The 57,671-nt window shown below is 47.1% G+C and carries 47 protein-coding genes and 4 tRNA genes; 26 read left to right on the top strand and 25 right to left on the bottom strand.

The annotated features are described in order from the left end of the window. Positions 1-111: 111 nt before the first annotated feature. Positions 112-645, bottom strand: a complete 534-nt coding sequence (locus AAKU61_RS09750; RefSeq protein WP_354331741.1) for a DUF3617 domain-containing protein — start codon at positions 643-645, stop codon at positions 112-114. A 473-nt stretch (positions 646-1,118) separates the two neighbouring features. Between AAKU61_RS09750 and AAKU61_RS09755 the strand changes: the two genes are divergently transcribed. From AAKU61_RS09755 to AAKU61_RS09765, 3 genes are all read left to right on the top strand, one after another. Next, positions 1,119-1,928 (top strand): alpha/beta fold hydrolase, encoded by an 810-nt coding sequence (locus tag AAKU61_RS09755; protein WP_354331743.1) that lies wholly within the window; start codon positions 1,119-1,121, stop codon positions 1,926-1,928. A gap of 63 nt (positions 1,929-1,991) precedes the next feature. After that, positions 1,992-2,342, top strand: a complete 351-nt coding sequence (locus AAKU61_RS09760) for a RidA family protein (RefSeq protein ID WP_354331745.1) — start codon at positions 1,992-1,994, stop codon at positions 2,340-2,342. A gap of 19 nt (positions 2,343-2,361) precedes the next feature. Continuing rightward, positions 2,362-4,617: a RelA/SpoT family protein gene (locus tag AAKU61_RS09765; protein ID WP_354331747.1), complete on the top strand. Its 2,256-nt coding sequence runs from the start codon at positions 2,362-2,364 to the stop codon at positions 4,615-4,617. A 117-nt stretch (positions 4,618-4,734) separates the two neighbouring features. On the opposite strand, the gene AAKU61_RS09770 is transcribed toward AAKU61_RS09765, so the two are convergent. Beyond that, positions 4,735-5,217: a SixA phosphatase family protein gene (locus tag AAKU61_RS09770; RefSeq protein ID WP_322118145.1), complete on the bottom strand. Its 483-nt coding sequence runs from the start codon at positions 5,215-5,217 to the stop codon at positions 4,735-4,737. 1 nt (position 5,218) lies between these two features. Then, positions 5,219-7,456: a polyphosphate kinase 1 gene (gene ppk1 / locus AAKU61_RS09775; RefSeq protein ID WP_354331749.1), complete on the bottom strand. Its 2,238-nt coding sequence runs from the start codon at positions 7,454-7,456 to the stop codon at positions 5,219-5,221. Positions 7,457-7,667: 211 nt separating this feature from the next. Between ppk1 and pstS the strand changes: the two genes are divergently transcribed. The 7 genes from pstS to phoR all read left to right on the top strand — a co-directional run bounded on the left by pstS (position 7,668) and on the right by phoR (position 14,901). Beyond that, a complete protein-coding gene (pstS, locus tag AAKU61_RS09780; RefSeq protein ID WP_354331865.1) occupies positions 7,668-8,720 on the top strand; it encodes a phosphate ABC transporter substrate-binding protein PstS in 1,053 nt (350 codons plus the stop codon). A 264-nt stretch (positions 8,721-8,984) separates the two neighbouring features. After that, the gene (pstC, locus tag AAKU61_RS09785) at positions 8,985-10,013 is read left to right on the top strand and encodes a phosphate ABC transporter permease subunit PstC (protein ID WP_503012599.1); all 1,029 of its coding nucleotides are present in this window, start codon (positions 8,985-8,987) and stop codon (positions 10,011-10,013) included. Then, entirely contained in the window at positions 10,010-10,915 is a 906-nt protein-coding gene (gene pstA / locus AAKU61_RS09790) for a phosphate ABC transporter permease PstA (protein WP_503012598.1), read from the top strand. The genes pstC and pstA overlap by 4 nt, the downstream gene beginning before the upstream one ends. A 126-nt stretch (positions 10,916-11,041) precedes the next feature. Further along, on the top strand, positions 11,042-11,797 hold the full coding sequence (gene pstB / locus AAKU61_RS09795; protein ID WP_416200146.1) for a phosphate ABC transporter ATP-binding protein PstB: 756 nt from the start codon (positions 11,042-11,044) through the stop codon (positions 11,795-11,797). Between the two features lie 72 nt (positions 11,798-11,869). Next, positions 11,870-12,580 carry a phosphate signaling complex protein PhoU gene (gene phoU / locus AAKU61_RS09800; RefSeq protein ID WP_322118147.1) on the top strand — a complete coding sequence of 237 codons (711 nt, stop codon included), beginning with the start codon at positions 11,870-11,872 and terminating at the stop codon, positions 12,578-12,580. An 8-nt stretch (positions 12,581-12,588) separates the two neighbouring features. Beyond that, positions 12,589-13,278 carry a phosphate regulon transcriptional regulator PhoB gene (gene phoB / locus AAKU61_RS09805; protein WP_322118148.1) on the top strand — a complete coding sequence of 230 codons (690 nt, stop codon included), beginning with the start codon at positions 12,589-12,591 and terminating at the stop codon, positions 13,276-13,278. 303 nt (positions 13,279-13,581) lie between these two features. Further along, a complete protein-coding gene (gene phoR, locus AAKU61_RS09810; protein ID WP_354331751.1) occupies positions 13,582-14,901 on the top strand; it encodes a phosphate regulon sensor histidine kinase PhoR in 1,320 nt (439 codons plus the stop codon). A gap of 62 nt (positions 14,902-14,963) precedes the next feature. Here phoR and AAKU61_RS09815 read toward each other — a convergent pair whose 3' ends face one another. Beyond that, positions 14,964-16,406 carry a hypothetical protein gene (locus tag AAKU61_RS09815; protein ID WP_354331753.1) on the bottom strand — a complete coding sequence of 481 codons (1,443 nt, stop codon included), beginning with the start codon at positions 16,404-16,406 and terminating at the stop codon, positions 14,964-14,966. Between the two features lie 2 nt (positions 16,407-16,408). Further along, positions 16,409-17,710, bottom strand: a complete 1,302-nt coding sequence (locus AAKU61_RS09820) for a prohibitin family protein (protein ID WP_354331755.1) — start codon at positions 17,708-17,710, stop codon at positions 16,409-16,411. Between the two features lie 349 nt (positions 17,711-18,059). Here AAKU61_RS09820 and AAKU61_RS09825 point away from each other — a divergent pair, with 349 nt between their 5' ends. The 3 genes from AAKU61_RS09825 (at position 18,060) to AAKU61_RS09835 (ending at position 21,576) form a co-directional block, all read left to right on the top strand. Further along, the gene (locus AAKU61_RS09825) at positions 18,060-18,764 is read left to right on the top strand and encodes a response regulator transcription factor (protein WP_354331757.1); all 705 of its coding nucleotides are present in this window, start codon (positions 18,060-18,062) and stop codon (positions 18,762-18,764) included. Beyond that, a complete protein-coding gene (locus AAKU61_RS09830; RefSeq protein WP_354331759.1) occupies positions 18,764-20,851 on the top strand; it encodes a sensor histidine kinase in 2,088 nt (695 codons plus the stop codon). Before AAKU61_RS09825 ends, AAKU61_RS09830 begins: the two co-directional genes overlap by 1 nt. Before the next feature lie 308 nt (positions 20,852-21,159). Continuing rightward, positions 21,160-21,576, top strand: a complete 417-nt coding sequence (locus AAKU61_RS09835) for a VOC family protein (RefSeq protein WP_354331761.1) — start codon at positions 21,160-21,162, stop codon at positions 21,574-21,576. A 29-nt stretch (positions 21,577-21,605) separates the two neighbouring features. On the opposite strand, the gene AAKU61_RS09840 is transcribed toward AAKU61_RS09835, so the two are convergent. Both AAKU61_RS09840 and AAKU61_RS09845 read right to left on the bottom strand, forming a co-directional pair. Beyond that, on the bottom strand, positions 21,606-22,415 hold the full coding sequence (locus AAKU61_RS09840) for a siderophore-interacting protein (protein ID WP_354331762.1): 810 nt from the start codon (positions 22,413-22,415) through the stop codon (positions 21,606-21,608). A 1-nt stretch (position 22,416) separates the two neighbouring features. After that, positions 22,417-23,193 (bottom strand): PadR family transcriptional regulator, encoded by a 777-nt coding sequence (locus AAKU61_RS09845; RefSeq protein WP_354331764.1) that lies wholly within the window; start codon positions 23,191-23,193, stop codon positions 22,417-22,419. A gap of 363 nt (positions 23,194-23,556) precedes the next feature. Between AAKU61_RS09845 and AAKU61_RS09850 the strand changes: the two genes are divergently transcribed. Then, on the top strand, positions 23,557-24,720 hold the full coding sequence (locus tag AAKU61_RS09850) for a GGDEF domain-containing protein (protein ID WP_354331766.1): 1,164 nt from the start codon (positions 23,557-23,559) through the stop codon (positions 24,718-24,720). 162 nt (positions 24,721-24,882) lie between these two features. Here the strand turns inward: AAKU61_RS09850 and AAKU61_RS09855 are convergent, their stop codons facing one another. The 3 genes from AAKU61_RS09855 to metG form a co-directional block, all read right to left on the bottom strand. Continuing rightward, on the bottom strand, positions 24,883-25,575 hold the full coding sequence (locus tag AAKU61_RS09855; RefSeq protein ID WP_354331767.1) for a PEP-CTERM sorting domain-containing protein: 693 nt from the start codon (positions 25,573-25,575) through the stop codon (positions 24,883-24,885). 349 nt (positions 25,576-25,924) lie between these two features. Further along, on the bottom strand, positions 25,925-27,748 hold the full coding sequence (locus AAKU61_RS09860; protein ID WP_354331769.1) for an aminopeptidase P family protein: 1,824 nt from the start codon (positions 27,746-27,748) through the stop codon (positions 25,925-25,927). A 683-nt stretch (positions 27,749-28,431) separates the two neighbouring features. Next, positions 28,432-30,540, bottom strand: a complete 2,109-nt coding sequence (metG, locus tag AAKU61_RS09865; protein WP_354331771.1) for a methionine--tRNA ligase — start codon at positions 30,538-30,540, stop codon at positions 28,432-28,434. Positions 30,541-30,697: 157 nt separating this feature from the next. Between metG and apbC the strand changes: the two genes are divergently transcribed. Together apbC and ribD are read left to right on the top strand one after the other, a co-directional pair. Further along, complete coding sequence (gene apbC / locus AAKU61_RS09870) at positions 30,698-31,786, top strand: iron-sulfur cluster carrier protein ApbC (RefSeq protein ID WP_354331773.1); 1,089 nt, start codon at positions 30,698-30,700, stop codon at positions 31,784-31,786. A 22-nt stretch (positions 31,787-31,808) separates the two neighbouring features. Further along, entirely contained in the window at positions 31,809-32,945 is a 1,137-nt protein-coding gene (ribD, locus tag AAKU61_RS09875) for a bifunctional diaminohydroxyphosphoribosylaminopyrimidine deaminase/5-amino-6-(5-phosphoribosylamino)uracil reductase RibD (RefSeq protein WP_354331775.1), read from the top strand. A 97-nt stretch (positions 32,946-33,042) separates the two neighbouring features. Here the strand turns inward: ribD and AAKU61_RS09880 are convergent. From AAKU61_RS09880 to AAKU61_RS09890, 3 genes are all read right to left on the bottom strand, one after another. Continuing rightward, positions 33,043-33,119, bottom strand: a tRNA-Pro gene (locus AAKU61_RS09880). 122 nt (positions 33,120-33,241) lie between these two features. Beyond that, positions 33,242-33,318 (bottom strand) — tRNA-Pro (locus AAKU61_RS09885). Between the two features lie 134 nt (positions 33,319-33,452). Then, complete coding sequence (locus AAKU61_RS09890; RefSeq protein ID WP_354331777.1) at positions 33,453-34,358, bottom strand: pseudouridine synthase; 906 nt, start codon at positions 34,356-34,358, stop codon at positions 33,453-33,455. A 111-nt stretch (positions 34,359-34,469) separates the two neighbouring features. Here AAKU61_RS09890 and gltX point away from each other — a divergent pair, with 111 nt between their 5' ends. From gltX to AAKU61_RS09915, 5 genes are all read left to right on the top strand, one after another. Then, positions 34,470-35,894 carry a glutamate--tRNA ligase gene (gene gltX / locus AAKU61_RS09895; protein ID WP_354331779.1) on the top strand — a complete coding sequence of 475 codons (1,425 nt, stop codon included), beginning with the start codon at positions 34,470-34,472 and terminating at the stop codon, positions 35,892-35,894. Positions 35,895-35,977: 83 nt separating this feature from the next. Further along, positions 35,978-36,053, top strand: a tRNA-Ala gene (locus AAKU61_RS09900). Positions 36,054-36,225: 172 nt separating this feature from the next. After that, positions 36,226-36,301, top strand: a tRNA-Glu gene (locus tag AAKU61_RS09905). Positions 36,302-36,671: 370 nt separating this feature from the next. Then, positions 36,672-37,007 carry an energy transducer TonB gene (locus AAKU61_RS09910; RefSeq protein WP_354331780.1) on the top strand — a complete coding sequence of 112 codons (336 nt, stop codon included), beginning with the start codon at positions 36,672-36,674 and terminating at the stop codon, positions 37,005-37,007. 202 nt (positions 37,008-37,209) lie between these two features. Then, positions 37,210-38,775 (top strand): thioredoxin family protein, encoded by a 1,566-nt coding sequence (locus AAKU61_RS09915; protein WP_354331782.1) that lies wholly within the window; start codon positions 37,210-37,212, stop codon positions 38,773-38,775. Between the two features lie 90 nt (positions 38,776-38,865). Here AAKU61_RS09915 and AAKU61_RS09920 read toward each other — a convergent pair whose 3' ends face one another. From AAKU61_RS09920 to AAKU61_RS09970, 11 genes are all read right to left on the bottom strand, one after another. Then, positions 38,866-39,672 (bottom strand): hypothetical protein, encoded by an 807-nt coding sequence (locus tag AAKU61_RS09920; protein WP_354331783.1) that lies wholly within the window; start codon positions 39,670-39,672, stop codon positions 38,866-38,868. Between the two features lie 116 nt (positions 39,673-39,788). Then, positions 39,789-40,172, bottom strand: coding sequence for an SMU1112c/YaeR family gloxylase I-like metalloprotein (gloA2, locus tag AAKU61_RS09925; protein WP_354331785.1), 384 nt, complete (start codon positions 40,170-40,172; stop codon positions 39,789-39,791). A 73-nt stretch (positions 40,173-40,245) separates the two neighbouring features. Next, a complete protein-coding gene (locus tag AAKU61_RS09930) occupies positions 40,246-40,611 on the bottom strand; it encodes a VOC family protein (RefSeq protein WP_354331787.1) in 366 nt (121 codons plus the stop codon). 401 nt (positions 40,612-41,012) lie between these two features. Beyond that, positions 41,013-42,224 (bottom strand): hypothetical protein, encoded by a 1,212-nt coding sequence (locus AAKU61_RS09935; RefSeq protein ID WP_354331788.1) that lies wholly within the window; start codon positions 42,222-42,224, stop codon positions 41,013-41,015. A 127-nt stretch (positions 42,225-42,351) separates the two neighbouring features. Beyond that, positions 42,352-43,119, bottom strand: coding sequence for a hypothetical protein (locus AAKU61_RS09940; protein WP_354331790.1), 768 nt, complete (start codon positions 43,117-43,119; stop codon positions 42,352-42,354). 5 nt (positions 43,120-43,124) lie between these two features. Beyond that, positions 43,125-43,706 carry a hypothetical protein gene (locus AAKU61_RS09945; protein WP_354331792.1) on the bottom strand — a complete coding sequence of 194 codons (582 nt, stop codon included), beginning with the start codon at positions 43,704-43,706 and terminating at the stop codon, positions 43,125-43,127. Then, on the bottom strand, positions 43,703-43,981 hold the full coding sequence (locus AAKU61_RS09950) for a DnaJ domain-containing protein (RefSeq protein ID WP_322119397.1): 279 nt from the start codon (positions 43,979-43,981) through the stop codon (positions 43,703-43,705). The genes AAKU61_RS09945 and AAKU61_RS09950 overlap by 4 nt, the downstream gene beginning before the upstream one ends. Positions 43,982-44,261: 280 nt before the next feature. Then, the gene (gene pcp / locus AAKU61_RS09955; RefSeq protein WP_354331871.1) at positions 44,262-44,993 is read right to left on the bottom strand and encodes a pyroglutamyl-peptidase I; all 732 of its coding nucleotides are present in this window, start codon (positions 44,991-44,993) and stop codon (positions 44,262-44,264) included. Between the two features lie 122 nt (positions 44,994-45,115). Continuing rightward, positions 45,116-45,397, bottom strand: a complete 282-nt coding sequence (locus tag AAKU61_RS09960) for a putative signal transducing protein (protein WP_354331794.1) — start codon at positions 45,395-45,397, stop codon at positions 45,116-45,118. A gap of 136 nt (positions 45,398-45,533) precedes the next feature. After that, positions 45,534-47,789 carry an OPT family oligopeptide transporter gene (locus tag AAKU61_RS09965; protein ID WP_354331796.1) on the bottom strand — a complete coding sequence of 752 codons (2,256 nt, stop codon included), beginning with the start codon at positions 47,787-47,789 and terminating at the stop codon, positions 45,534-45,536. 236 nt (positions 47,790-48,025) lie between these two features. Then, complete coding sequence (locus AAKU61_RS09970; protein ID WP_354331798.1) at positions 48,026-49,303, bottom strand: MFS transporter; 1,278 nt, start codon at positions 49,301-49,303, stop codon at positions 48,026-48,028. A 304-nt stretch (positions 49,304-49,607) separates the two neighbouring features. Between AAKU61_RS09970 and AAKU61_RS09975 the strand changes: the two genes are divergently transcribed. Then, a complete protein-coding gene (locus AAKU61_RS09975) occupies positions 49,608-50,471 on the top strand; it encodes a DUF1653 domain-containing protein (protein ID WP_354331800.1) in 864 nt (287 codons plus the stop codon). A gap of 39 nt (positions 50,472-50,510) precedes the next feature. Here the strand turns inward: AAKU61_RS09975 and AAKU61_RS09980 are convergent, their stop codons facing one another. After that, positions 50,511-52,604, bottom strand: a complete 2,094-nt coding sequence (locus tag AAKU61_RS09980) for a sigma-54-dependent Fis family transcriptional regulator (protein ID WP_354331802.1) — start codon at positions 52,602-52,604, stop codon at positions 50,511-50,513. A 539-nt stretch (positions 52,605-53,143) separates the two neighbouring features. On the opposite strand from AAKU61_RS09980, the gene AAKU61_RS09985 reads away from it, so the two are divergent. The 4 genes from AAKU61_RS09985 to dcd all read left to right on the top strand — a co-directional run bounded on the left by AAKU61_RS09985 (position 53,144) and on the right by dcd (position 57,641). Continuing rightward, on the top strand, positions 53,144-53,611 hold the full coding sequence (locus AAKU61_RS09985; RefSeq protein WP_354331804.1) for a (2Fe-2S)-binding protein: 468 nt from the start codon (positions 53,144-53,146) through the stop codon (positions 53,609-53,611). 10 nt (positions 53,612-53,621) lie between these two features. Continuing rightward, positions 53,622-55,760 carry a xanthine dehydrogenase family protein molybdopterin-binding subunit gene (locus AAKU61_RS09990; RefSeq protein WP_354331806.1) on the top strand — a complete coding sequence of 713 codons (2,139 nt, stop codon included), beginning with the start codon at positions 53,622-53,624 and terminating at the stop codon, positions 55,758-55,760. A 164-nt stretch (positions 55,761-55,924) separates the two neighbouring features. Beyond that, positions 55,925-56,944 carry an XdhC family protein gene (locus AAKU61_RS09995; protein WP_354331808.1) on the top strand — a complete coding sequence of 340 codons (1,020 nt, stop codon included), beginning with the start codon at positions 55,925-55,927 and terminating at the stop codon, positions 56,942-56,944. Positions 56,945-57,074: 130 nt separating this feature from the next. Next, positions 57,075-57,641 carry a dCTP deaminase gene (gene dcd, locus AAKU61_RS10000; protein WP_322119386.1) on the top strand — a complete coding sequence of 189 codons (567 nt, stop codon included), beginning with the start codon at positions 57,075-57,077 and terminating at the stop codon, positions 57,639-57,641. Positions 57,642-57,671: the final 30 nt, after the last annotated feature.

Raw genomic sequence — 57,671 nt, forward strand, 5'->3', positions numbered from 1 at the left:
CCACGCCATGATTGCCACTCTTTAAATTTATCCTGTTGCTATTGTCTCATTTGAGGTAAACACTCTGCTTGGCTTTTTATCGTGCAAAGATCTCTTGTTATTTGTTATTTGTTATTTGTTTTTTGGCAGGTCTAATGGCTTAATATCGCCGCAGTCTGCGGATAACCATTTGCTCTTGGTTTCGCTATGCATATTGATGGGTTTATCGTTAGCGATTCCCTTAAAATCAAAAACTGACTGGACGCTATCGTCGCCAAGATAAGTGCCTGTAACTTTGCCGCTACCTTTCATCTCTGGTTTATCACAGACCAAATCCATAGACCAGGTATTGCCATTTTTCTGGATATTTTTTGACTGACAACCGGATTGATCTTTGAAGTTGACTGGCGGTTGATCGCGGTCTGCCATTTCCTTTGTGATACACATCTGAGTCGTCATCCCACCGTTTTGCATATTGGGGATTTTGATTCCCATCTGTTTCAGTTTTTCTAGTTGTTCTGGTGGAATGGTCGGCATATTTTTCATCGCGTCGGATTGTATGGTCACTTCCCACAGCCCAGCTTTGGATTTTCCGGCGGCTTCCGCATTGCTGACTAAGGATAAGGCGCAGAGCGATAAACTGATTAATTGGATGGTGCTACGCATAACATTTCCTTTGAATATGGATGACAATAAGTCAATGTAGTTGCTAGTCATGCAAAATGAAAGCAAAATCGCTTTTTGGGAGGTGCCAGACATTTCGCCAGCATCGCCCAAACGTGCTTAGTCGTACAGAAGTGGTTTGATCGTAGCACTATTTTTTATCAGCATATTACGCTTAATGAATATACTCCCCACTATTTTTTTAAAATATCGGTTGTAAACCATTAAATGTATGGACAACTTAAATATACTTATATCCAGTATATAAATTAATTGTAATGCCAGTGCGAGTAATCGTTTTCGTCCTAAGCCATATTAGACATTTGTTTAAAATAAGTACGAAAACGAACAGTAGCCGCAGTTCAAGCATCGTAAAATATCAAATTGCTTCATCCCAACGATCAATCAGATAAGGCTCGCCCATGATTGCACTACGCAAATCCGTTCAATGTGTTTCCCCTGCAGGATTACATCGCATGTCCTATAAACAATGGGGCGATCCTCTCAATCCCCGCGTGCTGGTTTGTGTGCATGGCCTCAGCCGGGTAGCGGACGATTTCGATGCCTTGGCGGAAGTGATGTCGGATACTTATCGCGTCGTTTGCCCTGACGTTGTCGGGCGGGGTCAGTCGGATTGGTTGCGCAACCCCCAGTTTTATCAAGTGCCTCAATATGTCAGCGATATGGTGACCCTGGTTGCAAGGTTGGATGTTGAAACGGTAGATTGGTTTGGCACCTCGATGGGGGGATTGATTGGCATGGGTTTAGCAGCCATGCCGGAGAGTCCTATCAGAAAACTGATCTTGAACGACGTTGGTCCAGTACTCAATCCCGCGGCACTGGTGCGCATTGGAGACTACATAGGCCAGGATGTACGTTTCAATACTTTTGAGGAAGCTGCCGCTTACATTAAGCAGGTTTCCATTTCCTTCGGCCCGCATAGCGATGCGCAATGGCATAAGCTGGCGACTGATGTCTTGAAGCAAAATCAAGACGGTCAATGGATACGTCATTATGATTTGGGTTTGGCAGCGCCAATTAAAGCCACGACACCGGAAATCGCTTTGGCAGGGCAGGGCATGTTGTGGGCGGCCTATGATGCGATAAAGTGCCAGACCTTGGTCGTCAGAGGTTCTGAGTCAGATTTGCTCAGCGAGCAGACCGCACAAGAAATGACACAGCGTGGCCCGCGTGCCGCCGTGGTAGAAATCCCGGGCGTTGGTCATGCTCCTACATTTGTGCAGCCGGAACAAATCGCGATTGCCAGAGCGTTTTTTCTGGCATAAAACTATGCCTCATCGGACAGTCATAGAGGTTTCTATAATGAGTGATCAATCAGCAGGATTGCAATGAGCTTACAACGTTTTCATGTCGGGCAACGCTTGTCCGAAACTGCTATTTTTAATAAAACGATTTATTTAGCCGGTCAGATTCCCGAAGATACCAGCCAAGATATTATCGGCCAAACTACGGAAGTATTGGGGCATGTTGACCGCCTGCTAGCGGAGGCCGGAAGCGACAAATCGCACATTCTGATGTGTCAGATTTTTTTATCCGATATTACTCAAATTAGCGGCATGAATCAGGCATGGGACGCATGGGTTGCTGAGGGTAATGCACCGCCAAGGGCGACTGTACAAGCCGCGTTGGCAAATCCGGATTGGTTGATTGAAGTAGTCGTTACTGCGGCACAAAAATAAGTAAAAACAAATAGACATTATGGTATCGACATCAGCATTAGCAGCGCCGTCAGAATCTCAATTGCAGTCGCAATTGTTAGAAGGATTGTCGGAGAGCGAATCTGCCCGCGTCATGGCAGCACTTGAATTCGTCACTCCTTTATACGTAAATCGTAATGTGGTCACAGGTCAAAATGCGCTGCAATTTGTGCAGGGCGTCGTTTCTACATTGGTGATGTTGCGTACCGATGTGGATACCCGGATTGCTGGTTTATTGTTTGAATTGCCGGAACTAAGTCCCGCTGCCGCCGCACAAATTGAAACTCGGTTTGGTAAAGAAATTGGCGATCTGGTCTCTGGTATTCGCCGTCTGATGCGCCTGCGCGAGGCGGCCTTGACCCAACATGATGTTGGTCGCGGCAAGGACTCCGCAGAAAAAACCGCGACCCAAATGGAAACCTTGCGCAAGATGGTGCTAGCGATGGCAACCGATATGCGTGTAGTCCTTGTTCGCTTGGCGTCGCGCGTGACGACCTTGCGTTATTTCGCTGATTGTAAACGTGACGATGCCGTATCACAGCAATACGCTAGCGAGACCATGGATTTGTATGCGCCGCTGGCAAACCGGCTGGGTGTCTGGCAATTGAAATGGGAGTTAGAAGATTTATCCTTCCGTTTTATGGAGCCTGCGCAATACAAACGTATCGCCAAAATGCTGGAAGAAAAAAGGCTGGAGCGCGAGAGTTTTGTGGTCTCTGCGATTAGTCGTCTGAATGCAGAATTAAAAGCAGCTGACATCAAAGCAGAGGTCTCTGGACGACCTAAACACATCTACAGTATTTTTAAAAAGATGAAGGGCAAGGACGTCAATTTTGATGAGCTATACGACGTGCGTGCTTTCCGTGTGGTGGTTGATGATGTTAAAGATTGCTACACCGTTTTGGGCTTGGTCCATAACGCGTGGACTCCGCTGCCTAATGAGTTTGACGATTATATTTCTCGCCCAAAACAAAATGGCTATCAATCATTGCATACCGTCGTGGTGGTGGAAGATGGCCGTCCGCTGGAAGTGCAAATACGCACCCGCGCCATGCATCAGTTTGCTGAGTATGGCGTAGCAGCGCACTGGCGCTATAAAGAATCTGGTGGGTCCAATTTTTCTGCACAAGAATACGATGAAAAAATTGCTTGGCTCAGACAACTATTAGCATGGAAATCCGAGGTCGCCGATGTGGTGGTTGGTCAGGAAGAATTACAGCGTGAATGGGTAGAAAAAATCAAAGCAGCGACGCTGGATGATCGTATTTATGTCCTGACGCCGCAAGCGCGTGTGATTGAATTGCCGAGTGGCTCTACCCCGGTCGATTTTGCTTACCATTTGCATACCGATGTCGGACATCGTTGTCGTGGTGCGCGCGTCGATAACGTCATGGTGCCACTAAATACGCCGCTAAAAAATGGTCAGACGGTAGAGATCATTACGCTCAAAGTAGGCTCGTCCCAGACCGGACCGTCGCGCGATTGGCTCAACATAGAATATTCAGCGAGCACCCGTACCCGCAGCAAAATTCGCGCTTGGTTTAATGTGATTGATCAGCAAGAAACGCTTTCGAATGGTCGATCGCTTGTTGAAAAAACCTTGCAGCGCGAAGGTAAAACCGCCGTCAATCTGGATGAATTGGCGCGCAAGCTGGGGTTTGCCAATGTAGAAGAATTATTTTTGTCGGTCGGTAAAGATGAGTTCAGTCTGCGCCAGATAGAAAATAGTTTGCGCGAAACCGTCGAGGTCGTCGACCCGGACGAAATTGATATTACCAATAAAAGCCGCGCGTCCAGCGTGACCCAAGGTGCTAAGTCCGGCGTACTGGTTGTCGGTACCGAAGGTCTGATGACGCAGCTAGCACGCTGTTGTAAACCTGCGCCACCAGATGGCATTATTGGTTTCGTCACACGTGGCAAAGGGGTTTCTATTCACCGTCTTAACTGCAAAAATTTTGCGGAAATGCGGACTAAAGCGCCTGAACGTGTATTGCAAACCACCTGGGGCGAGCACGGTAAAGAAACGGTTTATCCGGTTGATATTTTTGTGCTGGCACAAGACAGACAAGGATTGTTACGCGATATCTCAGAAGTATTCTCCCGAGAAAAAATCAATGTGATCGGTGTCAACACACAAAGCGCGAAGTCGCAGGCGCGGATGTCGTTTACTGCAGAAATCACCGGCACAGCGCAACTGCAAAAAGCCTTGATGGTGATACGGGAAGTGAGCGGAGTATTAGAGGTACGAAGGAATTAAACTAGAACGTCCAATGAAAGTGCGGCTCCTGGCATGATTTCGTGCCAGGAGCCGCACTTTTATTGGACGTCTTGTTTTAGAAGCTCTGTTTTATAAGCTCCCTTTTTGCTATTACTTTTATTTTATAACCAAGTCCGGCGACATAATCGCTTTCAGATAGGTTTGCAAATCGTCGTCGCCTTCCTCTTTGTTTCTCTGCTTTTGGCTAATCCACCAGACATTACCTTTGCGCACTGCGCACTCTTGTTGCATTGGTGCGATCAGACGTGCAGCGACTTGCCCCAGGGTTGGCTGGTGTCCAATGATCAGCACAGGTTCGCGGCTATTCGGCCAGTTGGCCGCTTGTAGCAAGGCGTCTGCATCTGCATCTGGGCCTATCTCATGCAGCACTTTAAACTTGCGGTCGAGTGCTGCCATGGTCTCTCTGGTTCTTACCGTTGGGCTAACCAGGATGCGACAGGTCTCAGGTAAATTACTATCTAGCCAATAGGCCATTTTATTAGCTTGTTTAATGCCTTTGCCTGTGAGCTTACGAAAGCTGTCGGGCATCTCTGGCGTTGCTATTTCTGCTTCTGCATGGCGCCACAAGATCAAGTCCATTTTATTCGCCCTCTGTTTCAGACAAAGAGCCTAGGCGTTGCATCAGGCTCTGTTGTGCGCAGATAGCGGCCTGTTTTGTGCGGGCTTTTTTGCGGTGGTATTCGCCCTCACTATCCAGCGTCCAGGCATTGACGTTATCTTTTAAATAGGGGTCAAGGCCTTCTGTGATCACCCGTTTTTTCAGGGATTTATCCAAAATCGGGAAGGCCACTTCAATCCGGCGGAATAAATTACGACTCATCCAATCAGCACTGGCCAGATGGACATCATGTGCCAGATCATTGCGGAAATAATAAATGCGGCTGTGTTCCAAAAAACGTCCGATGATAGAGCGCACCTTGATGTTTTCCGATAATCCCGGTACGCCAGGTCGCAGGGCGCAGGCACCGCGAATGATCAGATCAATTTTTACGCCATCGGCAGAGGCAGCATACAAAGCGCGGATGACGGATTCATCCAGCAAGGCATTCATTTTTGCGATGATACGACCAGGCCGACCCGAGCGCGCGATTTTGGCTTCGTTACGGATAGCTTTGATGATTTGTGGTTGGAGGGCAAATGGCGCTAGCCAAAGGTATTCCAGCTTCTTGGGTTTATTTAATCCGGTTAAATGAATGAAGACTTCATTCACCTCAGCCGCCAGTTCCGGGTGTGCAGTGAGCAAACCAAAATCGGTGTAAAACTTGGTAGTTGACGGATGATAATTACCTGTACCCATGTGCGCATAATGGCGCAAGACGCCTCCTTCTTCACGCCGTATCACCAGTGCCAGCTTGGCATGCGTCTTTAATCCAACCACACCATACACAACTTGCGCACCAGCTCTTTGCAGTCGGTCCGCCCAGTTGATATTGGCTTCTTCATCAAAGCGCGCCATTAGTTCTACGATGACAGTCACTTCTTTGCCATGACGTGCCGCAGTGATCAGCGACTCCATCAAATCTGAATTCATGCCGGTACGATAAATTGTCTGTTTAATTGCGACGACACTTGGGTCGAGTGAGGCTGACCGGATGAAATCAATGACTGTCTGAAACGGTTGGAAAGGGTGGTGCAGCAAAATATCTTGCTTACCAAGTAAAGTAAAAATATCGTTATGGGTATATTTTGAATTAATCTTGGCCGAGAAGGGCGGGAAGCGCAGGCTAGGTTGCTTGACGTGATCGACTAACTCTGACAAGCGCACCATATTCACCGGACCATCTACCGGATATAAGCGATCTTGATCTAATGCAAATTGAGATAGTAAAAACTGGGCTAAATCATTAGGGCAGTTTTTTGCAACTTCTAAGCGAACTGCAACACCAAACTGACGACTTTGTAATTCGCCTTGTAAAGCCTGGCGCAGATTTTTAACTTCTTCCTCATCAACCCACAAATCGCTATCGCGCGTGACGCGGAATTGTGAATACGCCAATACCTCACGACCATTGAATAAATCGCCAATATGCGCATGAATAACTGAGGATAACAGGCAGAACGATAAGCCTTTGTCCGACAACTCATCTGGCAATTTAATTACACGCGGCAGTACCCGTGGTGCTTTTACAATCGCAATCGCAGTATCCCGACCGAAAGCATCTTTGCCTGCCAGTGAGACGATAAAATTAAGACTTTTATTAACAACCTGTGGAAATGGATGTGCCGGATCAAGGCCGATCGGTGTGAGCAGCGGTTTGACTTCGCGGTCAAAATAGCTTTTCACCCAGGCGCGTTGCGCTTCATTTCTATCGGTATGACGCAATAAATGGATACGCTTGCGTGCCAATTGCGGCAGGATTTCTTGATTTAATACTTCGTATTGGCGTTTTGCCAGTTGATGGCATTCGGTATTAATGCGCTCCATCATCGCAACAAAAGTCGCATGCTGTGCCAACTCGCCATCAATCGTATTTTGCGCTAACAGGCTGGCGACCCTGACTTCAAAAAATTCATCCAAGTTGCTACCGACGATACATAAGTAGCGCAGTCTCTCCATCAAAGGGATCGTTTTATCTTCCGCCTGCGCCAGTACTCGCCAGTTAAACGCGATCTGTGACATCTCTCGGTCAAGGAAGATTGCCGAGCGCGGCAACTCCGTTGGTGCCTGGGGAGTTTGCGTATTGTGGCCTGTCACAATTGGTTTTGCCGGTGGTTTCGGTGGTGTTTTTGTATCAGCGTGTGGCGTTTCATGCAAGTCTTCTTCACTGACAGTCACCACTTTTTCCGCTGATGGGTCGGGTAATTTTTGATCTTGCATTTTGCTCGCGTGTCATAGAGACCGTCATAGATAGGTGAATAGATTGTAAAGAAGCAATATGACAAGTTTATGACAGAAAAATACAAATTTTCATATCGTTTCATCTATTATTACATCATATTAAATGAAGTCATAATCTTGTCACAATTGGATTGTAGAGTTCGCTTCGTACTAGATGGATAGCATCATGTTATTTAACTCAGAGGTGAATATGCAACTCAATCGTATCGTCAAATCTTTAGTTGTTACGCTGGCAGCAGTCGGTGCAACTGTTTCTTTATCTGCCGCCTATGCCGCAGATATGACTGGCGCTGGTGCCACCTTCCCTTATCCAATCTACGCTAAATGGGCAGAAGCCTATAAAAAAGCAACCGGCAATGGCTTGAACTATCAGTCTATCGGTTCTGGCGGTGGTATCAAACAAATTAAAGCAAAAACAGTCGATTTCGGCGCATCAGACATGCCTTTGAAGTTAGAAGAGCTGGAAGCCGATGGCCTGACACAATTCCCGGCGATCATTGGCGGTGTAGTGCCTGTCGTTAATCTGGATGGTGTTGAGCCAGGTAAGATGAAGATGACTGGTGACGTACTCGCCGGTATCTACATAGGCAAGATCACAAAATGGAATGCACCAGAGATCGTTGCATTGAATCCAGGTATCAAATTGCCAGCAGAAGACATCAATGTTGTACACCGTTCTGACGGTTCCGGTACAACATTCTTGTGGTCTGACTATCTGTCTAAAGTCAATGCAGAATTCAAAACAGTCGTTGGCGCAAGCACTGCAGTCAAATGGCCAGTTGGTTTGGGCGGTAAAGGTAACGAAGGCGTTGCAGCTAACGTACAACGTATCAAAAATTCCATCGGTTATGTTGAGTACGCTTACGTAAAACGTAACAAAATGACCTATACCTTGTTGAAAAATGCAGATGGTCAGTTCGCACAGCCTGATGATGAAAACTTCAAAGCGGCTGCCGCTGGTGCAGACTGGGCAAAAGCACCAGGTATGTATTTGGTGTTGACTAACCAGCCAGGCAAAGTTACATGGCCTATCACTGGCGCATCTTTCATCATTATGTACAAATCCCAAGTAGAAGCTGACAAGGGTAAAGAAGTGTTGAAATTCTTTGACTGGGCATTCAAAAACGGTGGCGCGATGGCGACTGAGTTGGAATATGTATCTTTGCCAGCACCAGTTGTTAAGTTAATTGAAGATAGCTGGAAATCTAAAATCAAAGACGCTTCTGGTAAAGCAATCTGGTAATTAATTTAGTTTGAATCTACAGCATCGGAGCGACGAAGTTACCTTGTAAAACTTCGAAGTTCCGACGATGTTAATCAAGAGTTTTACAGGCACTGTTTGATTTCAGTGCCTTTGTTTAAGTGGTCATGAACAGGTAAGTCAACGCGTAAGTGAACTGGTAAGTTAACGGACCAGACAACGATGTTCATGCCGATCACTTATTAAGCTGCTAGTAAACCAATATGGAAATCTCCTTCCATGCAGACACAACAACCTCCGATCGCTATGTCAGCCTCCTCATCTACATCAAGCAATCCGCAGCAACATACAACGCAGCCAAGCGCACCAGCAAATCATGCTGAGGTGAATATGGCAGCGGTGATGCGCCGTCAGCAGTGGCAGGATTTTTTATTTCATAAACTGACATTCGGCTTCGCTTTGTTTGTTTTGGTGGTGCTTGTAGGCATCATTATTTCACTCATCATTCGCGCTTGGCCAGCGATGCAAGAATTTGGTTTTGCCTTCGTGACGACGATAGAGTGGGACCCGGTCAATGATAAATACGGTGGTTTGATCGCCATTGTCGGTACCCTGGCAACCTCGATTATCGCCTTGCTGATCGCCTTCCCGGTGAGTTTTGGTATCGCTTTGTTTTTAACTGAGATTTGTCCCGCCTGGCTTAAACGCCCGCTTGGTACTTCAATAGAATTATTGGCCGGTGTGCCAAGTATTATTTACGGTATGTGGGGTTTGTTTGTATTCGCACCGCTGTTTTCGGATTACATACAACCAGCGTTACACGCAACGCTAGGTAAATTGCCTGTGATTGGAGTGATGTTTTCTGGCCCTATGATAGGTATCGGTATTTTGTCTGCCGGTGTGATCTTAGCGATCATGATTATTCCTTTTATCGCGTCTGTCATGCGTGATGTGTTTGAAGTTGTCCCGCCAGTCTTAAAAGAGTCGGCCTACGGTCTTGGCTGTACTAAATGGGAAGTCGTTAGAAAAATCGTTTTGCCTTATACAAAAATCGGTGTAGTCGGCGGTGTGATGCTGGGCTTAGGTCGGGCTTTGGGCGAGACTATGGCGATTACTTTTGTGATCGGTAATGCGCACAAATTATCTTGGTCTTTGTTCGCTGCGGGTAACAGTATTGCCTCTACCTTAGCGAATGAATTTGCCGAAGCCGAGACCGTGTTGCATACATCATCGTTGTTCTTGCTTGGCCTGATTTTGTTTGTCATCACATTTATTGTTTTGGCCGCAGCTAAATTAATGTTGCTTGGTTTGACCAGAAAAGAAGGTGCAAAATGAGCACGAATTCAACCAGTCCTATGACCCTCGCCAGCAACGCTTTAAATTCTTCAGCAAATAATCCTGTCTACAAACGTCGTTTGCTGATGCATAGAATCGGTATTACCTTGTCTTCTCTGGCAATGGCATTAGGCGTGTTTTTCCTGATGTGGATTTTGTTCACTTTGCTGATCAAAGGTTTCTCAGCGATTAGCTTAGATATGTTCACAGAAACAACGCCAGCGCCAGGTAGCGATGGCGGCGGTTTGATGAACGCGATTGTGGGTAGTTTTATGATGGTCGGTTTCGCTACTCTGATCAGTACGCCGATTGGAATTTTGGCCGGTATCTACCTCGCAGAATACGGTGATAAAAGCTGGTTTGGCAGCATCACACGCTTTGTGACGGACATTATGTTGTCAGCACCTTCCATAGTCATTGGTTTGTTTGTGTATGCCATCTATGTATTTAATGTTAAACATTTTTCTGGATGGGCCGGTAGTTTAGCGATCTCCTTGATTGCCATACCGGTGGTTGTGCGTACCACAGATAATATGCTCGGATTAGTGCCAACCAGTTTGCGCGAAGCTGCTTTTGCACTCGGCGCACCGCGCTGGAAAGTCGCTTTGCTAATCCGTTTGCGCGCTGTTAAAGCGGGTGTCGTTACTGGTATTTTGTTAGCGGTTGCCCGTATCTCTGGTGAGACCGCACCTTTGTTATTCACTGCATTGAATAACCAATTCTTTAACGGCAATATGAATAAGCCGATGGCCAACTTGCCTGTAGTGATTTACCAGTTCGCTATGAGTCCTTACGACAACTGGCGTGACCTTGCATGGGGCGGCGCTTTGCTGATTACATTTAGCGTATTGGGATTGAATATCCTGTCTCGCACGATGTTTAATCAAAAAGTACAAAATTAATTTCTTGGAACCAGCATGATGACAACGCCAATGAGTACAAATATGAATAATGGAATCAACGTAGCTATTAATCCATCGATGAATGCTGGTTTAAATTCATCTTCGAGTGCGACTGCCAGCGCAGACATGAAAATGTCGATAGAAATTTCTGGATTGAATTTTTTCTACGGTGCGACACGTAGCTTGCGTGATATTAATTTGAATATCCATGACAAAAAAGTGACTGCATTTATCGGTCCTTCTGGTTGCGGAAAATCGACATTATTGCGGACTTTAAATCGTATGTATGATCTGTATCCAGGCCAGCGTGCCGAGGGCAAGATTATGTACAACGGTAAGAATATTTTAGATGCCGATCAAGACATCAATCTTTTGCGCGCCAAAGTTGGTATGGTGTTTCAGAAGCCGACACCGTTCCCGATGTCGGTGTATGACAACATCGCATTCGGTGTTCGCTTGTATGAAAATTTGTCCAAAGGTGAGATGGATGAACGGGTTGAATGGGCATTGAAAAAAGCAGCATTGTGGACCGAAGTTAAAGACAAACTGAATAAAAGCGGTCTGAGTTTATCTGGTGGTCAGCAACAACGTTTGTGCATCGCGCGCGGCGTATCAGTGAAGCCAGAAGTCTTGTTGTTGGACGAACCAACCTCGGCGCTGGACCCGATCTCTACCGTCAAGATTGAAGAATTGATTCATGAGTTAAAGCAGGATTACACCATCGCGATTGTGACGCACAACATGCAGCAAGCAGCGCGTTGCTCTGATTACACCGCGTATATGTATTTGGGCGAACTGGTGGAATTTAGTGAGACCGATCAGATCTTTATGAATCCGGTCAAAAAAGAAACACAGGATTACATCACGGGTCGTTTCGGCTAACTGCGCGCGTAGATATAAAGTAAAAAACTAAGTTAAAAACTAAGTAAGAAATTGCACATTTAGGAGTAGACCGTGATAGGTGAACATTCTTCAAAACAATACGACAATGATCTGGAAACGATACGTTCCAAGGTCTTGATGATGGGCGGTTTGGTTGAAAACCATTTCCATGATGCGATGTCGTGCTTCCGCACTGGTAATGCAGATCAGGCAGAACTGGTAATCAAATCTGATCTAGAAGTGAATCGCCTTGAGGTATTGCTGGATGATATGTGCAGCCACCTCATCGTCAAGCGCCAGCCTGCTGCGAACGATCTGCGTACCGTCATGGCGACTGGCAAAGTAATCACCGATCTGGAACGGATTGGCGATGAATCGACCAAGATCGCACGGATTGCCAGAGATGCTGCGGCCAATCGTAAATCCGTTGCCATCTTCAGTGGTTACGAAACCGTGCGTGTGTTGGCCAGTGGCGTAGGTGAAATGTTGCATCAGGCACTAGATTGCTTTGCCCGTCTGGATGGCGAGCAGGCAGTGCGCCTGATTGCCCAAGATGCGATTGTGGATAATGATTTCCGTTCCATCATGCGTAATCTGATTACTTTTATGATGGAAGATCCAAGCACGATTTCATCTTCGCTTGACGCCCTCTGGGTTGCCAAAGCGATTGAACGTATTGGTGATCATTCTAAAAATATCGCTGAGCACGTGATCTATATTATCGAAGGCAAAGACATCCGCCATTCTGACTATGTAGCGACCAAACAAGAGCAAAATAACTAATCTAAATTATGGCTGCTGATAAGACAACAATCCTCATTGTGGAAGACGAACCAGCAATTGTCGAGCTGGTTACTTTTACACTCCGTGCTGCTGGCTGGAACACATTTGCTGTGAATAACACCGCAGAAGCATGGGAATTTATTCAACGCAGAACACCACAGTTGATTTTGTTGGATTGGATGCTGCCTGACCAGAGCGGTTTGCGGCTGTTGTCTAAAATTCGTGCTGACCGCAACTTCAATGAGATGCCTGTCATCATGTTGACTGCCAAAAGCATGGAAGAAGACAAAATTGCTGGCCTGGATCATGGTGCAGATGACTACGTCACGAAACCGTTTTCTCCCCGCGAGCTGACCGCCCGTATCAAAGCCTTGTTGCGCCGCAAGAGCCCAGAACATGCACAAAGCGCATTAGCTGCGGGCCCGGTGATACTCGATCCAGTGAGTTGCACTGTCAAAATTGATGAGCAAAAAGTCGATATCGGGCATGCGGAATACAAGCTGCTCAAGTTTTTTATGGCGCATCCAGAGCGCGTTTTTTCCCGTAGCCAATTACTCGACAAAGTCTGGGGCGACCATGTCGTGATTGAAGAGCGTACTGTCGATGTGCATGTACTGCGTTTGCGTAAAGTATTGAAAGAGGCCGAGTCCTTGATTAAAACGGTACGTAGCGTCGGTTATATGCTGTCAGAAAAATAGTCAGAGCTGTAGTTTGCTTAGAATCAGTAATATCGATATGCTGACAATAAACTATATATAATCCATATACTCCCCATAAATTTTTTTAAAAATGCCGTATTGTCCAGAATTTATATGGACAGCTTATATATACAGGTATGGAGTATATTATTTATCATAGACGTTATTATCTGACTAACGCCGCTTCGTCAGCGCAGTTCTTGATTTTTAGTAGCTGATTTACTAGCTGACTCGGCATCTCGTTTTGCATACTGTTTTGCATCTCGTTTAGCATCTTATTTCGCAAATTATTTAGACCATTTAATGCATCCTCATCTCGTATTCTGGATTTCCGCCATAGTGCGTATGATCGTCGTTTTGTTAACCGCTGCGGTAGGCTGGTTTTGTTGGGGTGCGGTGCCTGGTTTGCTACTCGGCCTGGCTGGAATGATGGGTTTGATTTGTATCCAGTTATTCTATTTACTGCGACTCTCCGATTGGCTGGACAATCCGAATACGGTTCGGCTACCCGATGGCTGGGGCGCATGGACTGACGTGTTCTCTCGTTTGTATCGCCTGCGCCGTGGCGATGAAAAAAACCAGGCCGAACTGGCAGAGTGGCTGGCGCGCTTTCGCCAGGCCATGACTTTGTTGCCCGATGGTGTGGTCATCATGGACGACGTACTATTTTTGGAATGGTGCAACCCCGCGGCGGAGAGCCATCTTGGTCTGAGTCTACGTCAAGATAAAGGCATGCGAATTACCAATCTGGTACGCAGCCCCGAGTTTATGGACTACATCATTTTAGGGCGCTATGACTCGCCACTTACTTTGTCTTTCCGCGAGCGCAAGCTGATCGTCCACATTATCCCGTTTGAAAATCGACGTCAAATTCTGGTCACGCATGATGTGACAGAGTCCGAACGTATAGACATGATGCGGCGCGATTTTATCGCCAACGCCTCGCATGAATTGCGTACACCGCTGACCGTGATTAACGGTTTTCTGGAGATTGCCTCCATGCAGCCGGATCTGGATTCCAGCATCCGCATGTCGCATCTTAAATTGATGGCAGAGCAGGGCGAACGTATGCAGCGTCTGGTTGAGGATATGTTGACCTTAACCCGTCTGGAATCGATCGATTATCCTATGCGCCCGGAGCGCATTGACATGCGCGCCATGCTAGAGCAAATTTTAAAAGAAGCACATGCCTTATCTGCCGGACGGCATCATATTAGTCTGGAATTTAACGGCTCGGATTTATTAGGCAGCAATGATGAAATCCGTAGCGCGCTAACCAACTTAGTCACTAATGCTATTCGCTATACGCCAGAAAATGGTGAAATCAAACTGATTTGGAAAAATCAAACCAATGGTCAGGGTCAGAAATTTATCGTACAAGATAATGGTATCGGCATTAGTAACGATCATATCTCTCGATTAACCGAGCGTTTTTATCGCGTTGATAAAAGCCGTTCCCGCGAGACACAGGGCACCGGTCTTGGCTTAGCCATTGTGAAGCATGTATTGCTGCGCCATAAAGGCCATCTGGTGATCGAATCTACGCCGAATGTCGGTAGCAAGTTCTGCGTACAATTTCCGGCATCGGCAAGTGTGGCGCATGAGGATGGCTTGTTCCAGTAATTGATTTGATGAAATCACGATCCTTGTTTTGCAGGGATCGTGAACTCTTAAAACTCATTCCATCACCGCAAACTAATCGTCTGCTTTTTCCATACCGGATCTTGCCAGCGATAAAACAGACTTAAAGAGCTTGGCTTATCTGCCGATTTTTCTGTTTGTAAAGACTCCATACTGATTAATTCAAAACTGCGTTTGTAGCGACCATCGATTCTGGCTTCACGTGCGACCAGCATTTTTGTCGTGCCAGGTACCCAGCCGGCAAATTCTGCATAACCCAGATCGGGGTCGCTATTGGCTGGTGGCAGCACATCAATCACCCAGTCCTTGCCGCTCTGATGGAATAGCCACATTTCGCGCCAGGAATCCATCGGTTGCACCGCCAAAGTCAGCGCAGTCGCTTGTGCGTTCGGCCGTGCTGATGCGGTCCATACCAGACTATAAGTACAGCGCTGTACCAGCGGTGCTTTTACGTCATGCTTTGCATCGACCAAGGCAATACAAGTCTCGCCGGGTTGGCCTGCAGTTGTGACGATATGCAGGCTTTTTCCATCTGTCGGAGTGCTGGTCGGTACCGCTACCGGTGTCGGCTCCGCCGCCCAACGCATACTGCCTGTACGCACGCCTGCATCGGCATAACTATTCAGATCGTCGTCACTCATTTCGCTTTTGTTCACTGCGGCTAATTCTGTCAATGCACGGGTCGCTGCCGGTTGGCTGTTATCGCCTTTACGTTGATGTTGAAAAGCGATGCTGGACCAGACACCGGCACGGCGCATATGAATACGATTTTTCAGGTACTCCGGCAACTCGCTGATATCAACACGATCTAGCACGTCGGCGCGCCACAGATCAAGACTATTGCGCTCGGTTGGACGCATCACCGGATCGATGCAATCAGCACGTGTCAGCGCCAGCGCTGCAGTGGCTTTTTGCGTTTGATTTGCGCTCATTGCCAGCACGCGGCGGAAGGCTTCGCCGTCATAGCAAAGCTGGATACGACCATCACGTTCTAAACCTTTGAGATTAACGCCGTAATAAGCGGCGACCTCTAAGTGGGCAGAAATTTGGGCCTCATTTGGTTTTATTGTTGCACCAAGCGCTTTGTTCGATGCACGTCGCGCCAGACGCTCTGCCATTCCACCCAACGCATCAAAAGCTTCTACATTGATTGCCTGTGCTGGTGCTGCTTTTAAAAATGCTGCGGTATAGGCAATACCCAATGCCTCTGCACCCGGCGTATCACGTAAGAACCGGACCACGGATAATAATTCTGGTGCGTCGTCTGGCTTCATCGATACCATTCTGACCTGACTGGCTTTGATATAACCTGCGCGTTCGCGGCGGTGATCATAGACTTGCAAGTAATCGAGTTTTTCACCACGGATTTCCAAACTATCGCCTTGCCATAATACGGCTTGCTGTTGTCCGCTATCTTTCGGCGAGGCGCGCAACTGCGCCTGATCCTGGGTCACAATGGCGATTAAAGTGATGGCAGTAGCTAACATGATTATTGGCTTTCTTCTGTCGTGTTGGTCGGTGTTGTCGTCTGTAAGTGCGCTTGCTGATTTTTACCAATTCCCAATAAAGCCGATCCGATAAAGCCACCATCTGCAGGCGGTGGCGCGATGATGACGGAAATTTTGTCGGACAATTTATCCGCCATGGTTTTTTGTATCAGTAATGGATGTTTCGTCAGCAACGCGCCATCTCTTTCTAATTGTGCGCTGGCGACTTTGCCGACCAGATCCTGACGATAGGCTTCTGCATCCGCCAGTTTGCGGCGTGAATCTGCTTCGCCGGAGGCTTCGATAATACGGGCTTGCGCTGTCCCTTCAGAGGTTTTGATGCGAGAGATTTTTTCCGCTTCGGCCTCTAACTGCCTTTGTTCGATTTGTTTTTGCTTAAATGGCAGTACATGCTTCATCGCTTCTTCTTGCGCTTTGGCTGCAATGATTTGCTCGCTGGCAGCTGCCTCTGCATTTTTTTCACGACGGATTTTTTCTGCATCGGCTTCTAAGGATGTTTGCTGCACCTGCTTACTTTTTAGTTCTAGGGTGTAGCGCATTTTTTCACTCTCTAACTCTTCTGCCAGCAGCTTTTCCATGCCTGCTTTGTAGTCTTCTGGTAAATCAACTTTGCCTATCATCACGCTTCGGAGGACGATGCCATCTGTCGCCAGTTTAGGCTTGAGTTCGGCCTCGATTAATTGCTGGATTTCTTGACGTTTGCTAGAGAAAATTTCACGCACGGTATAACGGGTAAAGGCTTTGTAGATCACGCCTTGTACGGCGGGTTCAACAATTTCACCATTGATGTCGCGCGGTAGATTTTTGCTCATACTAGTTAATTTGGCTGGGTCCAGGACATATCGCACAGTCAGGTCAACACCAAGTGACAAGCCTTCTACCGACTGAAATGGCGCTTCACCATTGGCCTTAGCACTTTTCACAGGACGATAGATTTGATCGAGTAAGGAGTAGCGACGTAATTCATGAATGCCAGGGATGACCATGGCAGTACCAGCCCGCAATTCTTCTGATACGCCGGTGAATTGGTTGATCCGTATACCGACTTCACCACGTTCTATGGTTTGTGCAGGCGGATGCTTGACGACGACGTAACCAGTAGCGCCTATCGTTGCCAGAATCAACAAACGTTTGATGATTTTGCCGCCATGAGTTTTGACACCGCTTGTGATGACATTGCCTGCACCATTCGCAATCCCGCCGGATGTATGGAACACGCCGGATGCGCCCTTGGATAATGCGGAACGGATAGCTTGCACGATAGTTTTGATACGGTCAGACATGGCATTCTCCTGTGAGTGGCGTTGTGTACTAAATTGGTACTAAATGAGTGCTGAATAGGTACTGAGCTTGCTGTGGGCGCCGCGTTTATTTGCTGCTGTTCCCTGAGACACATCATGCGACTAGCTGCGCGGAAGAATCAACGAGGCAGCCGTGCCAGTATCTTCATCGCACCAGAGCGCTTGCTCCTTCAGCGGAATCGACGGAAGACCGTGTGAGTAAAAACTCACAGCCAGAGGTATGACTTTTGTGCTGAAAGCGTGGATACTCATGTGATTGAATTTTGGTTGAATTTTGGTTGAATATGATCGACTAACAACATGCGTTAGCAGACAGCAAGAGAGGCAGAACATGGTAAAAGTAGCCGTCATCGAGGACGATCTCCCAACCAGTAACCAACTTAAATCCTGGATAGAATCCGCCAAGCCCGGCATTCAGGTAGATCAATGGTTTAGTCGTGACGATGCAGAAGCTGCGCTAGCACGTGAGACCTATGATTTGGTTGTACTCGACATTGAGTTAGGGCGCGAACGCCATGCCGGCGTTGCCATCATCAATGTGATTAACAAAAGTCAGGCGACGCCCGTCCTGGTGGTGTCAGCCATGCCCGCCACGATTTATCGCAGCATTATGAAAGCCTTAGACGCCTGGGATTATTTACAAAAAGCGACCTTTGAAGAAGCTGATTTTATCGACACTTTTCTGGAGATTTTGCGTGCCGTCAAAGAGCGTAAGCAACATAAAGACAATGGCAAACAAGTCGAAGTGATAGATGAGTTAGCGATGGATCCTTTGCGCCAGCGCAGTCCGATCTGGCGTGGTCAGCGGATTAATTTGCCACTGACGGCACAGCGGATTTTGGTCGCTTTATTTGCCAGTCGCGGCCAAGTCGTGTCTTACGACGATTTATATGAAGTCGTTAAAAGTGGACGTAACCGTGACAATATCCGTAAACATGTCAGTACCATCCGCGATGCCTTCCGCGAGATTGATCCTGATTTTGAAGGTATAGAAAACGTGCCTATGCGCGGTTTCCGTTGGGTGGACGCTAAGTGATGAGATCGCTTTTTTCTGCACTAGCACCGTTTCGACTACGGTTATTATTTCGTACGGCATTTTTACTGCTAGCAATTGCTACTGTGGCTTTAGCAGTTTCAGTTTTGCAGCAAGAAAAGCAGCTCAGTTATAAAAATTATCAGCATAGTTTTGCTAAAACACGTGAGCAGATTTTATCCACCTTGCGCCATCCGGCGGGACAATTGGCGCTACTTAATCCACCCGCAGAAAAGGGTAGCGACAGTTTGCATCCTTTGCTATTACCATTTTCTGCGCTGGATTTTGATGATCAAAATAAGGTGCAGCAAGCAGTAGCGATGTCCGGTTGTCTGGTGCAATACGGCACGACAGGATCGCTCTGTTTAGGCATAGGGAATAATCCCTGGGCTGGCGGCTATATTTATGTTGCAGGTAGTTTTAATAGCGCTGATCTGGTCTCGCATCAGCGCGGTGATGAGAGCCTTGCCCAGGCACACAGAATGCGCGTTAGCGTCAGCCTGCGTGGACAAACTTACCAATGGATTGCTCCGTTTGAAAAAATGCCGGATGCTGGCAAAAAATCGATTGGCCAACGTGGATTAAGTGGAAGGTTAACTGGATTCTGGGCGAGCGAAGCAGACAAGCCCAACGCGCGCCCGGTCAAAGAATTTCGTGGTTGGATTTGGCAAAATGCGAATTGCAATCAGGCTGAACTAGATGATCAGGACAGTACTTGCAGCAAGACCTCCTTCTATTCATTGCGTCTGCCGATCGCTGTCTGGCAAGACGCCTTGTTTGAGAAAAAACGTCCGGTCTGGCCGCCTGAGGATTTAGATCAGGTGAAGGTCAAAATCGCCGTTCTTGCGCCTGATATTGCTCCCGGCTCGATAGGCGAAATTTTGTTTGATAGTGAGAATGGCACGCCAACGCCGCCGTTTTCTCTAAGAGATTTACAAACTCAATTACTACCTGGTGAGACCGTGCGCATACGCAAGCTGACCGGTGGCAAAGAGCTGGTGAATCTGAATGCCCAGGTCGAGCAAGAGAATGAGTCATGGAATTTGTTGACTCGACTGATCCGTCGTTTGCCAGTAGATGACTACGACACACCTTTAGAGAGCAGCGACCAGATCACCACTGCACTCGATACCTATGAGGTTGTACTCAAGGGCGATCTGCGCAGTGTTAGCAAAAGTCTGGCGGTAGTGGCGACGCGGGTGTCTTGGTTTGTCGGTGCGATGTTGCTGGCACTTTTTCTCACCTGGTTGGTGATGGAGATCAGTATTATCCGCAAAATTACGGTGCTGACTAAACGCGCTGCGTCCCTTTCAAAAACGGTTAAAGGTGCTGGCGGTTTGCAGCAATTTGAGCTCGGTGATTTGCGTGGTGATGATGAATTAGGCGTGCTGGCAAGTTGTTTGCACGACTTGTTGCGGCGGGTCAAAGAAGATGTTGAGCGTGAAGGCATTCGTGCAGAACAAGAGAAGCAAATGTGGCATGCAGTCGGGCACGAGATTATGTCCCCTTTGCAATCACTGATGGCTTTACACGGCGCAGCAGATGACCAGAGCAGCCGCTATATCCATCGTATGCAACAAGCGATACGCGTCCTGTATGGCAACGCCTCGCCGAGTGAGGCTTTTCAATCGACTGAATTGCAAGTGACCAGTATCGACATCAGCGCTTTTCTGCATAACGTTGCGGGTAACGCGCCTTGCGTCGGCATACAGCAAGTAGAGTTTATTGGCGGAGATCAGGCAGTTATGGTCAGAGCAGATGATTACTCACTAGAAGATGTGGTGACCCATGTACTGCGAAATGCTGACCGGTATCGCCTGCCTGGCAGCGCGATTACCCTCAACTTACTGATCAGCGAAACCGCAGCTACGATCACGATCCACAATGTCGGCCAACATATTGCAGACGATATGCTGGATAAGATTTTTGAATACGGCGTCTCAGATCAGCAAGATTCCGCTGCCAATGGCAATCGTGGTCAAGGTTTGTTCGTCGCAAAAACCTATATGGCAAAAATGGGTGGAACGATCAGCGCCCAAAACACCGCGGAAGGCGTAAGCTTTGTGCTGAGTTTGCAGCGAGCGGATTGATGGGCTTAGTGAATTTGCTTAGGGGCGTCATTCCAGCGAAGGCTGGAATCCAGTGTCCTGCCAAGCTAGCTTATCTACCAGGCGCTCAAGAGTAATCGTCTGTTTTGGTCTTAGATTAATTAATATACTGGGATAGTGTATATTTTAATTGTCCAAATAAAGTCTAGACAATAGAGCATATTTTATAAAAATAATGGGGAGTATATTAAACAGAGCTTTTCCATTAGGCGCACCCAATGCGCTGTCCTCATCCTAAATCCTAATGGAAATTCCCGGTTAATACTCTCATTTCACGGACAACAAAAATCATGATTAATGCACTTAACCATATCAACATCAAAGCACCATCTGCATTGCTGGAGCGCGTCCGCGATTTTTATTGCAGCGTTCTGGGTTTGCAAACGGGTTTCCGGCCAGCGTTTCAATCGCATGGTTATTGGTTATATGCAGGCGATAGCTGCATGATCCATTTGTCTGAGTTGACGGAGTTTATTCATAACGATAGTGACGCGATGGCGGCAGTAGGGACGACTCTTGGCACCACCACCGGGTATCTGAATCATGTCGCCTTCGCTTGTCAGGATTTGTCGCAGAGCAAAGCACAGCTAGAATTGTTTGGCGTTTCTTACACAGTTAAAACCGTACCAGAGACCAAACAAACACAACTGTTTTTGATTGATCCTGCTGGCGTCGGTATCGAGCTGAATTTTTCTGAGCTGGCGTAATCTGGACTCAATTCTGGATTCAACTAACCTTATTCATCATGTGTCTGATGATGTTCGCTAGCACCACGTTTCCAATAGCTGGCTGCGTGTATATGCGCTTTTTCTAAACGGGTTTCTTGTAAAAGATACTGACGCAAGGCCTGTACATTACCTAACTCGGTGGCGATCCATGCATAGCCTTCACCTACCGGCAAGTTAAGAGTTTTTAAAGTGGCTAAGAGTTGATTGCTTTGTCCAGTTACGTCGCTTTGTAGCCAATGAATTTCTATCTGCGCGCCTTGCGTTAAAGTGATTTTTTCGCTCAGGTCTGCAACTTCGATCAACACGATTGCTTGCGCATCCGGTGGTAATTCTTCTAACCGGCGGGCAATAGCGGGTAAGGCAGTTTCGTCGCCCATCAATAAATACCAGTCAAAATCAGCCGGTACCACACGTGAACCACGTGGGCCGCCGACACCTACGGTTTGTCCGGGTTTGGCTTGCGCTGCCCAGTTTGATGCGGGGCCGTCATCGTGTAAGAAAAAATCAATATCCAGCTCTTTACTCGCAGCATCAAAGCGACGCGGCGTGTAGTGTCTGCCGATCACGTTCGCATTGCTATTGTTGGCATTTTGCCCAGCCCCAGGTAATTGCGGCAGAGCGGGTTGATCACTTCCAACGGCAGGGAAAAACAATTTCATGTGATCGTCATGCGCCGCAGTTGTAAAACCATCCAGCGCCTCGCCAGTCAGCGTGATTCTGAGCATGTGTGGCGATAGTTTTTCGGTACGTAACACCGTCAATAAACGCAGTTTGAGGTCGTGCCGTATTTTTAGAATTTGATGTGGTGTTTGAGTCATATTATTGTTCTTTCATTTTTAAGTCCGCTTCTGAATTTGAGTCAGAAATAATGCTGTTCGCCGTTTGTTCCAGCAAGATTGCAACGCGGTCAGCTTCGGCCGCGTTCCAGCTACCACGTCGCAGCATTAATGCATGCTTTAGGGTATGCATGGCCTGATGTACTCGCTCTGGTAATGACTGTTTAGCCTGGACTTTGGCAAACATGTCCAGGCGTGCCAATACGCCATTCACTTGTGCCCGATTGGCATCAAGATAATCGCGTCCAATCGCCGTAATCGTGTACAGACGTTTGTTACCGGTCGCTGGAACGCCGCTACTGGTACTTGTGCTATCTGCTGAATTGACCGACACATTAATTTGCGAATTGACTTGATCCTGTTCTTCCAACAAGGTTAAGGTCGGGTAGATCGCGCCCGGGCTTGGGGCGTAGGCACCGCCGCAACGTTCTTCAATTGCCTTGATAATTTCATAGCCGTGACGCGGGCTGATTTCGATCAATGCCAGGACGATTAAAGGCAAATCTCCACGACCGAAGACGCGTTCTGCGCGTTCACCGCGCCCACGTCCGCCGCCTCCGCCTCCGCCACCACGTAAGCGACCATGCCCACCGCCTGCATCGTCGTCAAAAGCGTCATCGCCTAGGCCGGCAAAATATTGTGGGTGGTGATGCTCATGAGCAAAATGTCTTGGGCCATGTCTATGATGCCCGTGATGTTCGTAGGAGCCATGATGTTGGTGATGATTGTGTTCTGAATGAGTATGATGATGATTTTTCATGATTTATAGATATATCTTTAATTTAAAACTATATGATATATCGTTAACTGATTAAGTCAAGGACAGATTTTTGAAAAAATCAGAAATTTTCTTCTTTAATCAAAAATAAAAAAATACAGAAATCTAAGCCTGAGGCGTAGCCAGGAGCTAAACCGCTGTAGACGCTTAATCGTGGGATGGGGACTTATCAGCAAAGTCAATTTGCTGTTCTGCTGATTATTTCAAAATTAGTTGATCAGCCATGAATGCATAGTTTTACCAAAGCCGAGTGTGTATGATGGGAAACTCATTTAGGTAGTTCATAGCAGGAAAATCATTGGCTTTCATGGATTTTTCACGAATATGATAGGACATTGATACAGCATGATCGAGACCCCTGCTTCCAAGATTGAATCAGCTTTAAACAAGCAAAGCTCTGAGCTAGAAAGTTACAAAAATGATCGTATTTGTAACGACCTTTACAGGCGTGCATTAATTGGCCCAGTGTTTTACCTGATCGCTTGTTTTTTACTGATGGGCATCACTGGCTATCATTTGCGCTGGCCTTGGCTGAGTGCCTTGCTAATATGCACTTTTCTCATTTTATGGGTGATGCGGTACAAGCATCTGCCTCCTGTAGCAGGTACCGACAAAGAGAAATACAAGCAGTGGATCAGCCAACATTGGTTGTTAATACAGATAGGCTCGGTGGTTTGGGGGCTGGTACCCGCCGTGATCGGTTATTTGAGAGTGCGTCCCGACAGCGCGATTATGGTAGCGACGATTGCGACCGTTGCATTTAGTACTGCAGCAAGTCAGGCTTTTGCCATGCACCCACGCCAGGCTCGATGGAGTTTGCTAGCGCTGATCTTGCCTGCAGCCCTAGTATTTTTTCTACCGTCACTCGAACTTAGCTCCACTGGCCTGACGCTCTCGTTTTACGTTTTATATTTAATCGCAAATCTGCGCCGGTCTGCTAACGAATATGCTCAGCAGATTGCAACGGAAGTGGATTTAATCCGCAGCCGTGCTGAAATAGATCGACTCTCACTGACGGACATGCTGACTGGTTTATCCAATCGACGGAGTTATGACCAGGCATGGCAACAAGCCTGGCATTTGGCGGTACGACAAAAAGAGACACTGGCATTGCTGATGCTCGATCTGGATCATTTTAAACATGTCAATGATCGCTATGGCCACCTTGGCGGTGACGCTTGCTTACAGCATTTTTCTGGACTATTACAGCAACACATACGAAGAGGTAGCGATATCATTGCGCGTATAGGCGGTGAGGAGTTTGTGATTATTTTGCCCGCTACCAACGCAGAAGATGCTTATGTGATGGCAGAACAATTGAGAACGATAGTATTAAATACTCCCTGCCAATTTGAAAATATTCAGATCGAGATGACAGTCAGTATTGGTGTAGGTACGGTGAATTGGGATCAGGATATCAATCCATCCGCGACATTTAGCCGGATTGACAGTGCTTGCTACGATGCGAAAAATGCGGGCCGTAATAAGGTCAAACTGGCGATTAGCTAAAAAAAAAGACAGTCCATTTCTGAACCGTCCTTTTATTTTTCTGATCTATCAAGTCCAACAAAGATGATGGACTGAAGTGATTTTTAAAGTCTGAACTAATACTTTAATTGATACTTTAACTCAGACTTTAATTGAGACTTTAATTGAGACTTTAACTCAGACTTAAGCAGATTTCGCGCGACGCAATGCGGCCAGACCGATCAATCCCAATCCCAGCAAAGCCAGGCTGCCTGGTTCAGGCACGTCACCGCTCAATTTAATATTGTCGACTAAGAGTGCGGTAGATACTGAGTTGTCACCGGCTTGTACCGCACCAAAACTCAGAGTATGTGTGCCAGATGTCAGCAGAGTTTTAGAAACATTGCTCCAGGCTGTTGCGTTCGAATAACCAGCAACACCGCTGCTGAACGTGCTGGTATTAGTATCGCCCAAGCTGAATGCAACGCCATCCAATACAAAGAAGGTGAAATCCCAAGGTGAAGGGGTGCCTTCATTTGTCAGAGTTCTGACATCAAAGCTGATGAGGCTACCAGCGTCCGCAGTGAAGGTTTGTTTGATTGCAGAACCATTGGTAAAATTTTTGTAGCCAGATTTGATTGACTGCAATGCTGCATCAGTTGTGCCTGTAAAGCTTTCCAATGTGCTTGCATTGGATGCGCCACCGCTCACTGCCTGGATGAACGCAGAAAATGTTCCATCTGTTGCTGTGGTGTTTGTTGTGCTGGTTGTCATTAATGTCGTCCAACCCGTCAGGCCAGATTCAAAGCTACTGTCAATGATGCTTGCATTCGCTTGCGTTGCACTGAAGCCAATTGTGCTCAATACAGCTGCTGAGATGAGTGTTTTGATTTTCATGATGGTCTTGTCAAGAAGGGGTTGAAGTAATATTTCAATTGCTGTTAAGCAAAATTTATTCCACCATGTAAAATCAAGGACTTACAAAAGTTAAATTGCTGATGTGTAAAAATGATCGACAAAGTTAATAATAATTTTGTTAATACTTTCTAAGTTGTTGTTATTAAATAGTATTTTTTTATTTGCATGATTTTTAACTACCTAAATTCCACAGTGACGAGTTCTCGTTGCCGGAGTTGCAATGAGTTGACAGAGATTCTGCGATCCGCACCCAAAAAACAAAACGCCGCATGATTTTTGTCAGCGGCGCTTTTATCTGTTCAATACAATTTCTTGCTGCAAAGTAGAATTATTTACTGACCGCTTTCGTTCTTTCTTCCAGCCATGCTTTTGCTGCGCCGCTGACGCGCGGTGACAAGCGCTCTAAGACGGTCGCGTGGTATCCATTGAGCCATGCCAATTCGTCCTCACGGATTATTGTCATATCGATGCAGCGGGTGTCGATGGGGCAGAGCGTCAGGGTCTCAAACTTGAGATAGTCGCCAAACTCGCCTTGATGACCCACGATATTGAGCATCAGATTTTCTATCCGTACACCCCATTTACCCGGGCGATAAATACCTGGCTCGTTGGAAGTAATCATGCCTGCTTCCATCGCGTTATGCGCCTCTGGAATAGCGCCCGAGATAGATTGCGGACCTTCATGTACATTTAGAAAGTAGCCTACGCCGTGGCCGGTGCCGTGACCGTAGTTAATGCCCTCGGCCCAGATCGGTGCGCGTGCCAGAGCATCTAACATCGGTGACAGCGTGCTACGCGGGAACTGCGCACGCGACAAATTGATCATGCCTTTTAAAACCAAGGTGAAGTCGCGTTTTTGTTCTGCTGATACCACGCCAATTGGCATCACGCGGGTGATGTCGGTGGTGCCGTTGAGGTATTGGCCACCGGAATCGATCAGCAGCAAGCCATTGCCTTCGATGACCGCATGCGATTCTGGTAGTGCGCGGTAGTGGGGCATCGCGCCATTACCGTTAAAGCCAGCAATCGTAGCAAAACTGGCAGAGACGAAGTTAGGCTGGCGTGCGCGGGCCGCAGTAATTTTTTCGTCAATGGTCATTTCTGTGATGACTTCTTTGCCAAGCGATGCTTCCAGCCAGCTAAAAAATTCACATAAAGCGGCGCCATCTTGCTCCATCGCTTCACGCACAAATTGCGCTTCTTGCGGAGTCTTGCGGGATTTTGCAAATACCGATGGGTTGATTGCCTCAATTACTTTGACCGAAGCTGGTACCGCCTGGCGGAAAGAGTAGGTGATGCGGCGCGGGTCTATCAGCAAACTGCTATTTGCTGGCAACGCAGCCAAGGCGCTGGCAGCTTGCGCGTAGTCGGCAATAAACACACCGTCTTTTGCTAATACGTCTACCAATGCAGCAGGTATTTTGCCATGAGAGACAAACAAGGCAGCACTGTCTTGACTGATCAGTGCGTGCCCGACAAATACCGGGTTATAGCTGACATCGGCACCGCGCAGATTGAAGATCCAAGCCAGATCATCTACGGTAGAAACAAAATGCCAGTCCGCCGCTTTGATACGCATTTGCTCACGCACAAGGGCTAGTTTGTCTTGACGACTGACCACCGCAAACGGTGCCAGATGTTCATAGATAGCGGCTTGCGGCAGATCAGGGCGACCAGACCAGATAGTTTGTAATAAGTCTTTGCTAGTGTCCAATTTGCTGCCGCTAGCTTGTAGCGCCTGCTCAAGCATGCGAGCCATGGCTAGTCCAAGCACGGCGCCGTCTACGCCAACGGTTTGTCCTGCTTGCATGGTGCTGGCGAGCCAATCAAGGTGCAGTGTGGCAGCAGCAGAATTGATTTTCATCATCTGTATGCCAGTAGGGGCTAGTTCTTGCTCTGCCTGACTCCAATAACGGCTGTCAACCCACAATCCGGCAAAATCTGCCGTCACGATCAGAGTGCCGACCGACCCGGTGAAGCCAGAATATTGCTCGCGGCCTTGCCAGCGCTGTGGCAAATATTCAGATAAATGCGGATCAGCAGAGGGAATAATGTAGGCATCTAAACCCGCAGTTTTCATTGCTGCGCGCAATTGGACCAGACGTGCAGGGATAGGGGAGGTAACTGCGGCGGGGCTAAGTGGGCTATTCATGGATATCTGACCGTGGTGAGTTGATCGGTTCAATCAAGTACTGCAAAGAGGTGGCTGGAAGTATATCTCATGGGTAATCTATTGAGAAATCTCTGCGGGATTTTTTCTGAGCCCAGCGTAACAATGCCGCGCTAGTTTGATGTTTTGCGCTAATTTTGATGGGAAGTTTTTAGGACGTTTGATTGAAGCTGAGAGGTGGCGTAACTATTCGCTGGTTAACCTGGCAATTGAAAATGGCAATTCAATTTGCCTCATTTGTCTGATACCTCGTCGCTCCCTCGAAGGCAGGGGCCCAGTGTCTTTGCTTAATTAACTAACGCCGCTGGATTCCTGCCAAGAGCGTGCAGGAATGACGTATTTTATAGATAGCACTGCTTTCTCTTATTCCGCACGTGCCAGATCTTTCAACCTATTCTTTTAACCTATTTGATTGCCGGAACAATCATTTACATAATTGAGAGAGATATTGATCAGATTTCATATACTCCCCATAAAAATTTGCAAAATACATCGATTGTCCAGGTTTTATTTGGACGATTAGAATATACCTGTGGGGAGTATTATGTTGATATGAGAGATTTAAAACGCTGAGTGAGCTATTGCTTCTTCCTATCTGCTTTAGTCACTCAGCGTATTTTTTGACAAACTTGATTTGCAAACTAGATTCGCCAACCCGTCGCGGATTAGCGTACCCGCATACCCGGTTGCGCGCCAGGCCAGGCCTCCAGAATATACAAACCTGGATTAGCTTTTTCATCCTCGGCAGACGCAGCCAATACCATGCCTTCAGAAATACCAAACTTCATCTTGCGTGGCGCCAGATTAGCAACCATCACGGTGAACTTACCGATCAGTTGTTCTGGTTGGTAGGCGGATTTAATACCGGAAAACACGTTACGCAGGCGACCTTCGCCAACATCCAGAGTCAGGCGCAGTAATTTGTCTGATCCGTCGACGTGCTCGCAGTTGACGATTTTGGCAATCCGCAAATCAATTTTTGAAAAGTCGTCTATCTTAATTTCTGGTGCTAATGCTTCGATCCCGCTGGTAGCGGACGATTCTGCTGGTGCGGTTGGCGCTGCTGAGTTTGCTGCTGAAGTTGCTACTGCTGGTGTTGATACAGCAGCGACAACTTCAGTAGGTGCGTCGAACAATTGATCGAAAATTTTAATATCCACACGTTGCATCAGATGCGTGTACGGCAGCACTTTATGCAGATGTGGTAGCGGTGTTGCAACATCCGCCCATTGCAAAGGAGCTATTTGCAATTGTGCCTCGACCTGTGCAGCGAGCTGCGGTAACACTGGCTTCAAGAAGATGGTCAGAATGCGGAAGGCTTCTAGCAAGCGACTGCAAACTTCCTGTAATTTGGCATCGTTCTCTGGTTTTTTGGCGAGTTCCCAAGGTTTATTCGCGTCGACATAAGCGTTGATGATGTCAGCTTGATCCATGATGGCACGCAAGGCTTTACCGTAATCACGCGCTTCATAGTAAGCCTGAATATCCGGCGACACTTTACGTAGATTGCTGATAAATGTATCATCCGCCGTCGCCCAGTCGGTCACGATTGCACCGTCAAACCGCTTAGTGATAAAACCCGCCGCACGGCTGGCGATATTGACGTATTTACCAATCAGATCAGCGTTCACACGAGCGACGAAGTCTTCAGGATTCATATCCAGATCTTCGACTTTGGCATTCAATTTGGCTGCGAAGTAATAGCGTAGCCACTCAGGATTCATACCGATATCAAGATAACGCAATGGAGAAATACCAGTGCCGCGCGACTTTGACATTTTTTCGCCAGAGACCGTGACAAAGCCATGCGCATACACATTATCTGGTGTTTTGTAGCCAGAAAATTTCAGCATGGCAGGCCAGAACAAGGTGTGGAAGTAAGTAATATCTTTGCCGATAAAATGGATCTGCTCCGTCGTCGGATCAGCCATAAAGGCATCGTAATCACGACCGATTTTGCCAAAATAGTTTTTTAAGGATGCCAGATAGCCGACAGGCGCATCCAGCCAGACATAAAAATATTTACCCGGTTGATCGGGGATTTCAATGCCAAAGTAGGGCGCGTCGCGGCTGATGTCCCAGTCACCCAAACCACCTTCACCTTCTAGCCATTCTTTGCATTTGTTGGCGACTTCGGATTGCAGGCGATTATCTTTGAGTGCCCAGCCGCGCAAGAACTCTACGCATTTTTCATCTGATAATTTAAAGAAAAAATGCTCAGACGATTTCATCACGGGCGTAGCGCCGGTCAGTACTGAGTACGGATTTTTTACTTCCGTCGGTGAGTACACCGCGCTACAAACTTCGCAAGAATCACCATATTGATCCTTCGCGCCGCATTTCGGGCATTCGCCTTTAATGTAGCGATCGGGCAAAAACATATTTTTAACAGGATCAAAAAACTGCTCTATCGTTTTGCTGGTGATAAAGCCAGCTGCTTTTAGTTTGCGATAAATGTCTTGCGACAGCGCGTGATTTTCCGGGCCATCGGTAGAGTGCCAGTTATCAAAAGTAATATGGAAACCATCCAGATATTGTTTACGCCCGGCCGCGATATTCGCGACAAATTCTTGCGGCGTGATGCCTGCTTTTTCCGCGGCAATCATGATCGGCGCACCATGCGCATCGTCGGCACCGACGAAATGCACTTCGTTACCCGACATTCGCTGATGACGTACCCAAATATCAGCCTGGATGTATTCCATGATGTGGCCGAGGTGGAACGGTGCATTAGCGTAGGGCAGGGCGGTAGTAACGAACAGCTTGCGTGTCATGGTAGTGATACTTTGCGAATGGAAAATTAAGGGGCGGCTTCAACTAAAAACGACGAAGACCGTTATTCTAACAGCGAAAAAGGTCTAGTCTTTTAAGGGTTTTATCAGTCATACGGGAGTTTTACGCTAGACTGGCAAAAAATTTACGGAGAATTGCATGAGCATTACAGTAGAAGATGTTAAAACAGCGCTGACTTTGGTCATTGATCCTAATACAAACATAGATCTGATCACGTCAAAGTCGGCTAAAAATATTAAACTCGATGGCAACGATGTGAGCTTGGATGTTGAGTTGGGTTATCCGGCAAAAAGCCAGATCGAGCTGATACGTCTTAGTGTACAAACGGCTGTCAGCAATTTGGCCGGTGTTGGTAAAGTGAGTGTTAATGTGTACAGCAAAATCGTTGCTCATGCGGTACAGCGTGGCATTAAATTAATGCCTAATGTGAAGAATATTATTGCGGTTGCCTCGGGCAAAGGTGGTGTCGGTAAATCAACGACTGCGGCAAATCTGGCCCTAGCACTGGCTGCCGAAGGCGCTGCTGTCGGTATCTTAGATGCGGATATCTATGGTCCTTCGCAGCCCATGATGATGGGGATTTCTGGTCAGCCATCGAGCGCTGATGGGCAAACTATGGAGCCTATGGAGAACTATGGTTTGCAAGTTTCTAGTATCGGTTTCATGATCAATCCAGACGAGCCTATGGTTTGGCGTGGGCCTATGGTGACACAGGCCTTGACGCAGTTATTGTCCCAAACTAATTGGCGTGATCTGGATTATTTGATTATTGATATGCCGCCTGGTACAGGCGATATTCAGTTGACGCTTTCGCAAAAAGTCCCGGTCACCGGTGCTGTTATTGTCACGACGCCACAAGACATCGCTTTATTAGATGCCCGCAAAGGCCTGAAAATGTTTGAGAAAGTCGGTATTCCAATTCTGGGAATTGTGGAAAATATGAGTACCCATATTTGCTCAAACTGTGGTCATGCGGAGTCGATTTTTGGTGAAGGTGGTGGTGCCAAAATGTGTGCTGAATATGGCGTTGATTTTCTTGGCGGCTTGCCGCTAACGATGGCGATCCGTGAGCAAGCTGATTCTGGTAAGCCAACCGTGGTCGCTGATCCTGAAGGAAAAATTGCCCTGATCTACAAAGAAATCGCGCGTAAAGTGGCAATTAAAGTCGCTGAAAAAGCTAAGGACATGACGAGCAAATTTCCGACGATTTCTATCCAAAATACCTAAAACTCTACACCGCTGAGTCCGCATGACTGAATCCTATTTGAATGATCAAGCAGGTGAGCCACAAGACATCCGCTTCATGCAAATGGCGCTGGAACTTGCGGCGCAAGCGACGATTGCCACATCGCCTAATCCTAAAGTGGGCTGCGTTATCGTTAAAGATGGCATGGTGATTGGGCGTGGCTATACTCAGCCAGTCGGACAAGCGCATGCGGAAGTGCAGGCTTTGCGTGATGCGATTGCGACGGGCCATGACACGCAAGGCGCTACCGCCTACGTGACATTGGAGCCATGTAGTCATTTTGGGCGCACACCGCCATGCGCCAATGCCTTGATTGATGCGGGTATTTCTCGGGTCGTAGCAGCAGTCCAAGACCCCAATCCACAAGTCGCAGGCAAAGGTATTACGATGTTGCGCGATGCAGGCATAGTCGTGGAATCCGGTTTGCTGGGTGAACGTACACGCGAAATGAATATTGGTTTTTTTAAGCGTATGGAAACCGGTAAACCTTGGGTGCGAATGAAAGTAGCCGCAAGCCTGGACGGCAGAACTGCGCTGGCAAACGGCGAGAGTAAATGGATCACTGCATCAGATGCGCGTGATGACGGTCATCGTTGGCGTGCGCGTGCCGATGCGATTTTGACTGGTATCGGCACCGTGCTTGCGGATGATCCGCAAATGAATGTCCGTGCGATAGAAACACCGCGGCAACCTCTAAAAGTTGTGGTCGATTCCAAATTACGTACTCCTGCCAATGCCAAGTTACTGCAAGATGGCAAGTCCGTAATTGTTTGTGGAGAAGCGATTGAACTTAAGCAAGGTCATCAGCAAAATCGTCAGCAAGTCTTGATTGCACAAGGTGCTGAAGTCGTATGTTTGCCGAATGATCACCATCAAGTCGATTTAAACGCCTTGCTATTAGAATTAGGACGCAGGCAAATTAATGAGCTTCATGTAGAGGCGGGCGCTAAGTTAAATGGTGCCCTGATTGCACAAGATTGTGTGGATGAATTACTGATTTATTTAGCGCCCAAATTATTGGGAGATGGAGCTGGTTTGTTTGATCTCCCTGAGCTAAAGCTGGTGGCAGATGCCAGGCAGGTCCGGTTCCATGAGATTAGTCAGGTCGGAGAAAGTTTGCGAATTTTAGCGCGGTTTTAAAGCGTACTGACGTCTTAGTTACGCTTACTTTAATCTTGATTTTACGCTTCAGATATAAAAAAAGGATCACCAAGCAAACTTGATGATCCTTTTAAACTGGTCGGAGTACAAGGATTCGAACCTTGGACCCCCTGGTCCCAAACCAGGTGCGCTACCGGACTGCGCCACACTCCGAAACTTGCTTTGCGTGTTCAAATGCTAAATTCGCTACTTGGACAGACGCTAAATTTTTAAACTTTAATCTTATAAATTGAAAAAGACCGAAAGATAATTAAACCTAACGGTCTTTTAATATTTGGTCGGAGTACAAGGATTCGAACCTTGGACCCCCTGGTCCCAAACCAGGTGCGCTACCGGACTGCGCCACACTCCGAAGACCAAGATAGTATCTCGTCACGACTACGCTGTCAAGGCCTTTGTCATTGCTGACTTCGCCATTGCAGGTGGTTTGTAATCGACATAGCGGGCTTGAGTCCATATATATTGCTGATCATATGCGCATTCAACTTATAGAGTTTTTGTGCTTGTAAATTGTCTGTAGTCACCGCTGAGCGGATCGGTAAAACTGATCGATTTTGCCAATAATTGTAGCGGGGCAGAAAAGTCATCACCCTTACATGGAAGGGCGATTGGGTAGAAAGTATCATTGATAATCGGCGCGCCGAGGCTTGCTAAATGTACTCGCAATTGGTGTCTTTTCCCCGTGCTGGGATGCAATTCATATAAATCATTTTCACCGCGGCGCTCTATGACGGTTATTTGAGTTTCAGCGTTAGGTTCGCCAGGAGCTTCTTTCATTACAAAGAATTTTTCGGCGTCAATCATTTTGCTGCGATAAGTCAGCGGAAATTCTTGCTGAGATAAATGTGGTGCTAAGGCGTGATAGGTTTTATTAACTTTGCGCTGCTGAAATAAAGATTGATAGGCGCCCCGCGTTTCTGTTTTTTGTGAAAATAAAATCACACCTGCGGTTTCTCTGTCTAGTCTGTGAATGGGTGTCAGTTGATTGTTGCCGCTATTCTTTTTTAAGCGAACTAACAGGGTTTCATGCAAAAAACGACCTCCCGGTATCACGGGCAAAAAATGTGGTTTATCTACTACCAGCAAATGTTCGTCTTGGTAAAGGATCTGTTCTTGAAAAGGGATAGCCACCTCATCATCAATTTCGCGGTAATAAAAAATACACATGCCACGTTTGACTGCACTATTTGCCGCCAGAATTGTGCCTTGAGCATCAACAACCTCATGTTTCGCGATACGCGCATGCCACTGCTGTTCGCTTACATCCGGAAATTGTGTCAATAAAAAATCTAATAAATTATCCCATCGCCCCTCTGGTAACCATAGATAGCTTGGTGATACGCCATCACGTGTGGCCAGAGGAGGCGTTGGTATGCGATTTGGGATTTGCATGCTGGATTTATATTTTTACCCGGTGCCCCTGCTGCGAAGGCGGTAAAATGTTGGTTTTAACTTCTATCGTTTTGTAGCGCATTTTATTATGCCCGACAAACGCACCATCTAATGAGCACTTCTGCATCTGTCGATCTGAGCAAGCCCGTCCGTACCCGTTTCGCACCTAGTCCCACTGGCTATTTACATGTCGGCGGTGCCCGCACAGCCTTATTTAGCTGGGCATTTGCACGCCACTTTGGCGGTACTTTTGTATTGCGTATCGAAGATACAGATCTTGAGCGCTCTACGCCAGAAGCGGTGCAAGCTATTTTAGATGGAATGAATTGGCTAGGTCTGCAACATGACGAAGGTCCTTTTTATCAGATGAAAAGGATGGACAGATATAGCGAAGTGTTAGCCAAAATGCTAGCGGATGGCACTGCCTATTATTGCTATTCTTCACCCGAAGAAGTCGAGGCTATGCGTGAGCTGCAACGCGCCAACGGCGATAAACCACGCTATGACGGCACTTGGCGTCCAGAGCCAGGTAAACATTTGCCACCAGTGCCAGCAGGCCGTAAGCCTGTCATACGTTTTAAAAATCCTTTAGATGGTGAAGTGAGCTGGCTTGACGTTGTTAAAGGTCAAATTACGATCGGTAATCGTGAATTAGATGATTTAGTGATTGCCCGTCCAGATGGTACGCCTACATATAATTTTTGTGTTGCAGTCGATGATTGGGACATGCAAATTACTCACGTAATTCGCGGTGATGATCATGTCAATAACACGCCACGCCAGATCAATATTCTGAACGCGCTAGGAGCTAGTTTGCCGCATTACGGTCATGTGCCGATGATCCTCGGTACGGATGGCCAAAAATTGTCCAAGCGTCGCGATGCAGTCAGTGTAATGGACTATCTGGATAAAGGTTATTTGCCAGAGGCGATGTTGAATTATCTTGCGCGTCTTGGTTGGAGTCATGGCGATGATGAAGTTTTTTCTATGGAGCAGATGTGTAGCTGGTTCGATTTAAATCATCTTTCTAGTTCGCCAGCGCAGTTCAATCCGGAAAAACTCGCCTGGATTAATAATCATTACATCAAAGCTGCTGATAATGCGCGTCTAGCTGAGTTGGTGCGTGCGCAGATGCAAAATGACGGCGCACAATTTGAGAATGCGCCAGAGTTGTCTGCGGTCGTCGCTTTGATGAAAGAGCGAGCCAATACCACTAATGAGTTGGCGCAAGCTGCGATGTTGTTCTATCGCCAGCTTAACCCGGATGCAGAGTTGTGCAAGCAGCACATTACGGAAGGAGTGTTGCCAGCCTTGGCACACTATGCTGCAGCGTGCAAGACTGTGGAGTGGAGCAAACCAGCTTTGTCGTCGATGATGAAAGAAACTTTGGCGCAGTACTCGTTAAAAATGCCGCAACTCGCTATGCCTTTGCGTTTGTTATTAACAGGTCAGCTACAAACACCATCAATTGATGCTGTGGTTGAACTATTCGGCCGCGACGTCGTGCTTCAAAGGCTGAACTCTATCTCTAAGTGAAATTGAGGCAGGTAAATAGAAGCGGGAAATAAAACGGGGCTTTACATAGAATGGCTCAGCCCCTATAATCTCGTTTCTGTTCTGGGGGTGTAGCTCAGTTGGTAGAGCGCTTGCATGGCATGCAAGAGGTCAGCGGTTCGATTCCGCTCACCTCCACCAGTAATTAGATAAGCAAGCGATGTGAAATAAGTAGAAAAAATTGCTTGCAGATATCAGTAAAAACAGTATATAATTTTGCTCTTACTTGATTGCAGAAAATTGAAAAAACAAGTTTAGAGCAAGAAAAAGTAGTGCAGTTCAGAAGTAAAAGGTCAGTAACGGACAGATCATTGTCCCCATCGTCTAGAGGCCTAGGACATCACCCTTTCACGGTGAGTACAGGGGTTCGAATCCCCTTGGGGACGCCAAATTACTCTTATTAAGAGTGCAAAAAAAGCCTTGAGAAATCAAGGCTTTTTTGTTTTTTAATTTCCTTATTATTATTCATGCTGAATCTCAAAAAGGTTTTCTGGTTAGCATTTTGGAGATTGCATCATGACTTTATTTGTATCAAATTTTTTGCGACGGAATTGCTTTTGCATATTGTATAAAGCAGATGAGCCAGCGTTCTCCTATTCCATAAGATTCTGATTTACTAAAACTGATGATAGCCTTCATCCAAATAGCGGTCATGAATAAGATTGCCACATGGAAACAAATGATTTAAAATATTGGACTTCGTATTCAGTAGTTAACGCAGTTCTCAATCACTTTATTTCTATTCTTTTGGTATAAATCATGAAAAAAACTTTTGTCGCTGCTGTCCTGGTCGCTATGACCTCTTTTGCTTTTGCTGGTGACGTGGCTCCAGTATTGGAAAAACAAAGCTGCGATAAACCCGCATATCCAAAAGCATCATTAATGAATGAGGAATCCGGTACTGTTGTATTTTCCGTTCTTGTTGGCCCAGACGGCGCTGTGATTGATTCAAAAATTGACCAATCCAGTGGCTCTAAAACCTTGGATAAAGCAGCGATCAAAACTTATACATCCTGCAAATTCAAACCTAGTATTAAGGACGGCAAACCTCAGCAAGCTTGGACAAAAATTGAATACGTCTGGAGCCTGAGTTAATTTGATGATTGGCTGATAGCAACTAGCTATTTCATTGGTAGCACACTAAAACGACCATCCCAGCATGGTCGTTTTATATATTATCTTCACAAGTAATCTTGGAAATCTTCTAGAAGTGGCTTTTAGTTCAGAACATAGCATCTGATATATTTGCTACACTAAAACTCCATAATTTTAGTCTCGCCCATTACCTCGATTACTCATGAAAATTCAATCTGCTCTTATTGCCAGCTTATTTCTTGTGGCTTCGCCATTAATCGCGGCTACAGATAAATCTGCTTCTGCTGTACCAAGCGCAACTGCTGACCACTCCGGTATTGACTGGCGTAAGGACAACGATGTCGACGCCGCTTTTACTCAAGCCAAACTAGCTAAAAAGCCTTTATTTCTTTACTGGGGCGCAGTTTGGTGCCCGCCTTGTAATCAGGTCAAAGCTACTATTTTTAATCGCCAAGATTTTATTGACCGTTCACGTCATTTTATCCCGGTGTATTTGGATGGTGATACGCCAAGCGCGCAAAAATTAGCGGCGGGTTTTAAAGTGCGTGGTTATCCTACGATGATTTTATTTAAACCAGATGGTACTGAAATTACTCGTTTACCTGGTGAGGTTGATTCTGATCGCTACTTGCAAGTATTGACGTCCGCAATGAACAGTAGTTTGTCAGTACAAGATAGTTTAAAACTCGCACTTGGCGGTAGCAAAAAAATTAGCCCGGAAGATTGGAGCTTACTGGCAGATTATTCTTGGGATGATCCTGAACAAAAATTAGTAAATACCAAGGATGTCGTCAAAACTTTGTTACGTCTGTCTGAGTTGAGTCCACTTCCTGCAAATGCCACGCGCTTCTACTTCAAGGCACTGGCGATTACTGCGAGTGCAAAGCCTGCTACCTTGACTTCAAGTATCGATTCCACCAAAGCGTTGGATAAACTGATTAAAGCACTAGGCGATCAAAAAATTGCTCGAGATAATATGGATCTGGTAACTAGCGTGCCCGGTGAGTTGGTCGAGTTTTTGACTGCCGCAAAATCAGAGTCGCGTACCAAGCTGGTTACTGCATTGAATACAGCCTTGATCAAACTAGCAGACGATGTGAGTTTGTCTAAGACCGACAGACTGGGCGCGGTCAATGGTTTAGCTACCCTGGCAACACTAGACAATGCCAAGCCGGATGCTGCGTTTCTGAAGGATATACAAAAACGGGTAACCCAAATCGAACAAGCGACTACTGATGCGTATGAGCGTCAGTCGGTCGTCAATGCGGCGGCTCATACCTATGGGGCAGCCGGGATGATGGATGAATCCGACAATTTGTTAAAGGCTGAACTCAAGCGTTCTCATTCACCATACTATTTCATGTCTAGCTTAGCGTCCAATGCAAAGAAGCGAGGTGATAAGGCTGCTGCTGTCAATTGGTATGAGCAAGCCTACAACGCTGCAAAAGGCCCCGCTACTCGCTTGCAATGGGGCGCCAGTTATGTGAATAGTTTGATCGAGCTGGCACCAACTGAGGATGCCCGTATCGAAAAGGCGACCCAAAGCGTGCTGTCAGAAATCGGCGCAACTGAAAATGCTTTTTATGAGCGCAATCGCGCCTCGTTAGATCGTATGGGGAAAAAATTAATCGATTGGAATAAGGACGGCAAACATCAGGCATCATTCCAAAAAGTACGGGGGCAGCTAGACGGCATATGCGGTAAATTGCCTCCTAACGATCCTCAACGTGCAGTTTGTCAATCCATCTTAGTTAGTGCCAAGTCTTAAACATTGTTTGGACATCAGCTCTTAACTGGTAAGTACTGGAATCACCCCTGCACTGTTGCAGTCAAGGGTGATTTTTTATTTGTGGGTATTCTATGCTCGGTGAACATTGTGACTATATGCCTGCTGAAGAAATGCCTGAGCTGTCAGCATGACCTTACCGCGTTTGAATTTGAGAGAAGTTAATTTTATCCCAGCCTCAAAGCCACGATAAAAAATGCGACTCATGATCGACCTGCACAAGCTATATGGCGCGATATGGTGACGGGCTGTGTCCAGATTTCTATATTGAACGACCAGATAAGTATTGCTGCTTGAGGCGGTTAAACGTATGCCAACAAGATCGTGCCACTTAATCAGGTGCCCGTTCTCTGTATAGATTGTGATTCCCACATGGTCTATTTTTAAGGCCGGACCTTGCCATCGAATGTCTCTTATGCAGCGCCAGATAGTTGTTAAATACCAGGCTAACCAAGGCAACATTAAGAGCAAGCCAAAGCCTGCACCCAAGCTTTGGGACAACGCCAGAGAGAAATATCCTAGGGGTAACATGAATAGCGTCATTAGAAAAATAATGCCGATCGCCCAAGCGTGTGACTTATATAGCAGCAGAGGCTCGGGTAGATAGTCCGCTCGCTTACCGTTTGCATCGCTGCTGTCATCTGGCTGAAAAGGATCGACCTCTTTACGGCTTGATACCCAGATCAGAAATAAACCGAAGGTAATCCAAAATGCGACGACGAATAAAAATCCGATAGGATTAGTCGAAAACAAGACATCCTTGCTTCCACTCGCCATGCTAATTGATCCCTTGAGTAATGCTTTGATTGCCACCCAGAGACTGGCGAGTCCAAAGATAAACATGAATGTTGACGCAACGAGATTTCCAAATTTATTCATGTTGATGATCCTTAGATTTGTCTTCTAAGATGCACTGAGATAATTATCGGCACTCTTGGCGTTTATAGCCACAAGCCATCAGAAAAGTCAGACTCTTGGTAAGCTGAGTGAAGAATTTAGACCTCATATAACTCCAAAGGCAATCCATCTGGATCAGCAAAGAAAACAAAACGCTTGCCCGTATACTCATCAGTACGAATTGCTTCGACTGCGATGCCTAGTGATTTCAGGTGGCGCTTGCAGTGATCAATATCTCTTACTTCAAATGCCAGATGGCGCAGCCCCTGTGCTTCAGGATACGACGGACGAGGCGGTGCACCAGGGAATGAGAACAACTCAATCTGCGAGCCATCAGGCAATTGTAAATCCAGTTTGTACGAGTCACGTTCAGCACGAAAATGTTCGGCAATAATCTCCAGCCCCAGATACTCACTATAGAAACGCTTAGAGACCTCGTAGTCAGAACAAATGATTGCAGCGTGATGAATACGGTTTAGCATTGGCGAGAACTCGTTTTTTGGGATGTGCATGCAGAAAGCAAATACTGAACGTCGTCAAAATCAAACAGCATATTTATGCAATAGAACGATATGCCCGACTCGATATCGATACCGAGTTATTGTCTGGATCTTTTGCATTAGCGAACTGATAGCCATTGGCTTGATGCGTGCTGCTAAAGGCAAGTCCGCGTTCTAAGCTTTGCGCTTTAAAAGCCTCAATATCCAGCACAGAAAAAACGAGTTTCACTCCAGCTTGCCCCAATTTCAAACTTTTTGCAGCCTGGTGTATCAAGATCATTGTTGATCCGTCTGGACTAACTAACTCTACCAATCCCTCTGACTCAGGTTTTGAACTAAAACCAAAAAACTGTTGATAGAAATCAGCAGTTTTTTGAATATCTTTTGCGTAAATCATGATGGCGTTGAGTTGAGGATTCATGGATATCCTGAATAAACCGGTGATGAATTTTTAATGCTTAGAAATTTTTTTAGAGATTAAGGTTCAATAAACTATTTAGATTTTTTTCGTCGAGATGCGAACAATATTGCTGGCATTAATACGATTGCAATTGTTCGCCCCAAACGTGATTCTAGATTCCAAAGGAACAGGACGATTGCCCCATAAATTAATAAGTAAATAAGATAAAAAATACTTGAAACTCCGACAGTCCAGCCGATAACTAATAAGAATAAAAAAACTAATATAAAACCAATTTTGTCATCGGTGGATTTTCGTTTCATCACGTTCGATTTCTTACTTTATTCAATATCGAAACCCATTTTATATGGAAAATGTATTCAACTCGATAGTCCATACCTAAGTAGATTTAGCTCACTCACTCACTTCTTCGATTTCTCGATATCGCAATGCGTATCTAAAAACCGTAAAGCTCCGCTAAAACTACTGTCCCAATCGTCCAACAAATACGCATCGGCTTCTTGCACAAAATCATTCCATTCTTCTAGCAGACTGTCTTGCTTTTCATGGGGGGCGGCGGTTTTGATGAACTCGATTGCCAGCTCTGGATGAAAACCATCCTTGCGGATTTTTTTGACCAGTGTTTTTGCATTAGCTTCGGTCAGTACAGTCTTAGGCGCAGCGCCTGCAGACAGGCAGAAAAATACCGTGAGCAGGGCGTACACATCTGTTATGCCTTTGGTCAGTTTGGTCCATTCTTTGGATACCAGCGCATCGTACTCTGAGGTGTCTTCTAGCTCATAGTCACGGATGAAATAGCGATCTTTTAGCTCGAATACGACGGCATCAAGCGCCAGACTAGCGCTTAGAATTTTAGGTAAATCATGGTCGCTGATTTCTTGTTGAATACGATCCGCAATGGCCTGGTATTCGGTGGGAATGGGTTCAAATATATCTTTAGTACGTTTGCTGATTTTGCCTTTTTTACGCACAGCGTCGATGAGTTTTGCAAACTCAACCTGATTGACTAAGCTTTCTTCCTTTTTACCCAGCATGCGTAATAACATCGCCGTACGTACGACGGATGTGGCATCGGCATCATGCTCTTGGAGCGCAGCGCGTGACAAACCCAATTGTTCTCCGAACCAGAATGCCGCAGCGATTTCTGTCGCATTGGTTTTGCGCTGTTCCAAGGTATTGAGATAATCGACGTCATTGTCTTTACGTGACCAGACTTCTAAAAAATCTTCTACCCGCCCTTTTTCCTCACGACCCAATAGCGCATATTCTGGCATGACGAATAGTGCTTTAAGCAAACCGGAGCCACCGCGTGATAGCGTTAGAAACGTATTGTCGCTAATCATCTTGGCGGCTAAAGTCAGGTCACCTTGTGTGCTTTGTTTCAGATATAAACTGACCAGATTGACGATACGTTTTTGCGCCATGTCGATTTCCGGACGCAGATATTTGCTACCAAATACCTCTGCCATCTGCACCATGCCTTTGGGTGCCTCGGTCTCTATGGCGCTAATTTTAGCGGCGCTGATGAGACCGTTTTTTACGCCAAAGCGTAAGGCACTTTCAAAGTAAGGACGGTTATCTAGCGTGGCAAGCTGAAAGCTGTTGTCGGACATAGGGCGAGTCAAATTCTTTAATTGAGATAGGTAAGAGCTAGGGTCTGTTAGCTGTTCATTGTTTCAACTGTTAACCCTTAAATCGCATTCTCGATTAATGGATAACAGACCCTAGGATTGAGTCGCTTTACAGGGCGGACTCCTCGTCATCATCTTTATCATCGCCGTCATCATTGTTCGGCTTATCGAGCTCATCTTCTTCCTCGCTCTCGGCCAATTCATCTGCGGCTAATTGCAGACTGGCTTTGTAGCGGGCGCGTAACTTCATCATCACTTCGCGGAAAATTTCTGGCAACTGATAACGTAATAAATACGTGACTTCCATCCAGTCATGATCGACCAGATTAGCCATGTCAGATGAAGAGCCGCGTGGCTCGTCGTCGCGGCTGATATGCATCAGGTCATCATCGAGTGCCTGAACTTTAGAATCGTCGCCGTAGTGGAATAAATCAAAGGTCGCATAGCGGTAAAAATGTTCGACCATTTCTGCTCTGTCGTACAGATAATCTACTAGCGCGTCGTAGCCGCCGTCGACTTCAGCAATTTCATACAAGAACTCCGCCGGATCGCCACCTTCGCGGAAGATGACGGAGTTGACCATGCTGCGCAATTGCTCATGGGTTTGATCGCCATAACGACGCTCCAGCACTACTGCTTGTGCGAACTGTTCTGGTGTGACCAGCAAGTTGACCAGCGACTCTTTCGACGCATCATATTCGCGGATAATCGCCAGCAAATCTTTAGCAGGAAAATCATCCAGCGCAGCTACCAGTGCTTTGTCGCCTTCAGTTTCTGCCAGTGTTGCCAAAGCAGATTCTGCACCGACGATGTCGCCGACTTTGATCAGGCTTTGCGCTTGTATCAGCGCGGGGTAGTACGTTTTTTTATCATCCATCTTCATTAATCCTTGCGATCAAAACCTTGTTCGGCCAAAAAGTCTGCGCCAGCCTCTTCTAAATCGTAACCATCTTCGCTGTCGCCGTCATCCATATCATTGCGTACGCCATGGACATCATGGACGCCGCCGTCTTGATGTTCAGCATCTTCATCCAGCTCTTCGTCAGAAGCGTTAGACGGGCTGACTGCGCGAGAGTCTTTGCTCTTATTCAGATATTCCAGTGCGGCGGCAATCACCATGAATTGGTCACCGTCTGCATGTCCGAGCACTGTTTTGCTGAGGGATTCCGCCCAGGGCTCTAAGCGCACGTCTTTGGACAGATCTTTCCAGTGCGGTAATTGACTGATCGGTTTAGAAATCAGTGACTCAACTTTTAAGGGATTCAGATATTTAAATGCATTATGGAAAGCGACTGCGACCATTTCTGGATTGCTCTTCATCATCGGCAACAAAAACGGCACCTGATCACGCTTCTCTTTGAGACGATGGCGCAGAACATCTTTGCCTTCAGAATCGCTGGTTAAATCTTCCAGTTCTGCCACATACACAGACTGGATGTCTTGAAAATATTGGGAAAGTTTCACTGCAGTACTCCTGATAAATAATTCTTCCAAATCTCGCTGGCGGTTTGCAGCGGATCGTCTAGCAAATTGCGGCGACGATTTTCGTCGTAAGCGGCACGCGCTGCGTCGTCCGATAAGACATCATAGGCCTCTTTGCATTCATGAAATTTTTGCGGCGCAAGGGCAGAGCTGTTGCGATCTGGATGAAACTCTGCCGCCTTCAGCCGGAAGGCTTTTTTTACCTCCGCTAAAGTCGCATTTGGCGTGATCCCCAGAACAAAATAGTAGTCTGTCATACAATCTCGTGTTGGGTTAGATGTTGCTATTGTTGAATATTCGGTTGAAACAAGTGAGTGCGATTTTGCTACTAAGCTTGTGGCACTAGGCGAAAAATTCAAATAGATTGATGGATAGCTTGCTGTTGTAGTCTGCGCTGACTGGTTTTGAACCAGTTTGATTTGTTCCGATTTGTTTTGACATTGCTCCGCATCATACCATTCTTGTGCTGGCTCATTGTTTTCAGCTATGGCAGCTTGGTTTATTTATGGATTGATTGTATAGCGACTTTGTTGTCATTTAGTTTAGATGTCCGCCAGTTTCTATGATGTCTTTTTCCAGGCTAAGGCTAGTTTGTATCGCGATCTGTAATCCTCTCACCATCGTCGCTAGTGCCATGCTGGGTGCATCTGCTGGTTGTGTACCAGCTTGTGCCACCTGCTCGGGCAGGTAAGGGATATGGATAAAGCCACCTCGCATCGTTTTTGGCTCAGTGGTTTGTGCCTCGGTAACAAGCGTACGCGTCGCCAGATGATGCATCAAGCCATAAAATAGATGGTTACAAACAAAGGTACCCGCAGTATTTGAGACAGCGGCGGGAATACCCGCAGCGCGAAGCTGATGCACGATGGCTTTGATCGGTAAGTTAGAAAAATAGGCCGCTGGGGCGCCGCTGATGACCGGATGATCGATCGGCTGCTCGCCTGCATTGTCGGCAATCCGCGCATCGTCGATGTTGATGGCGACGCGCTCAATCGAGATACCGCTTCTCCCGCCGGCCTGACCGACGCAGAGGATGATCGCCGGTTTTAAAGCGGTAATGGCTTGTTCTAACACCGTGATCGCCTTACCGAATACGCAGGGTAGCAATTGCGTCTTGATGCTAGCTCCTTGGCAGTGCCAATCGGCCAGTGCCTTAACTGCTTCCCATGAGGGATTGATGCTTTGCTGATCGAAGGCGTCAAAGCCGGTAATCAGGACGACAGTCGCGCTATTGTGATCATTGTCATCATTGTCATCATTGTGATCAATGTGAGATCGGCTCAATTGGCTCAATTGAATATACTCCCCATTTTATTTATTAAAAATGCCTTATTGTCCAATGATTATATGGACACTCTTAATATACTAGATACGAGTATATTAAGAGTCGTTTACTCAAGCTCACCGACATCGACATTATCATCAAGCCGATAGTCACCACGGTTGAAGGCGGCGATGACTTCTTGTGATTGCTGCAAATAAGATTCTGGCACCAGAATCCGTACGCCACCTAATGCCGCAGTCAGCAGGGTGTCGGTCTGCACCAGATTGTCGTCTGCGATCACGGCGGGGATGCCCGCAGCCACCAGACAACTCTGGACTATGCAAGCGTCGGTCGGGATATAGTAAGTCGCAACGGTAAATAGATTTCTGCTGAGATTGTCCTCATTCATGTCGCCTCCGGGGCTGTAGAAGTAAAAAGAGCTTAAACGCTTTTGGCGCTTAAGCTCTTTTTAATTTTTATATTGCTGCTTAGTTAGGCTGTTTAGTTAGATATCTACGCCTAAGCGTCTGGCATATTAAAAAAGCTTAGCTAGTTTTCTTTTCCCTAGCGACAAAATACAGTAGCAATACGATTAGCACATAAGGAATCATCGACAAGGCGTTTGAGTTGATACCCTCGTAGAAAGGATTATGCGCCGTTGCCCAGTCACCGATGGACTTATCAAAATTGGTCAGAATACCAGCGCTGAAAGCGATGAAGATACCGGCCAATGCACCGCCAGCAATGTAGCCTGAAGACAATAAGACGCCAGAACTACTATCGCCTGCAGCTTGCTTCTCTTCATCCGTCATTGTTTTGTAGCGATCTAGTTTGTTATTGCGACGATCTACCAACCAGCGAATCATCCCGCCGATAAACAAAGGTGCCGAGGAGGATAAAGGCAAATACACGCCAACCGCAAACGCCAATGAAGGGATGCCAGCCATTTCTAAAATCACGGCAATCATCACACCGAAGATCACCAGAGTCCAAGGTAATTTTTGATCCAAAATACCTTTGATGATGTAAGACATCAATACCGCTTTTGGCGCATCAAATTTAGCAACCTTGGTGCCATCCGGTAATTCTTTGTAAGTGCCGTTAATGCCTGGATCAACCATATAGACAACCTTGCCAGCATTGTCTACCAGATACTTGCCAGCAGGGCCGCCAACGGTATCGCTCTTTTGCCAGACTTTATAAGTTGCTTTATCTGCCTCAGCTTGTGTGCCGGTGAGTTGCGCTGTATCCGTCAGTTTGTTGACATCGGTGACCAGATTAGGTGCGACCTGTGCTGCTGGTACATAGGTGGTCGCGCTCTCATTGAGTTTAAGTAAGATCGGACCCAAAACCAAAGCAGAAGTGAGTGCTCCAGCCAAAATCGCAAACTGCTGCAAGCGTGGTGTTGCACCGACCAGATATCCGGTTTTTAAATCTTGTGAAGTTGAGCCAGCATTACTCGATGCGATACAGACAATCGCGCCGACCGATAATGCCGTCACATAATATTGTCCGCCAGTCCAGCCCATCAATAAAAAGATCAGGCAGGTAAACAGCAAAGTCGCCACAGTCATGCCGGAGATCGGGTTGGAGGATGAGCCGATTTCACCCGTCAGTCGGGATGACACCGTCGCGAATAAAAAGCCAAACACCAAAATCAAAATCGCACCGAGGATATTCATATGCAAAGGCGTTGCCGCGGTGATGATGGCAATAATCGCCAGCGAGCCAATGACGACCCATTTCATCGGAATATCTTGCTCAGTACGCAAAGTTGATTTGACTGCATTAGTGGTGTTGCGCATTCCCGCAATACCTTTGGACAGGCTGCGCCAGATTGTTGGCATGGCTCGCATCAAGCTGATTAAACCACCTGCAGCAACCGCGCCTGCGCCGATATACAAGATGTAAGAACTGCGGATAGCGCCAGGACTCATTGCGCTAATCAAGGTCGTGCCCGGGCTGACCGGCACAGTCAATGCATCACCGAAGAACTTGATCATCGGGATCAGCAACAAATAAGACATAACGCCGCCAGCCGCCATCGTTGATGCGATACGTGGGCCGATGACATAGCCGACACCAAGTAATTCCGGCGAAATTTCTGCGCCGATTGATCCTGCTTTTAACGGTGCGCCGAACGCGACTTCTGGCGTATCTTTCCAGCCGCGGAGAGCGACGTTGACGATTTTATACAGCAGACCAACACCAAAGCCAGCAAAAATAATTTTCGCGCGTTTACTGGCCTCAGCAAACGCATTAGGATTGTCGCCTTCGCCAGCCGCATCACGTGAGCTTTGATTAGCTGCAGCTTTTAATACTTCTGCGCAGGCAGTACCTTCGGGGTATTTCAGTTCTAAATGCTGGTCGACAATCAAGGTACGACGCATCGGTATCATCAATAAAATACCGAGCAATCCGCCCAATACACCAACCAGCATGACACGCCAGATTTCCAGATCAAAGCCCAGAATCAAAATCGCTGGCATCGTCACGCCAAGACCAAAGGCGATGGATTCACCCGCAGAGCCAGCAGTTTGGGTGATATTGTTTTCCAGAATAGTGGAATCTTTGCCACCCATTTTTTGGAATACGCGGAACAAGGTAATCGCGATCACCGACACTGGAATCGAAGCGCTGACCGTAAGGCCAACTTTTAACACCAGATACAAAGATGACGCACCAAAGATAATGCCCAGTACCACACCCATGATTAGGGCGCGGATGGTCATTTCTGGAAGTTGGGCTGATGCGGGAATGTAGGGCTTAAAGGCGGGTTGAACAGAGGTGTCGTTTGGCATTGTTTTACCTTGGTGTCAATCTAATAAAAACTACGCAAAAAAATTACGCAACATGAACTGGAAGACATTGTGTGTCCTAGCTCGGTTATTGGGAAATTCAAAAATCCGATAGATGTGCAGCGAGTTTTGTGGCTTGCGCTGTCTCTGTCAGAGAATTTTTAGAACTTACCTATTCCAGCCCGATTGGGGCAGAAGTGCTAATCGGGCATTATATGGCGACATCCCGGTAATTTCGCTCAAATTTCATGCTTGTTTAAATTTGGCAACACTGTGATGCCACGGATGACTGGATTGCGCCATGCCACCAAGGCCAGTAGCAGGGCGGCGACGCCCGCAAAACCGAGTGAGTAGCGTAAGCCAAGGTGCTCGCCCATCCAGCCGCCGATTAATGCACCGGGGCCGGCAGGTAGCAAAATCAGCCAGCGCATCGTGGACGTCATTCTGCCGAGCAGCGGTTCTGGAGTAACTGCTTGCCGCAACGCCAAAAAATTAATAAAAATCAGCACGCCACCAATAGAGAAGCACACCAGCATGATCGTGAAAGCAATTACGCCCCAGTAATCAATTGGTGCTATTGCCAGCAAAGACCAGCCAAACCCACAGATACTGATACCGAGCACCATGCAAGGGCCGGGGCCTATGCTACGGCTAATGCGATGACCATAGATACTGGCGATAACAGTACCGATCCCCATGCCCATATAACTGAGACCAACTGCTTGTTCTGATAAGCCCAAAGTGCGGGTAGCAAATAAAATTTGTACGACCAGCGCCGCGTTGTAGCAAAGCTGCCAGCCTCCGACGGTCGCTGCGAGGGAGACTAATAAAGGTTTATTCCAGACAAACTGAATACCTGCTTTAAGGTCATTCCAAAAATGCGCGCCCTCAATATCAGGTCTGACTTCATTGACTTTAATCCCACGTAAAATGGTGGCGGAACTGAGTAGTAATAATGCATCGGTCATCAGTGCCAGTGGTGCCCCCATTAGATTAATCAAGCTACCGGCAGCGGCTGGCCCCGCGATCTCTGCACCAGAGTTTGCCAGTGCATTTTTTGCAAACGCTTCTACCAGCCGTTCTCTGGGGACGATCTGGGTTAAAACGATTTGCGCGGCAGTACCTGATGTTGTATTAACTGCGCCAATAATAAAGCCGACCACATACAACCACATCATATTGATGGAACCTAACCACCAGACCAGCGGGACACTGGCGACCGCAATCGCTACCAAGATTTCACCGACGACGTACACGGGTAATTTGCGCACTCTGTCTAGCCACACCCCTGATGGCAGCGATAAAAACACAAATGGCAAGGTTTCCATAAAAGTCAAAATACCCATTTGAGTCGGCGTGGCATGCAATAAAATCGCAGCCGTCAAAGGCAGCGCCAGCATCGTCACTTGTGCACCAAGCGAGCTGATCAGTATCGACGTCCACAAGCGGCGATACACCAGATCGCGTAGTAAGTCAGTAGGAGCTAAGGTGAATCTTTGTAGCAGACGCTTTTTCATATTTTTATAGTATTAAACCGAGAATTTCTATTGTCGCTGTTCCAATAGAAATTCTCGGTTAAAAAAAGCCGGACAAAAAAGAGGGATGACGCTTAAAAATATTTTAGACAATTTCAGATTGTTATTAGTTAATTCCAAGCTGTAGAGCGGATATGTGCTGACTGATATTTCGCCTCTGCTAGCGTTTACAATAGCTGCCTTAGTGCGTGTATTCGTTCACTAAGATGTTCACGCTTAAGTTAACACTCAGTTCACGCTCGGTTCACTTATATTACACAGATTACAAAGATTAGAGAACACAAACATGTTTGAAAAACCTATCGTCATGATTGACTTTGAAACCTCAGGCATGAGCCCGGAACAAGGCGGTCGCGTGACCGAAGTTGCGGCGCTGCGGATCGTTGGCGATCAGGTGGTGGATCGTTATGTATCGCTGATCAATTGTAATGTCCGCATCTCCTCTTTTATTACTGAACTGACTGGCATTACCCAGGCGATGGTCAACAAAGCACCACCGGCATCAGAGGTGATTCCTGAGCTGGTCGAGTTTATTGGTAACGATACTTTAGCCGCCCATAACGCTAGTTTTGATGAGAAATTTTTGCAGGCAGAAAGTGATCGTTTAGGTCTATGGCCTAGTTACGATGGGGTCGTGTGTTCGGTCAAATTAGCGCGCCGGGTTTTCCCTGGATTGGATAGTTATTCACTCGGTCGTCTGGCATCATCTTTGGGTATCCGCTTTGCTGGCGCGGCGCATAGAGCAGAAGCTGATGCCGAAGTCGCCTCGGCTTTGCTGTTGCGCATTGCTGCCCATTTGGGTAAACAGTACGACATGCGCAGCGTTGATCCCCGCTTGCTACAAGAAATCAATAAACTCAGTGCGGCTAAAGTCGGTGCCTTTTTAAAAAAACAGACCGCAGTACCAGCGCCAAAATCCAGCATGCTTGTGCTGGATAAAATACAAGACAAACCAGTACAGCGCTACCGCCATTACAAAGGTGGCGTGTACGAATTATTGTATGAGGCAACGCAAGAGTCGGATTTGACACCAGTGATTGTGTACCGCTCACATAATGGTAGCGTCTGGACTCGTGCTAAAGACGTGTTTTTTGAAACCATAGAAGTGGATGGTATTAAGACGCCGCGCTTCGCTTTGATTGAAGATTAGTCAGATCCTAGCGAAGCACAAATCAGACTATCCTCTGCTTTAGCGCTTTCGGTAAATCGTATTGCGCGACACGCCCAAAGCACGGGCAGCAGCAGAGACATTACCGCCATGATTTTGCAACGCAGTTTGTATGGCCTGAATTTCTAAATCCTGTAACTTACCCTCACTGATGGTCTGCACTGATTGGATGGCCTGACCCGAGGATAAATCGTTAAAGACTGCTTGCTTGATGTCAGCTGTGACATGGCTTACATGGGTGACGGGCTGATCTAGCGTCGGTTGATACTCGGTCAGCGTCGTGATTTCCTCTAAAAAATCCTCCGGTAAATGTTCACGACAAATTTGATGATTGTCGCCAGCCATCAACATCGCCGTGCGTAAAAGGTTGTTGAGTTGGCGTAAATTGCCGGGCCAGCGGTGGTGCTTAAATAACTGCATGACATCGCTAGAAATTTGGTAGGGTCTGCCGTTTTTATGGCGCGACCGATTTTCTTCGGTCAGCATTTTTTGAGCTAGCACCGCCATATCAGAACGTTCGCGCAAAGCGGGCAGTTTTAAGACCAGCCCATTCAGCCGGTAGTACAGGTCCTCGCGGAATTCACCTTTGGCAATCAGCTCGCGCAGATTACGGTGGGTTGCACAGATCAGTTTTACATCGACATGAATAGATTTATTTCCACCTAGCGGCATCACGCTGCGCTCTTGCAATACCCGGAGTAATCGAGCTTGCATACTTAAGGGCATATCACCGATTTCATCTAAAAATAAAGTGCCGCCATGCGCTTGCTGGATTTTGCCGATGCTACCTTTTTTTCGTGCGCCGGTGAATGCGCCATCTTCATAACCAAATAATTCTGATTCAATTAAGGTCTCTGGAATCGAGGCGCAATTAACTGCGATGAATGCAGCTTGTCGTCGGGATGAATCTTGATGTATTGCCTGAGCCAACAGCTCTTTGCCCGTACCTGTTTCGCCCGTGATCAGCAAGCTGATATCGTGCTCGGCGACTTTGCTTATTTTATTGATTAAATTAGCGATCAGCGGATCGCCCGTGTTTAGGGCTTGTAGTTTTGAGCTATTTGAGGGGCTATTTTGTGAACTGTAATTCGCTGCTGGATGATGGTTTTCTGAAGCCTTTTGGTAGTCTTGTCGTTCTTGTTCTTGTCCTTGCGCGTATTGTGAGAAGCTATTTTTCAGCTTAAGTTCCGCGCGTGCTGATACCCGCACTCCGCCCGGTAATGAGAGCGATAAAAATTGTGCAGTCGCGTTGCGATAATGATCCAGCAGCGATGACAAGGCGACCCCAAACAGCGAGCTAAAACTATGCGCGCTTCCATTTGAAGTCAAGGACGCTAATGGCAATCCAAGCTGGAATAAGGCACTACGATTTGCCGATAAAAAACGTCCGTCTGGTGTAAAGCAGGCGATACCCTCCATCAAGGTGCCGATAAACTCAGGTCGTGCATGGAAGTGCAGGGTGATAGCGTCTTCAAATGTGGCGGAGAACAACTGGTTCTCTATCATCTGAGCCGACATACGGACTAATGCCATCGTATGTTTGTGAAAGCTGCGGTAGTCGCCAGTGACGTCAAGTACTCCTAACACTTTGTCTTGGTAGTCAAAAATCGGCGCGGCAGAACATGTCAGAAAATGATTGGCTTGCAGATAATGATCGCTGCCGTGGATTAAAGTAGGCGCGGCCTCAGCCAATGCGGTGCCGATTGCGTTGGTACCTTTGCTATGCTCTGCCCACATCACTCCTGGGCGTATCGCTACCTGATCTGCTTTTTGCAAAAAATCTTTGTCGCCAAACGCATGCAAGATGTGGCCGTTGGCATCTGTCAGCAACACCATGCTGTGGGTATCAATAATCTGCTCATATAGCGTTTCCATCACTGGTAGCGCATAGGTGTGCAAAGCATGATTTTGTTCCATCAGCAGCGCCAGTTCTTTATTGCTCAAACTGCTGAAGTCAGGTGCGGCTTTACGCTCTAAACCATAAGCGGCAGAACGCAAATGCGACGCGGCTAATAATTCGGGATGGGTTCCGGCAGAGATAAATCTGTTGGATTGGCTGGGTGATAGCGGTGTCGCTTGCGCACCGTCGTTGCCTCGCTCCATGATCTGGCGCATTTCTGGACTCCGTATAGAGGATGGGTCTGTATGCTTTTTTAATCGTTGTAATGGAAACTTCTAAAAACCCCTTAATCGAGCGCATCGCGTTGTTGTAAAGCCTCGCAATACCGACGTATTGCTACGTTTACGCCTAGCGCTGCATCTCGATTAAGGGGTTTTTACAAGCTTCCTAATGTAACACTACTGATTTATTTTCGCATCCGCTTGCTGGTCTGTCGGTCAGCACACTTTGGCAAACTTTTAAAATATTTCATATTTATTTATACTGTGGGTAAGTATATTTAGTTGTCCATATATTATTTGGTCTATAGGGCGTTTTTTATAAAAATTGGGGGGAGTATCTGATTTTTTATGTGTAAAGACTAAATAATTTGTTACTAAAATAGTGCTGCCATCAACTTGTACGGATACAGCCACATTTTATAAGCACCGCCAAAACATTACTTGAATGGCATAACTTTTGCCTAACATCATCCAGCAGCACTTAGTGTGTACCAAGGTGTTCCAAATTGTCACAATAAAATCAGGAGATAAAGATGGCTATCGGTTTCAATATAAATGGCAAAGCAGTGTCGTCCAGTTCGGAAGTGGATACCCCGTTGCTATGGGTAATCCGTGATGAACTTGGTTTGACCGGGACGAAATTTGGCTGTGGCATGGCGCTTTGCGGCGCTTGCACTGTGCATCTGGATGGCGTGCCCGTCCGTTCTTGCCAGACGCCGGTATCGTCGGTCGAAGGTAAAAAAATTGCGACCATCGAATCACTCTCTGCGGACAATTCCCACGTATTACAAAAAGCCTGGATCGCGCATGACGTACCGCAATGTGGTTACTGCCAATCGGGTCAACTGATGAGCGCCGCCGCTTTGCTGGCCTCGAATAAAAACCCCAGCGATACCGATATCGACAACGCCATGAGCGGTAACATCTGCCGCTGTGGAACCTATAACCGTATTCGTGCTGCGATTAAGTCTGCCGCTGCCGAAATGCGTAAAACAGCTTGAGGGGCGCGCCATGACAACTACTAGACGCAGTTTCCTTAAAACTTCCGCTTTAGCTGGTGGTGGCTTGATGCTTGGCATCAGCTTACCAAGCGTCGTGGGTGTGAGTGACGCGCAGGCCGCGGGTACTTTATATACTCCAAATGCATGGGTGCACATCGCTGACGACAACACGATTACCCTGATCTCCGCCCGTTCTGAAATGGGGCAGGGCGTGTACACCTCCATGCCGATGTTGATTGCAGAAGAGCTGGATGTTGAGCTAAAAAATATCAAGGTAGAAATCGCTCCTCCCAACGCTGCTTACACCAATAGTTTGCTCGGTGCACAAATCACCGGTGGCTCTACCTCAGTACGCGACGCATGGGAAAAATTGCGTATAGGCGGGGCCCAGCTCCGCATGATGCTGGTATCTGCCGCAGCGAATAAATGGGGTGTTGATGCCGCCAAGTTAAGCACCAGCAATGGTATGGTCAAAGGTCCTGACGGTAAGCAAGCCAGCTATGGCGAACTGGCTGAGGCGGCATCCAAATTACCGGTTCCTAAAGATGTCGTGTTGCGTGATCCTAAAGATTTCAAGATCATCGGCAAAGCGACTAAACGCTTAGATACACCGAATAAAGTGAACGGCAAAATCCAGTACGGGATTGATGTTGTCTTGCCTGATATGGTGTACGCATCCTTAGAGCAATGCCCGGTGATTGGTGGTACGGTCAAGAGCTATGATGCGACCAAAGCACGTAGCATGCCCGGCGTGATTGATGTGGTGCAGATACCCGATGGCGTCGCCGTGGTAGCGAACAGCTACTGGCGTGCGAAAAAAGCACGTGAGACTTTAGTTGTTCAGTGGGATGAAGGTAGTGTTGCAAAATTGAACAATGCCAACATGATGGCTGGCATCCGTGCTGCTGCCGCGACTGGTAAAAAAATCAACATCAAAAAAACCGGTGGTGATGTTGATGTCGCCATGAAAGGCGCAGCCAAAACACTGAAGGCAGAATACAGCTCGCCTTTATTAGCGCATGCAACCTTGGAGCCGATGAACTTTACGGCCGACTTCAAAGACGGTAAATGTTTGTTGATCGGACCTACTCAGTTCCAGCAAGGCGCGCAAGGTGCCGTCGCTGCCGCATTGGCGATCAAGCCAGAAGACATCACGCTTAAAACGACCTTCCTCGGCGGTGGTTTTGGTCGTCGCCTGGAGTTAGATTTTATCGTGCAGGCGGCGCAGATTTCTAAAGCAGTTGGCAAGCCTGTCAAACTGTTATGGACGCGTGAGGATGATACGACGCACGATTTCTATCGTCCTATGGCGCTCAACCGGATGGCAGCAGGGCTGGATGCGAAAGGTAAACCGGTTGCACTGACGTTTGAACTGACCTCACAGTCTGTGACCCAACGTGCATTTGGCTTGCCAAAAGATACGCTCGATCCGTTTATGGCAGAAGCCTCAGTCGTGCCGTATGACATTCCAAACATGACGCAAGACTTGTACATCCATGATGCGGGTTTGCGTGTCGGTTACTGGCGCTCAGTCAGCCATGCACTGAATGCATTTCCGAACGAGAGTTTTGTCGATGAAATGGCGAAAGCTGCAGGTAAAGATCCCTATGCTTTCCGTATGTCGCTGCTGGACAAGCAACCCCGTTTTGCCAACATCTTAAAACAGGCAGCAACTAAAGCAGGCTGGGGCAAGCCCTTGCCCGCAGGCCATAAGCTAGGTATTGCGTTGATGGAGGGTTACGATACTTACATGGCGCAAATTGCCGAGATATCTGTCAATAAAGCGCATGAAATCAAAGTGCACAAAGTTACGGTAGTCGCTGATCTCGGGCACATGGTCAACCCCGATACGGTCGAGGCACAAATCCAGTCCAGCATTGCCTTCGGACTGACTGCCGCCTTGTATGGTGACATCACCTTAGAAAATGGACGCGTGCAGCAAACCAACTTCCATAACTATCCTGTCTTACGCATGTATGAAATGCCTAAGATCAATGTGACCTTAGTACAAAGCACCGAAAAACCAGGCGGTATCGGTGAACCGGCAACTGCATTGATCGGGCCTGCCGTAGCGAATGCCTTATTCGCTGCTACTGGCAAACGCTTGCGTAGTTTGCCTTTGACACCAGAGAAAATCGCTGCCGCATAGCAATTGTGCGCTAAAGGGCGACTAAGTGGATTCAGCGTAGAATAATTCACTTAGTCGTATCTCATCCACTATTTCAGCGATTTCATCCTGCATACGTTATGCGGCTTCCAAGGCAAAAATGGCCTGGAAGCCGCATAAGTACTGCACCCTCATTTTGGATTGCCATGGACAGTATTGATCTGGAAGTGCTAAAAGTCTGCGCCTTATGGCTACAGGCCGGACGCAAATGCGAGTTGGTTACCGTCATCAAAACCTGGGGTTCTAGTCCCAGACCAGAAGGTGCCATGCTGGCGATTTGTGATGACGGACAAGTAGTCGGCTCCGTTTCTGGCGGTTGTATCGAAGACGATTTGATTGAACGTGTCAGGCAAGAAGGCATACAACGTACCTTGCCAGAGATCGTCACTTACGGCATCACCGCCGATGAGGCGCATCGTTTTGGCTTGCCCTGTGGCGGCACGATACAACTGGCATTAGAACCTTTATCCGCGCACAGCCGGATTTCAGAATTACTACAAAGATTAGCGCAACATGAGTTGGTGGCTCGCAGATTAGATTTGCATACTGGTGAGGTCAGACTCGATCTGGCGAAGTCGGCGATGAGCTTACAGATTTCAGAAACAGCACTTACGACGATACATGGCCCACGCTGGCGTTTGCTGATTATCGGTGCCGGGCAACTGTCCCGCTTCCTCGCCAGCATTGCGGTCGGCATGGATTACCACGTCACCGTTTGCGACCCCAGAGAAGAATACCGCGCAGGATGGCAAGTAGAAGGCGTACAAGTCGTGCACGCCATGCCAGATGATCTGGTGCAGGAGATGCAATTAGATAGCCGCAGCGCAGTAGTCGCCTTAACTCATGATCCCAAGCTGGACGATTTAGCGCTGATGGAAGCTTTAAAATCCGATGCTTTCTATGTCGGTGCCATCGGCTCCCGCGCCAACAACAGCAAACGGCGAGAAAGACTCAAAGAATTCGACGTTAGCGATGCACAACTCGCCAAACTGCATGGCCCGATTGGCCTATACATCGGTAGTAAAACCCCGGCAGAAATTGCGATTTCCATCTTGGCTGAAATGACCGCGGTGAAGAACAATATTCATTTGCCGGTAGAAGTGCAGGTTGAGTATGCCAAGCATGCTGCGGCGCAAATGGAAACAGAGCCAAGTTGTGGCTTATGAAAACTTGTAAATCTCTATTTTGATGTCTTCATTGTGTTGAAAGCGGTGTGCAATCTGCATATGTAGTTTTTTTTGTGTCAATTTCGCGTAAAATCCTATCCAAAATCAAACCAACCTGGGTAGAAAACACATGAGTATTAAAGCCGATAAATGGATACGCCGTATGGCGCAAGAGCATGCCATGATTGAGCCGTTTGAGCCGGGGCAGGTGCGTTTGCGTGGTGAGGAGAAGATTGTTAGTTACGGTACTTCTTCTTATGGTTACGATATTCGTTGCGCTGACGAGTTTAAGATTTTTACTAATATCAACAGCACAATCGTCGATCCTAAGAATTTTGATGAGAAGTCGTTTGTCGACTTTAAAGGCGATGTCTGCATCATTCCGCCCAATTCATTTGCACTTGCCAGAACCATGGAGTACTTCCGCATTCCGCGTAGCGTATTGACGATCTGCCTTGGTAAGTCAACCTATGCACGTTGCGGCATCATCGTGAATGTGACGCCGTTTGAGCCAGAGTGGGAAGGTTATGTGACTTTGGAATTCTCTAACACGACGCCATTGCCAGCCAAGATTTATGCGGGTGAGGGTTGTGCTCAGGTCTTGTTTTTTGAGAGCGATGAAATTTGCGAAACATCGTACAAAGATCGTGGCGGAAAATACCAAGGTCAGCAGGGCGTTACTTTGCCAAGGGCTTAATTCTTTTACTGTACTCGTATTCAAAATACA

Origin of the sequence: Undibacterium sp. GrIS 1.2 (assembly GCF_040544435.1) — a bacterium.
Lineage (GTDB): Bacteria > Pseudomonadota > Gammaproteobacteria > Burkholderiales > Burkholderiaceae_D > Undibacterium.

Coding starts and splice junctions, on each gene's coding strand:
- AAKU61_RS09750 (WP_354331741.1), bottom strand. CDS start 645: ATGCGTAGCACCATCCAATTAATCAGTTTATCGCTCTGCGCCTTATCC.
- AAKU61_RS09755 (WP_354331743.1), top strand. CDS start 1,119: ATGTCCTATAAACAATGGGGCGATCCTCTCAATCCCCGCGTGCTGGTT.
- AAKU61_RS09760 (WP_354331745.1), top strand. CDS start 1,992: ATGAGCTTACAACGTTTTCATGTCGGGCAACGCTTGTCCGAAACTGCT.
- AAKU61_RS09765 (WP_354331747.1), top strand. CDS start 2,362: ATGGTATCGACATCAGCATTAGCAGCGCCGTCAGAATCTCAATTGCAG.
- AAKU61_RS09770 (WP_322118145.1), bottom strand. CDS start 5,217: ATGGACTTGATCTTGTGGCGCCATGCAGAAGCAGAAATAGCAACGCCA.
- ppk1 (WP_354331749.1), bottom strand. CDS start 7,456: ATGCAAGATCAAAAATTACCCGACCCATCAGCGGAAAAAGTGGTGACT.
- pstS (WP_354331865.1), top strand. CDS start 7,668: ATGCAACTCAATCGTATCGTCAAATCTTTAGTTGTTACGCTGGCAGCA.
- pstC (WP_503012599.1), top strand. CDS start 8,985: ATGTCAGCCTCCTCATCTACATCAAGCAATCCGCAGCAACATACAACG.
- pstA (WP_503012598.1), top strand. CDS start 10,010: ATGAGCACGAATTCAACCAGTCCTATGACCCTCGCCAGCAACGCTTTA.
- pstB (WP_416200146.1), top strand. CDS start 11,042: ATGAAAATGTCGATAGAAATTTCTGGATTGAATTTTTTCTACGGTGCG.
- phoB (WP_322118148.1), top strand. CDS start 12,589: ATGGCTGCTGATAAGACAACAATCCTCATTGTGGAAGACGAACCAGCA.
- phoR (WP_354331751.1), top strand. CDS start 13,582: ATGCATCCTCATCTCGTATTCTGGATTTCCGCCATAGTGCGTATGATC.
- AAKU61_RS09815 (WP_354331753.1), bottom strand. CDS start 16,406: ATGTTAGCTACTGCCATCACTTTAATCGCCATTGTGACCCAGGATCAG.
- AAKU61_RS09820 (WP_354331755.1), bottom strand. CDS start 17,710: ATGTCTGACCGTATCAAAACTATCGTGCAAGCTATCCGTTCCGCATTA.
- AAKU61_RS09825 (WP_354331757.1), top strand. CDS start 18,060: ATGGTAAAAGTAGCCGTCATCGAGGACGATCTCCCAACCAGTAACCAA.
- AAKU61_RS09830 (WP_354331759.1), top strand. CDS start 18,764: ATGAGATCGCTTTTTTCTGCACTAGCACCGTTTCGACTACGGTTATTA.
- AAKU61_RS09835 (WP_354331761.1), top strand. CDS start 21,160: ATGATTAATGCACTTAACCATATCAACATCAAAGCACCATCTGCATTG.
- AAKU61_RS09840 (WP_354331762.1), bottom strand. CDS start 22,415: ATGACTCAAACACCACATCAAATTCTAAAAATACGGCACGACCTCAAA.
- AAKU61_RS09845 (WP_354331764.1), bottom strand. CDS start 23,193: ATGAAAAATCATCATCATACTCATTCAGAACACAATCATCACCAACAT.
- AAKU61_RS09850 (WP_354331766.1), top strand. CDS start 23,557: ATGATCGAGACCCCTGCTTCCAAGATTGAATCAGCTTTAAACAAGCAA.
- AAKU61_RS09855 (WP_354331767.1), bottom strand. CDS start 25,575: ATGAAAATCAAAACACTCATCTCAGCAGCTGTATTGAGCACAATTGGC.
- AAKU61_RS09860 (WP_354331769.1), bottom strand. CDS start 27,748: ATGAATAGCCCACTTAGCCCCGCCGCAGTTACCTCCCCTATCCCTGCA.
- metG (WP_354331771.1), bottom strand. CDS start 30,540: ATGACACGCAAGCTGTTCGTTACTACCGCCCTGCCCTACGCTAATGCA.
- apbC (WP_354331773.1), top strand. CDS start 30,698: ATGAGCATTACAGTAGAAGATGTTAAAACAGCGCTGACTTTGGTCATT.
- ribD (WP_354331775.1), top strand. CDS start 31,809: ATGACTGAATCCTATTTGAATGATCAAGCAGGTGAGCCACAAGACATC.
- AAKU61_RS09890 (WP_354331777.1), bottom strand. CDS start 34,358: ATGCAAATCCCAAATCGCATACCAACGCCTCCTCTGGCCACACGTGAT.
- gltX (WP_354331779.1), top strand. CDS start 34,470: ATGAGCACTTCTGCATCTGTCGATCTGAGCAAGCCCGTCCGTACCCGT.
- AAKU61_RS09910 (WP_354331780.1), top strand. CDS start 36,672: ATGAAAAAAACTTTTGTCGCTGCTGTCCTGGTCGCTATGACCTCTTTT.
- AAKU61_RS09915 (WP_354331782.1), top strand. CDS start 37,210: ATGAAAATTCAATCTGCTCTTATTGCCAGCTTATTTCTTGTGGCTTCG.
- AAKU61_RS09920 (WP_354331783.1), bottom strand. CDS start 39,672: ATGAATAAATTTGGAAATCTCGTTGCGTCAACATTCATGTTTATCTTT.
- gloA2 (WP_354331785.1), bottom strand. CDS start 40,172: ATGCTAAACCGTATTCATCACGCTGCAATCATTTGTTCTGACTACGAG.
- AAKU61_RS09930 (WP_354331787.1), bottom strand. CDS start 40,611: ATGAATCCTCAACTCAACGCCATCATGATTTACGCAAAAGATATTCAA.
- AAKU61_RS09935 (WP_354331788.1), bottom strand. CDS start 42,224: ATGTCCGACAACAGCTTTCAGCTTGCCACGCTAGATAACCGTCCTTAC.
- AAKU61_RS09940 (WP_354331790.1), bottom strand. CDS start 43,119: ATGGATGATAAAAAAACGTACTACCCCGCGCTGATACAAGCGCAAAGC.
- AAKU61_RS09950 (WP_322119397.1), bottom strand. CDS start 43,981: ATGACAGACTACTATTTTGTTCTGGGGATCACGCCAAATGCGACTTTA.
- AAKU61_RS09960 (WP_354331794.1), bottom strand. CDS start 45,397: ATGAATGAGGACAATCTCAGCAGAAATCTATTTACCGTTGCGACTTAC.
- AAKU61_RS09965 (WP_354331796.1), bottom strand. CDS start 47,789: ATGCCAAACGACACCTCTGTTCAACCCGCCTTTAAGCCCTACATTCCC.
- AAKU61_RS09970 (WP_354331798.1), bottom strand. CDS start 49,303: ATGAAAAAGCGTCTGCTACAAAGATTCACCTTAGCTCCTACTGACTTA.
- AAKU61_RS09975 (WP_354331800.1), top strand. CDS start 49,608: ATGTTTGAAAAACCTATCGTCATGATTGACTTTGAAACCTCAGGCATG.
- AAKU61_RS09980 (WP_354331802.1), bottom strand. CDS start 52,604: ATGCGCCAGATCATGGAGCGAGGCAACGACGGTGCGCAAGCGACACCG.
- AAKU61_RS09985 (WP_354331804.1), top strand. CDS start 53,144: ATGGCTATCGGTTTCAATATAAATGGCAAAGCAGTGTCGTCCAGTTCG.
- AAKU61_RS09990 (WP_354331806.1), top strand. CDS start 53,622: ATGACAACTACTAGACGCAGTTTCCTTAAAACTTCCGCTTTAGCTGGT.
- AAKU61_RS09995 (WP_354331808.1), top strand. CDS start 55,925: ATGGACAGTATTGATCTGGAAGTGCTAAAAGTCTGCGCCTTATGGCTA.
- dcd (WP_322119386.1), top strand. CDS start 57,075: ATGAGTATTAAAGCCGATAAATGGATACGCCGTATGGCGCAAGAGCAT.